The organism is Pseudomonas sp. B111 (assembly GCF_026428275.1).
Classification (GTDB): domain Bacteria; phylum Pseudomonadota; class Gammaproteobacteria; order Pseudomonadales; family Pseudomonadaceae; genus Pseudomonas; species Pseudomonas aeruginosa.
The window spans coordinates 6187166-6241536 of sequence record NZ_CP097857.1; the positions used below are offsets into that span (position 1 = coordinate 6187166).

The 54371-nt window shown below is 68.1% G+C and carries 55 protein-coding genes (2 of these 55 running past the window's edge); 23 read left to right on the forward strand and 32 right to left on the reverse strand.

Annotated elements, in window-relative coordinates:
- The 5 genes in view from M6E97_RS28665 to M6E97_RS28685 are tightly spaced (each overlapping or abutting the next) and all read left to right on the forward strand, a layout consistent with a single transcriptional unit that may run on beyond the window.
- Positions 1–591 carry the 3' portion of a stage II sporulation protein M gene (locus M6E97_RS28665; RefSeq protein WP_049311325.1) on the forward strand. Its footprint begins 390 nt before the window's first position, so the window shows 591 of its 981 coding nt (coding positions 391–981); its start codon lies beyond the left edge, outside the window; its stop codon occupies positions 589–591.
- Positions 578–2149 carry a DUF4129 domain-containing protein gene (locus tag M6E97_RS28670; protein WP_031636614.1) on the forward strand — a complete coding sequence of 524 codons (1572 nt, stop codon included), beginning with the start codon at positions 578–580 and terminating at the stop codon, positions 2147–2149. Before M6E97_RS28665 ends, M6E97_RS28670 begins: the two co-directional genes overlap by 14 nt.
- Positions 2146–3423, forward strand: coding sequence for a DUF4350 domain-containing protein (locus tag M6E97_RS28675; RefSeq protein WP_031636616.1), 1278 nt, complete (start codon positions 2146–2148; stop codon positions 3421–3423). Before M6E97_RS28670 ends, M6E97_RS28675 begins: the two co-directional genes overlap by 4 nt.
- Entirely contained in the window at positions 3420–4427 is a 1008-nt protein-coding gene (locus M6E97_RS28680; RefSeq protein WP_031636619.1) for an AAA family ATPase, read from the forward strand. The genes M6E97_RS28675 and M6E97_RS28680 overlap by 4 nt, the downstream gene beginning before the upstream one ends.
- Positions 4424–5755, forward strand: coding sequence for a DUF58 domain-containing protein (locus M6E97_RS28685; RefSeq protein ID WP_003110040.1), 1332 nt, complete (start codon positions 4424–4426; stop codon positions 5753–5755). Before M6E97_RS28680 ends, M6E97_RS28685 begins: the two co-directional genes overlap by 4 nt.
- A 4-nt stretch (positions 5756–5759) precedes the next feature.
- Here the strand turns inward: M6E97_RS28685 and M6E97_RS28690 are convergent, their stop codons facing one another.
- The 3 genes from M6E97_RS28690 to M6E97_RS28700 all read right to left on the reverse strand — a co-directional run bounded on the left by M6E97_RS28690 (position 5760) and on the right by M6E97_RS28700 (position 7088).
- Entirely contained in the window at positions 5760–6119 is a 360-nt protein-coding gene (locus M6E97_RS28690) for a PilZ domain-containing protein (RefSeq protein WP_003093898.1), read from the reverse strand.
- A 60-nt stretch (positions 6120–6179) separates the two neighbouring features.
- Positions 6180–6602, reverse strand: coding sequence for a DUF4124 domain-containing protein (locus M6E97_RS28695; RefSeq protein WP_003093901.1), 423 nt, complete (start codon positions 6600–6602; stop codon positions 6180–6182).
- Positions 6603–6704: 102 nt separating this feature from the next.
- Positions 6705–7088, reverse strand: coding sequence for a tetratricopeptide repeat protein (locus M6E97_RS28700; protein WP_003141224.1), 384 nt, complete (start codon positions 7086–7088; stop codon positions 6705–6707).
- A gap of 93 nt (positions 7089–7181) precedes the next feature.
- Between M6E97_RS28700 and M6E97_RS28705 the strand changes: the two genes are divergently transcribed.
- The 3 genes from M6E97_RS28705 (at position 7182) to pyk (ending at position 10521) form a co-directional block, all read left to right on the forward strand.
- Positions 7182–7988 (forward strand): tetratricopeptide repeat protein, encoded by an 807-nt coding sequence (locus M6E97_RS28705; RefSeq protein WP_003093924.1) that lies wholly within the window; start codon positions 7182–7184, stop codon positions 7986–7988.
- Between the two features lie 84 nt (positions 7989–8072).
- The gene (locus M6E97_RS28710) at positions 8073–8987 is read left to right on the forward strand and encodes a universal stress protein (RefSeq protein ID WP_003093926.1); all 915 of its coding nucleotides are present in this window, start codon (positions 8073–8075) and stop codon (positions 8985–8987) included.
- 82 nt (positions 8988–9069) lie between these two features.
- Positions 9070–10521 (forward strand): pyruvate kinase, encoded by a 1452-nt coding sequence (pyk, locus tag M6E97_RS28715; protein ID WP_003093930.1) that lies wholly within the window; start codon positions 9070–9072, stop codon positions 10519–10521.
- A gap of 189 nt (positions 10522–10710) precedes the next feature.
- Here pyk and M6E97_RS28720 read toward each other — a convergent pair whose 3' ends face one another.
- The 3 genes from M6E97_RS28720 to M6E97_RS28730 form a co-directional block, all read right to left on the reverse strand.
- A complete protein-coding gene (locus M6E97_RS28720) occupies positions 10711–11484 on the reverse strand; it encodes an enoyl-CoA hydratase (protein WP_003093932.1) in 774 nt (257 codons plus the stop codon).
- A 65-nt stretch (positions 11485–11549) separates the two neighbouring features.
- Positions 11550–12476 carry an iron-sulfur-binding ferredoxin reductase gene (locus tag M6E97_RS28725; protein WP_003093934.1) on the reverse strand — a complete coding sequence of 309 codons (927 nt, stop codon included), beginning with the start codon at positions 12474–12476 and terminating at the stop codon, positions 11550–11552.
- Positions 12469–13596 carry a sensor domain-containing diguanylate cyclase gene (locus M6E97_RS28730; protein WP_003093937.1) on the reverse strand — a complete coding sequence of 376 codons (1128 nt, stop codon included), beginning with the start codon at positions 13594–13596 and terminating at the stop codon, positions 12469–12471. The genes M6E97_RS28725 and M6E97_RS28730 overlap by 8 nt, the downstream gene beginning before the upstream one ends.
- A gap of 277 nt (positions 13597–13873) precedes the next feature.
- On the opposite strand from M6E97_RS28730, the gene M6E97_RS28735 reads away from it, so the two are divergent.
- A complete protein-coding gene (locus M6E97_RS28735; RefSeq protein ID WP_003093938.1) occupies positions 13874–15397 on the forward strand; it encodes a fumarate hydratase in 1524 nt (507 codons plus the stop codon).
- A gap of 96 nt (positions 15398–15493) precedes the next feature.
- Here M6E97_RS28735 and M6E97_RS28740 read toward each other — a convergent pair whose 3' ends face one another.
- From M6E97_RS28740 to M6E97_RS28815, 16 genes are all read right to left on the reverse strand, one after another.
- Complete coding sequence (locus M6E97_RS28740; protein WP_073651059.1) at positions 15494–16801, reverse strand: Nramp family divalent metal transporter; 1308 nt, start codon at positions 16799–16801, stop codon at positions 15494–15496.
- Positions 16802–16884: 83 nt separating this feature from the next.
- The gene (locus M6E97_RS28745; protein ID WP_003093942.1) at positions 16885–17193 is read right to left on the reverse strand and encodes a ribbon-helix-helix domain-containing protein; all 309 of its coding nucleotides are present in this window, start codon (positions 17191–17193) and stop codon (positions 16885–16887) included.
- A 20-nt stretch (positions 17194–17213) separates the two neighbouring features.
- The gene (locus M6E97_RS28750) at positions 17214–17798 is read right to left on the reverse strand and encodes a DJ-1/PfpI family protein (protein WP_019485779.1); all 585 of its coding nucleotides are present in this window, start codon (positions 17796–17798) and stop codon (positions 17214–17216) included.
- A 103-nt stretch (positions 17799–17901) separates the two neighbouring features.
- A complete protein-coding gene (locus M6E97_RS28755; protein WP_003093944.1) occupies positions 17902–18513 on the reverse strand; it encodes a DUF2846 domain-containing protein in 612 nt (203 codons plus the stop codon).
- A gap of 93 nt (positions 18514–18606) precedes the next feature.
- The gene (locus M6E97_RS28760; protein WP_003141232.1) at positions 18607–19887 is read right to left on the reverse strand and encodes an acyltransferase family protein; all 1281 of its coding nucleotides are present in this window, start codon (positions 19885–19887) and stop codon (positions 18607–18609) included.
- A 99-nt stretch (positions 19888–19986) separates the two neighbouring features.
- Complete coding sequence (locus tag M6E97_RS28765) at positions 19987–21066, reverse strand: phospholipase D-like domain-containing protein (RefSeq protein ID WP_003120863.1); 1080 nt, start codon at positions 21064–21066, stop codon at positions 19987–19989.
- A gap of 74 nt (positions 21067–21140) precedes the next feature.
- Positions 21141–21713, reverse strand: coding sequence for a YceI family protein (locus M6E97_RS28770; RefSeq protein WP_023096092.1), 573 nt, complete (start codon positions 21711–21713; stop codon positions 21141–21143).
- Positions 21714–21777: 64 nt separating this feature from the next.
- The gene (locus tag M6E97_RS28775; RefSeq protein WP_003093951.1) at positions 21778–22548 is read right to left on the reverse strand and encodes an IclR family transcriptional regulator; all 771 of its coding nucleotides are present in this window, start codon (positions 22546–22548) and stop codon (positions 21778–21780) included.
- Positions 22549–22647: 99 nt separating this feature from the next.
- Positions 22648–24132, reverse strand: a complete 1485-nt coding sequence (locus M6E97_RS28780) for an amidase (RefSeq protein WP_003093953.1) — start codon at positions 24130–24132, stop codon at positions 22648–22650.
- Entirely contained in the window at positions 24133–25452 is a 1320-nt protein-coding gene (locus M6E97_RS28785) for a citrate-proton symporter (RefSeq protein ID WP_034005137.1), read from the reverse strand.
- Between the two features lie 37 nt (positions 25453–25489).
- The gene (locus tag M6E97_RS28790) at positions 25490–26710 is read right to left on the reverse strand and encodes a M20 aminoacylase family protein (protein ID WP_003101134.1); all 1221 of its coding nucleotides are present in this window, start codon (positions 26708–26710) and stop codon (positions 25490–25492) included.
- A 164-nt stretch (positions 26711–26874) separates the two neighbouring features.
- The gene (locus tag M6E97_RS28795; protein ID WP_003093959.1) at positions 26875–27465 is read right to left on the reverse strand and encodes a YceI family protein; all 591 of its coding nucleotides are present in this window, start codon (positions 27463–27465) and stop codon (positions 26875–26877) included.
- 60 nt (positions 27466–27525) lie between these two features.
- Positions 27526–27861, reverse strand: coding sequence for a hypothetical protein (locus tag M6E97_RS28800; RefSeq protein ID WP_003093963.1), 336 nt, complete (start codon positions 27859–27861; stop codon positions 27526–27528).
- Complete coding sequence (locus M6E97_RS28805; protein WP_015503514.1) at positions 27858–28973, reverse strand: serine hydrolase domain-containing protein; 1116 nt, start codon at positions 28971–28973, stop codon at positions 27858–27860. The genes M6E97_RS28800 and M6E97_RS28805 overlap by 4 nt, the downstream gene beginning before the upstream one ends.
- 67 nt (positions 28974–29040) lie before the next feature.
- Positions 29041–29826: an MBL fold metallo-hydrolase gene (locus M6E97_RS28810; RefSeq protein WP_003110052.1), complete on the reverse strand. Its 786-nt coding sequence runs from the start codon at positions 29824–29826 to the stop codon at positions 29041–29043.
- 84 nt (positions 29827–29910) lie between these two features.
- Complete coding sequence (locus M6E97_RS28815) at positions 29911–30807, reverse strand: acyl-CoA dehydrogenase family protein (RefSeq protein WP_024947670.1); 897 nt, start codon at positions 30805–30807, stop codon at positions 29911–29913.
- A 202-nt stretch (positions 30808–31009) separates the two neighbouring features.
- Between M6E97_RS28815 and olsB the strand changes: the two genes are divergently transcribed.
- Together olsB and olsA are read left to right on the forward strand one after the other, a co-directional pair.
- Positions 31010–31765, forward strand: coding sequence for an L-ornithine N(alpha)-acyltransferase (gene olsB, locus M6E97_RS28820; protein WP_003093970.1), 756 nt, complete (start codon positions 31010–31012; stop codon positions 31763–31765).
- Entirely contained in the window at positions 31765–32541 is a 777-nt protein-coding gene (gene olsA, locus M6E97_RS28825) for a lyso-ornithine lipid O-acyltransferase (protein ID WP_003111340.1), read from the forward strand. Before olsB ends, olsA begins: the two co-directional genes overlap by 1 nt.
- Here the strand turns inward: olsA and M6E97_RS28830 are convergent.
- Positions 32538–33398 (reverse strand): universal stress protein, encoded by an 861-nt coding sequence (locus M6E97_RS28830; protein WP_024947671.1) that lies wholly within the window; start codon positions 33396–33398, stop codon positions 32538–32540. The genes olsA and M6E97_RS28830 overlap by 4 nt on opposite strands.
- Positions 33399–33547: 149 nt before the next feature.
- The gene (locus tag M6E97_RS28835) at positions 33548–34120 is read right to left on the reverse strand and encodes an ACP phosphodiesterase (protein ID WP_024947672.1); all 573 of its coding nucleotides are present in this window, start codon (positions 34118–34120) and stop codon (positions 33548–33550) included.
- Between the two features lie 152 nt (positions 34121–34272).
- Between M6E97_RS28835 and pyeR the strand changes: the two genes are divergently transcribed.
- The 3 genes from pyeR to M6E97_RS28850 are packed head-to-tail and all read left to right on the forward strand — an operon-like array spanning position 34273 to position 36879.
- The gene (pyeR, locus tag M6E97_RS28840) at positions 34273–34575 is read left to right on the forward strand and encodes an ArsR family transcriptional repressor PyeR (protein WP_003093978.1); all 303 of its coding nucleotides are present in this window, start codon (positions 34273–34275) and stop codon (positions 34573–34575) included.
- 48 nt (positions 34576–34623) lie between these two features.
- Positions 34624–35790, forward strand: coding sequence for an MFS transporter (locus M6E97_RS28845; RefSeq protein WP_003103801.1), 1167 nt, complete (start codon positions 34624–34626; stop codon positions 35788–35790).
- Between the two features lie 36 nt (positions 35791–35826).
- Entirely contained in the window at positions 35827–36879 is a 1053-nt protein-coding gene (locus M6E97_RS28850; protein WP_003093980.1) for an alkene reductase, read from the forward strand.
- A gap of 60 nt (positions 36880–36939) precedes the next feature.
- Here M6E97_RS28850 and M6E97_RS28855 read toward each other — a convergent pair whose 3' ends face one another.
- The 4 genes from M6E97_RS28855 to M6E97_RS28870 all read right to left on the reverse strand — a co-directional run bounded on the left by M6E97_RS28855 (position 36940) and on the right by M6E97_RS28870 (position 40780).
- Complete coding sequence (locus M6E97_RS28855) at positions 36940–37182, reverse strand: FeoC-like transcriptional regulator (RefSeq protein ID WP_003093982.1); 243 nt, start codon at positions 37180–37182, stop codon at positions 36940–36942.
- Entirely contained in the window at positions 37182–39482 is a 2301-nt protein-coding gene (feoB, locus tag M6E97_RS28860) for a Fe(2+) transporter permease subunit FeoB (RefSeq protein ID WP_034005139.1), read from the reverse strand. Before feoB ends, M6E97_RS28855 begins: the two co-directional genes overlap by 1 nt.
- Positions 39483–39499: 17 nt before the next feature.
- Positions 39500–39727: a ferrous iron transporter A gene (gene feoA, locus M6E97_RS28865; RefSeq protein ID WP_003103819.1), complete on the reverse strand. Its 228-nt coding sequence runs from the start codon at positions 39725–39727 to the stop codon at positions 39500–39502.
- 216 nt (positions 39728–39943) lie between these two features.
- Positions 39944–40780: an ATPase gene (locus tag M6E97_RS28870; protein ID WP_003093989.1), complete on the reverse strand. Its 837-nt coding sequence runs from the start codon at positions 40778–40780 to the stop codon at positions 39944–39946.
- A gap of 290 nt (positions 40781–41070) precedes the next feature.
- Here M6E97_RS28870 and M6E97_RS28875 point away from each other — a divergent pair, with 290 nt between their 5' ends.
- The gene (locus tag M6E97_RS28875; RefSeq protein WP_003103821.1) at positions 41071–41334 is read left to right on the forward strand and encodes a hypothetical protein; all 264 of its coding nucleotides are present in this window, start codon (positions 41071–41073) and stop codon (positions 41332–41334) included.
- Here the strand turns inward: M6E97_RS28875 and M6E97_RS28880 are convergent, their stop codons facing one another.
- The gene (locus M6E97_RS28880) at positions 41335–42324 is read right to left on the reverse strand and encodes an NAD-dependent epimerase/dehydratase family protein (protein ID WP_003103823.1); all 990 of its coding nucleotides are present in this window, start codon (positions 42322–42324) and stop codon (positions 41335–41337) included.
- A 184-nt stretch (positions 42325–42508) separates the two neighbouring features.
- Between M6E97_RS28880 and M6E97_RS28885 the strand changes: the two genes are divergently transcribed.
- Positions 42509–43567, forward strand: a complete 1059-nt coding sequence (locus M6E97_RS28885; protein WP_003093996.1) for a saccharopine dehydrogenase family protein — start codon at positions 42509–42511, stop codon at positions 43565–43567.
- On the opposite strand, the gene M6E97_RS28890 is transcribed toward M6E97_RS28885, so the two are convergent.
- A complete protein-coding gene (locus M6E97_RS28890; RefSeq protein WP_003120877.1) occupies positions 43568–44470 on the reverse strand; it encodes a LysR family transcriptional regulator ArgP in 903 nt (300 codons plus the stop codon). It abuts the gene before it with no gap.
- Positions 44471–44566: 96 nt separating this feature from the next.
- Here M6E97_RS28890 and M6E97_RS28895 point away from each other — a divergent pair, with 96 nt between their 5' ends.
- The 4 genes from M6E97_RS28895 to bifA all read left to right on the forward strand — a co-directional run bounded on the left by M6E97_RS28895 (position 44567) and on the right by bifA (position 48744).
- Positions 44567–44968, forward strand: coding sequence for an ACT domain-containing protein (locus M6E97_RS28895; protein WP_003094000.1), 402 nt, complete (start codon positions 44567–44569; stop codon positions 44966–44968).
- A gap of 1 nt (position 44969) precedes the next feature.
- Positions 44970–45572, forward strand: coding sequence for a LysE/ArgO family amino acid transporter (locus M6E97_RS28900; protein WP_003094003.1), 603 nt, complete (start codon positions 44970–44972; stop codon positions 45570–45572).
- A gap of 346 nt (positions 45573–45918) precedes the next feature.
- Positions 45919–46500 (forward strand): superoxide dismutase [Fe], encoded by a 582-nt coding sequence (sodB, locus tag M6E97_RS28905; protein WP_003094005.1) that lies wholly within the window; start codon positions 45919–45921, stop codon positions 46498–46500.
- A gap of 180 nt (positions 46501–46680) precedes the next feature.
- Entirely contained in the window at positions 46681–48744 is a 2064-nt protein-coding gene (gene bifA / locus M6E97_RS28910; RefSeq protein WP_003094007.1) for a cyclic-di-GMP phosphodiesterase BifA, read from the forward strand.
- On the opposite strand, the gene M6E97_RS28915 is transcribed toward bifA, so the two are convergent.
- Both M6E97_RS28915 and M6E97_RS28920 read right to left on the reverse strand, forming a co-directional pair.
- Complete coding sequence (locus M6E97_RS28915; protein ID WP_003120884.1) at positions 48745–49647, reverse strand: GIDE domain-containing protein; 903 nt, start codon at positions 49645–49647, stop codon at positions 48745–48747.
- A 1-nt stretch (position 49648) separates the two neighbouring features.
- Positions 49649–50221: a LemA family protein gene (locus tag M6E97_RS28920; RefSeq protein ID WP_003094011.1), complete on the reverse strand. Its 573-nt coding sequence runs from the start codon at positions 50219–50221 to the stop codon at positions 49649–49651.
- Between the two features lie 193 nt (positions 50222–50414).
- Between M6E97_RS28920 and M6E97_RS28925 the strand changes: the two genes are divergently transcribed.
- From M6E97_RS28925 to M6E97_RS28935, 3 genes are all read left to right on the forward strand, one after another.
- On the forward strand, positions 50415–51755 hold the full coding sequence (locus M6E97_RS28925) for an imelysin family protein (RefSeq protein WP_003112765.1): 1341 nt from the start codon (positions 50415–50417) through the stop codon (positions 51753–51755).
- A gap of 162 nt (positions 51756–51917) precedes the next feature.
- Positions 51918–53339 (forward strand): di-heme oxidoredictase family protein, encoded by a 1422-nt coding sequence (locus tag M6E97_RS28930; protein ID WP_052154488.1) that lies wholly within the window; start codon positions 51918–51920, stop codon positions 53337–53339.
- Positions 53340–53348: 9 nt separating this feature from the next.
- On the forward strand, positions 53349–54371 hold the 5' portion of the coding sequence (locus M6E97_RS28935) for an imelysin family protein (RefSeq protein ID WP_003094017.1). It continues 42 nt past the right edge of the window; only the first 1023 of its 1065 coding nucleotides appear in the window; it begins with the start codon at positions 53349–53351; its stop codon lies off the right edge, out of view.

Here is a 54371-nt window from a genome sequence, read left to right on the forward strand (position 1 = left end):
TACAGCGTGGTCAGCCCGGACAAGGTCAGCGAGATGGAGTCTATGTACGCCCCGGAAACCACCCGCCTGGGTCCGTTGGGGGCACGCGACACCAGCGACGACTGGGAAATGTTCGGCTTCTACATCATGAACAACATCGGCATCGCCTTTCAGACCTTCGCCAGCGGCGTGCTGCTGGGACTCGGCAGCCTGTTCTTCCTGCTGTTCAATGGCCTGATGATCGGTTCGGTGGCCGGCCACCTGACGCAGATCGGCTACGTGCAGACCTTCTGGCCGTTCGTCATCGGCCACGGCGCGTTCGAACTGACCGCCATCACCTTCGCCGGCGCCGCCGGCCTCAAGCTCGGCTGGGCGCTGCTCGCGCCAGGTCGCCTGACCCGCGGCGAAGCCCTGCGGCTGGCCGCCCGGCGCAGCGTGCAACTGATCGCCGGGGTGATCGTGCTGTTGCTGCTGGCGGCCTTCACCGAGGCCTATTGGTCTTCCATCAGTCATTTCGAGCCGCGGGTGAAGTACGCGGTCGGCGCGGTCCTCTGGCTGCTGGTCGGCAGCTACTTCCTGTTCGCCGGACGGAGCCGCCATGCGCCTGACTGACGCCAGCGTGGCGATTCGACCGCGCAGCGCCTGGGAAGCGCTCGACCTCGGCATCCTCCTGGCGCATCGCCATGCGCGCCTGCTGATGGGCAGCTGGGCGTTGCTGACCCTGCCGCTGTTCGCCGTGCTCAGCCTCCTGCTGTGGCAGCATCCGACCCTGGCGATCCTGATCTTCTGGTGGCTCAAGCCGGCCTTCGAACGGCTGCCGCTGTACATTCTCTCGCACGCCCTGTTCGGCGATACGCCAACCCTGAAGCAGGCCCTGCGCGCCTATCCCACCCTGCTGAGGAAACAGTTGCCGGCCAGCCTGCTGTGGCGCCGCTTCAGTCCGACGCGCAGCTTCGACCTGCCGGTCCTGCAACTGGAAGGGCTCGCCGGGGAGGCCCGCAGCCAGCGCCTGATCGTATTGTCCCAGCGCAACGCCGGCGGCGCGACCTGGCTGACCGTGGTCGGCGTGCACCTGGAAATGGCGCTCTGGGCCGGCTTCGCCATGCTTCTCTACCTGCTGATCCCGGCGCAGAACGAGATCGACTGGAACTGGCAGAGCCTGCTCGACCCGGAAGCCGGCGAGTGGCTCTGGCTGGAGCACCTGTCGAACCTGCTCTACGTCCTGGTGCTGGTAGTCTGGGAGCCGATCTACGTGGCCTGTGGCTTCACCCTCTACCTGAACCGGCGCACCGAACTGGAGGCCTGGGACATCGAGCTGGTGTTCCGCCGCCTGCGCCAGCGTCTGGTCGGCAGCGCCTATGTCCTGCTGCTCGGCCTGGCCGCTTCGCTGGCCTGGCTGCCCGCCCCTTCCGCCTACGCCGAGCCGGCGGCCGCCGCCAGCGCCGGCGAAGCCGAGCTACCGCCTGAGCAGGCCCGCCTGCTGCGGCAGAAACTCAACAGCGAACAGGCCGGCAAGCAGATCCGGGCGATCGTCGACGGCGTGCCGTTCAAGAACAGCGAGACCGTTACGGGCTGGCGCTTCGGCGACAAGACCGAGAAAAAGGACAGCCGCAAGGAGGACGAAGAGCGGCTCAAGGCATTCTTCGAGGCCCTGGCCAACTGGGTGCCGTTCCGTCACGCGGCGCAGGTCATCGAAGTGCTGCTCTGGGCGCTGCTGTTCAGCGCGGTGTTCCTGCTGGTCTGGCGCTACCGTGAATGGCTGCGCCTGTTCGTCGGCAACCTGGGCTTGCCGCAACGGGCCCGCCGCGAAGCGCCGACGGTGATGTTCGGCCTCGATCTCAGTCCGGAAAGCCTGCCCGACGACATCGCCGGCAACGCCGAACGGCTCTGGAACGAGAAACCACGGGAAGCCCTCGGCCTGCTCTACCGCGGGCTGCTCAGCCGACTGCTGCATGACTACCGCCTGCCGTTGAAGGGCTCTCATACCGAGGGCGAGGTCCTGCGCCTGGTCGAAGGACTGGAGCAACAACGGCCGCTGCTGCACTACAGCCAACTGCTGACCGCCCAATGGCAGGCGCTCGCTTACGGCCACCGGCTGCCGGCCGACGACGCTCGCCAGCGCCTCTGCGACGGCTGGCGCAGCCTTTTCGCCGCGGGAGCCAAGCCATGATGAGCCGGCGCGCGCGCTTCCTGTTGCTTGCCGTGCTCCTGCTGCTGGCCGGGCTGCTGGCGATCTTCCTGGCCAGCCGCCTGCAACCCTATACGGAGACGATCGACCTCGGCCCATCGCCGGAGGCCCGGCGCAATCCCTACCTGGCCGCCGAACTGTTCCTGCGCAAGCAGGGGGTCACGGTGAGCCGCGCCGACGGCCTTGAGGTCCTCAAGGAGCTGCCGCCCTCCGGGCATACCCTGCTCCTGCTCGGCAGCCGCTCCGGCATGACTCCCGGCCAGGCGCGCCGCCTGCTGCAATGGAGCGAGCAGGGCGGGCACCTGGTGCTGATCGCCGAACGCCTGTGGGACGAGGACGAGAAGAAGAGCGGCGACCTGCTGCTCGACAGCCTGGATATCCGCCAGTACCTGACCGAGGACTTCGACGACAGCCAGGACCGGGCCAGAGAGGAAACCGCCGACGCCGACGCCGACGCCGACGAAGGTAGCGTCGACGACCATGCGACCGAAGCGCCGCCGGAGGAAGCCGCCGGCGAGGAAGAAGAGCCCGCCGACAGCGTGCCGGACTATTCCGCACTGACCCGCCTGTACCTGGAAAACGAGCGCTCGCCGGCCTACATCGGCTTCGATCCCGACTACCACCTCTACGATCCGCAGAACCACGCCTACGCCTGGGCCAACAGCGGCGACGCCACCCACCTGTTGCAGATGCAGCACGGCAAGGGCCTGGTCACGGTGCTCACCGACGCCTGGATCTGGCAGAACCGCAACATCGAGCAGTACGACAACGCCTGGCTGCTCTGGTACCTGACCCAGGACAACCAGGTGACCCTGCTCTACCGCGCCGAACGCGACAGCCTCGCCACCCTGCTCGCCCGCCACTTCCCCGAGGCCCTGGCGGCAGCGCTGCTGCTGTTGCTCGCTGGCCTGTGGCGCGCAGGGCTGCGCCAGGGTCCCTTGCAGCCGGTGGCCAGCCGTTCGCGCCGGCAACTGGAGGAACACCTGCGCGCCGGCGCCGACTTCCTCCTCCGCCAGCGCGGCCACGTCGCCTTGCTGCACGGTCTGCAACGCGACATCCTGCGCAGGGCGCGGCGTCGCCACCCCGGTTTCGAACAGCTCGGCGTCGCCGAGCAATGGCAGATCCTCGGGCGCATGACCCGCCTGCCACCCAGCGCCATCAGCCAGGCCATGCGCCCATATCCGGCGCAGCGCCTTTCCGCTGCCGACTTCACCCGCCAGGTCGCCCACCTGCAAAGCCTCAGGAATGCCCTATGAGCGAACAGACGCCCGAACAACCGAGCACCGCGCCCAACCCGGCGCTCCAGCGCCAGCGCGCCAGCCAGCTGGCCCAGGCCCTGCGCAGCGAACTGCAGAAAGCCCTGATTGGCCAGGGCGCGGTGATCGACGATGTGCTCACCGCGTTGCTCGCCGGCGGCCACGTGTTGGTGGAAGGCGTGCCGGGGCTCGGCAAGACCCTGCTGGTACGCGCCCTGGCGCGCTGCTTCGACGGCGGCTTCGCGCGCATCCAGTTCACCCCCGACCTGATGCCCAGCGACGTCACCGGCCACGCCGTATACGACCTCGCCAGCGAGCAGTTCAAGCTGCGCAAGGGGCCGGTGTTCACCCACCTGCTGCTGGCGGACGAGATCAACCGCGCGCCGGCCAAGACCCAGGCCGCCCTGCTGGAAGTGATGCAGGAGCGCCAGGTCACCCTGGAAGGACGCGCCCTGCCGGTGCCGCAGCCGTTCATGGTGCTGGCGACGCAGAACCCGATCGAGCAGGAAGGCACCTATCCGCTGCCGGAAGCCGAACTCGACCGCTTCATGCTCAAGCTGCGCATCGATTACCCGGCCGAAGCCGAGGAACAGACCCTGGTGCGCCAGGTGACCCGCTCCGCGCGCAGCGACATGCTCGACGTGGCCAACCTGCGGCCGCTGCTGAAGGACAAGGACGTTCTCGCCCTGCAGCGGATCGCCAGCGACCTGCCGATCGACGACCAGGTCCTCGACTATGCCGTGCGCCTGGCCCGCACCACCCGCAACTGGCCGGGCCTGGCCCTCGGCGCCGGACCTCGCGCGTCGATCGCCCTGGTCCGTTGCGGCCGGGCGCGGGCGCTGCTGCGCGGCGGCGAGTTCGTGGTGCCGGACGACATCAAGGGCTGTACCCTGGCGGTCCTGCGCCATCGGGTCCGGCTGTCTCCGGAGCTGGACATCGAGGGGCTGTCGGTGGACCAGGTCCTGCAACAGTTGCTCGACCAGGTACCGGCCCCCCGCGTATGAAGCCATCGCGCGCCCTGCTGGCGCTGTTCGCCGCGCTCCTGCTGCTGGCCATCGGCCTGGGCAGCCTGTCGGCGCTCGGCCAGCGGTTGCCTGCGCAACTGCATACATTCTGGTGGGCGGCGCTCGCCGCGCTGCTCCTGCTCGGCCTGCTGGACGCCCTGTGGGCGCGCCGCCAGGCGGTGCCGAAGCTGAGCCGCCAGCTCAGCGGCAACCTGCCGCTGGGGCGCTGGAGCGAAGTGCGCCTGCATCTGCAGCACACCTATCGGCGTCCGGTTCGCCTGACCCTGTTCGATCACCTGCCGGCCGGCATGGATTTCGAGTACCTGCCGCAGGAGGTCGAACTGCGCCCGGGCGAAAGCACCGAGGTCGGCTACCGGGTGCGGCCGCTCAACCGCGGTCACTTCGTGTTTCCCCGCTGCGAGCTGGAACTGCCCAGCCCGCTGCGCCTGTGGCGGCAGCGCCGCTACCTGGAAGCACGTGGCGAGACCCGCGTCTACCCGGACTTCGCCCGCCTCTACGGCGCCGAACTGATGGCGGTCGACCACTGGCTCAACCAGATCGGCGTACGCGGCGGCCAGCGCCGCGGCCTCGGCCTGGAGTTCCACCAGTTGCGCGAATTCCGCGACGGCGACACCCTGCGCCAGATCGACTGGAAGGCCACCGCTCGCAAACGCACGCCGATCGCCCGCGAATACCAGGACGAACGCGACCAGCAGATCCTCTTCCTGCTCGACTGCGGCCGCCGCATGCGCAGCCAGGACGGCGACCTGTCGCACTTCGACCATGCCCTCAACGCCAGCCTGCTGCTGGCCTACGTGGCCCTGCGCCAGGGCGATGCGGTGGGCGCCATGACCTTCGCCGGCGACGACCGCCGGCACCTCCCGCCGGGCAAGGGCAGCGCCCAGCTCGGCGCGCTGCTCAACACCGTCTACGACCTGCAGACCAGCCAGCGTCCCGCCGACTTCCCGGAAGCCGTGCAGGCGGTGCTGTCCCGCCAGCGGCGGCGGGCCCTGGTGATCCTGGTGACCAACCTGCGCGACGAGGACGACGAGGAACTGCTCGGCGCGGTGAAACGCCTGGGCCGCCAGCACCGGGTGCTGGTCGCCAGCCTGCGCGAGGAAGTGCTCGACACCCTGCGCCAGGAGCCGGTCGCCCGCTATGAGCAGGCGCTCGCCTACACCGGCACCATCGACTACCTGAATGCGCGCAACGGCCTCCACGAGAAGCTCGCGGCCCACGGCGTGCCAGTGCTCGATGCGCGTCCCAGCGAACTCGGGCCGGAGCTGATCAGCCGCTACCTGGGCTGGAAGCGCGCCGGCGTGCTTTGACGGATCAGACCGACTGCGGCTGGCGGGGGAAGCTGAAGTAGCGGCGCAGCGCCTCCACCAGTTCGAGGAATTCGGCGGGCGGCGCCAGCAGGTGGAAGCCGGAATCGAAATGACCGGGCGTGACGTCCTCGCAGGTCCACCGGCAGTCGGCGGAAAAATCGATGCATTGCGGGCGACCGCCCAGTCCCGGAACCTTCAGGCGCAGTTCGAAACGCGCGCCGACCAGCATCGGCAGTTGGCTGATCAGCAGCAGGCCGTCCTCGGAGACGTTGCCGATGTAGCCCATCGGCTTATCGGTGATGCGATTGAACACCTTCAGGTAGCTGGGCAACTGATGGCGCTGGATATGTCGTTGAAGACCCATAATGGCATTTCGCTATGATTTGCAGTCCAGTATGACGATGCCGGCGCTCGGGGAACAAGCTCAGCGGCAGCGTTCGGACTCCCGCGAGGCCAGTTCGCGACGAATGGCGTCCAGCTCGGCATCGCTCAGGTAAACCGGCCCGCCGCCGGCGTCCTGCCGATAGAAGCGGCCGCCGCGTTCGAGCTGGGACAACTGTTGCCGCAAGCGCCCGCATTCCTCGGCCAGCGCAGCCTGGCGCTGGCCGGCACGTTCGGCGGCGGCGGTGCGTTCCTCGCGACGAGCATCGAAATACTCCTGGGTGCGCTGCTCGCGCTGGCGGGTCGCGGCGTCACGTTCCACCACCTGCGGCCTGACTTCGACGCGTTGCGCGCCGGCCGGTGGCGTGGCGGAGAAGTGTACCTTGCCCTGGGCATCGGTCCAGCGATAGATGTCCGCCTGCGCCAGCACGGGCATCAGGGCGACACAGAACCACAGGGCACGCATGCGAACCTCCTCCGTGAAATCCAGGACGAAGCTTACCGGATCGACCGGGGTCCCATGCGACCGACGGTCAGCCTGAACGCCCGTCCAATCCCTCCCGGCCGCCTACAGGCGGGTCGGCACGGCGCTGGCCGAGGCCGGCGTCTCATTCAGCCGGCCCAGCTGGCGCAACGTCTCCAGCCGCGCCTTGGCACGGTAGGCATATTCGCTGGTGGGGTAACGGGCGATGATGAAGTGGTAGGTCTGCGCCGCGTCGACGAACAGGCTCTGGCGTTCCAGGCACTGGCCGCGCAGCAGCGAGATTTCCGGCTGCAGGTAGGGCCGCGCGCGAATCCGCCGTTCGGCCCGCGACAGGTCGAGCATCACCTGTGCGCAATCGCCTTTGTCGTAGGCGCGGTAGGCCCCGTTCAGGTCGCTGTTCAGCGACCAGCTGTTACAACCGGTGGCACTCAGCGCCAGGCAGGCAACGATCAAGCTTCGCATAGGCATATCCTCCGTTGGGAACTGTATCGGCGCGTATTGGCGTGACTGAAGGGCCTGACTAGACTGGGGTGGCTCTCGTCCTGGCGCCAAGGAGATGCCATGCGCTTCGCCCGCCGTCTCGTCCTGCTCCCGTTGCTGTCGCTGCTGGCCGCCTGTTCGCCGACCACGCCGCTGTTCGTCGCCCAGGTGACCACTGGCGAAGTCGCCGAATACAAGCAGATGAAGAGCAACCGCATGACCGCCGCCATCGAGGAGGAAGGCGACCTGCTGACCTACAGCGCCATGGCGATCCGCGACAACAGGAGCGCCGAGGCGGAGAAGCTCTACCTCACCGGCTACGACAATAGCCGCTACAGCGCCGAGGTGCGCGGTATCTCGCTGTACCAGATCGGCCTGATCTACATGAGCCGCTACAACGACCAGCGCGACGACGCCAAGGCCACCGACTACTTCCAGCGCGTGGTCCGCGAGTTCCCCGGCACCCACGCCGCCGAGCATGCCCAGGCGCGCCTGCTGGCGATGCGACAGCGAGCCAGGGAGCCGGTGCAGAAGAGCGCCCGCGAATTGCTCGCCACCTGGAAGCCACAGCAGAACCTCGACCTCTACAAGACCAGCCTCGACCCGGACATGACCCTGCTGTCGCGCCGCGCGGTGCTCAAGGATCGCGTCGACGAAGCCGCCGAGCTCTACCTGCTGGCGGTCAACGATCCGGCGATTCCTGCCGGTATAAAGGAAAAGGCCCTCTACCAGCTCGGCCTGATGTACCTGGCGCCGGACAACCCGCACCCGAACCGCGACAAGGCCATCGAATACCTGCGCCGCCAGTTGCTCGACTATCCTGAAGGCGAATTGTCGAACAAGGCCAGCCGGCACCTCGACCAGGCGCTCAACGTGCAACCGCGCTGATCCCCGCCGGACTGACCCAGATCAAGCGCCCGTCGCGGCGTCTGGTCTGCAATGGCATTCCCGCCCAGTGCCAGGAGCGTTGCCATGAACCTGCATAACCTGCTGGTGGTCGTCGATCCGAGCAGCGACGAACAGCCGGCCCTTACCCGTGCCCAGTGGATCGCCGAACGCAGCGGCGCCAGCGTCGAGTTGCTGCTGTGCGACTTCAACCCGGCGCTGGACGGCGGGCTGTTCTTCGACAGTCACTCGCTGCAGCGTGCCCGCGACCTTTACCTGGACGAACGGGTCACCTGGCTGGAGCAGCTTTCCATGCCGCTGCAGCAGGCCGGCATCCGCACTCAGGTCGAGGCCCAGTGGGGCAAGCCGCTGGACCGGATGGTCCTGCAACGGGTCGGCGAAACCCGGCCCGACCTGGTCCTCAAGAGCACCCGCAAGCACAACCTGCTGCGCCGCCTGCTACTGGGCAACAGCGACTGGCAATTGATCCGCCACTGCCCGCAGCCGCTCTGGCTGGTCCATCACGACGCCTGGCGCGGCCAGCGCCTGTGCGCGGCGCTCGACCCACTGCATGCCAGCGACAAGCCGGCCGCCCTCGATCACCGGCTGATCGCCGCCGCCCGCCAGCTCGAAGCCAGCCTGGGGCTGCGCGCCGACTACCTGCATACCCACGCGGCGATGCCGCGCAGCCTGCTGTTCGACGCGGAAATGCTCGCCGGCTACGAGCGTTTCGTGCTGCAACATGAGGAACGTCACCGCCAGGCCTTCGACGACCTGCTGGCAGCCTACCCGGAGATCGCCGCGGAGCGCCGCCACCTGCTGGCCGGCTATGCCGAGCAGGCGATCCCCGACTTCGTCCGGGCCAACGACATCGACCTGCTGCTGATGGGCGCGGTCGCTCGTGGGCACCTGGACAACGCGCTGATCGGGCAGACCGCCGAACGCGTCCTGGAGGAGGTGGAATGCGACCTGCTGGTGCTCAAACCGACAAATGACATCTGATGCAGATAGTATGACTCCGCAGTCGCCGCCGAGCCTCGCCGGTGGTAGCCTGCACGCCAGCGTTATCCAAGGAGTCCTTTGCATGTCCGTTCGCCGCACCAAAATCGTCGCCACCCTCGGCCCAGCCAGCAATTCCCCGGAAGTGCTGGAGCAACTGATCCTGGCCGGGATCGACGTCGCCCGCCTCAACTTCTCCCACGGCACCCCCGATGAACACCGCGCCCGCGCCAGGCTGGTGCGCGAACTGGCGGCCAAGCACGGCCGCTTCGTCGCCCTGCTCGGCGACCTGCAAGGACCGAAGATCCGCATCGCCAAGTTCGCCAACAAGCGCATCGAATTGCAGGTCGGCGACAAGTTCCGCTTCTCCACCAGCCACGCCCGCGACGCCGGTACCCAGGAAGTGGTCGGCATCGACTACCCGGACCTGGTGAAGGACTGCGGGGTCGGCGATGAACTGCTGCTGGACGACGGCCGGGTGGTGATGGTGGTCGAGGAAGTCGCCGCCGACGAACTGCGCTGCCGGGTGCTGATCGGCGGCCCGCTGTCCGACCACAAGGGCATCAACCGCCGCGGCGGCGGTCTCACCGCGCCGGCGCTGACCGACAAGGACAAGGCCGACATCAAGCTGGCCGCGGACATGGACCTGGACTACGTGGCCGTTTCCTTCCCGCGCGACGCCAAGGACATGGAATACGCCCGCCGCCTGCTCACCGAGGCCGGTGGCAAGGCCTGGCTGGTAGCCAAGATCGAGCGCGCCGAGGCGGTCGCCGACGACGACGCCCTCGACGGCCTGATTCGTGCCAGCGACGCGGTAATGGTGGCCCGTGGCGACCTCGGCGTGGAAATCGGCGATGCCGAGCTGGTCGGCATCCAGAAGAAGATCATCCTGCACGCCCGCCGCAACAATAAAGTGGTGATCACCGCGACCCAGATGATGGAGTCGATGATCCACAGCCCGATGCCGACCCGCGCGGAAGTCTCCGACGTGGCCAACGCCGTGCTCGACTACACCGACGCGGTGATGCTCTCGGCGGAAAGCGCCGCCGGCGAGTACCCGGTGGAAGCGGTGAAAGCCATGGCCCGCGTCTGCCAGGGCGCCGAGAAGCACCCGACCAGCCAGAAATCCAGCCACCGCCTCGGCCAGACTTTCGACCGCTGCGACGAGAGCATCGCCCTGGCGTCGATGTACACGGCCAACCACTTCCCGGGGATCAAGGCGATCATCTGCCTGACCGAAAGCGGCTTCACCCCGCTGATCATGTCGCGCATCCGCTCGTCGGTACCGATCTACGCCTACTCCCCGCACCGCGAGACCCAGGCTCGCGTGGCGATGTTCCGCGGCGTGGAAACCATCCCCTTCGACCCGGCGGCGCTGCCGGCGGAGAAGGTCAGCCAGGCCGCGGTCGACGAGTTGCTCAAGCGCGGCGTGGTGACCAAGGGCGACTGGGTGATCCTGACCAAGGGCGACAGCTACACCGCCCAGGGCGGCACCAACACCATGAAGGTGCTGCACGTCGGCGACCTGCTGGTATAAGCGCACGTCGCGGCGGATAACGCCCGTGGCGTTATCCGCCCTACGGACCGGCGCTCCGCTAACTCAACGTAGTGTAGGGCGAATAACCGCTACGCGGTTATCCGCCGTTTCAGCCGCATCGCGGCGAATAACGCCTGGGGCGTTATCCGCCCTACGGATCGTCGCTCCGCTGGCCCAACAGCGGTGTGCTCAGGCGAACCTGGAGAAATCCGGCTGGCGCCGGTGCATGAAGGCGCTGAGCGCCTCGATCGCCTCGGGCGAGCGCAGTCGGGTACTGAAGATATCGCCTTCCTCGGCGATCACCCGGCGAAGCTCCTCGATAAACGGCGCTTTCATCAGGCGCTTGCTCTCCACTACCGCCGAGGGCGCCAGGTGCAGGAAGCGCCGGGCCGCATCGCGGGCGTGCTCCAGCACCGTGGCGCCATCCTCCAGCGCCGCATTGGCCAGGCCCCAGGCCGCCGCCTGCTCGCCGCTGAAGTCCTGGCCGAGCATCAGCAATTCCGCAGCCTTGGCATGACCGAGCATGCGCGGCAGGATCAGGCTCGAGCCGAACTCCGGTGTCAGGCCGAGGTTGACGAACGGCATCTTCAATCGCGCGTTGCGACCAACGAAGACCAGATCGCAATGCAGCAGCAGGGTGGTGCCGATACCCACCGCCGGTCCGTTCACCGCGGCGATCACCGGCTTGGGGAATTCCAGCAGGGCGCTCATGAAACGGCCGACCGGGCTGTCGCGCAGGGATGGCGGTTGCTCGAGGAAGTCGAGGATGTCGTTGCCGCTGGTGAAGCAGGCGTCGCCGCCAGTGATCAGCACCACCCGCACAGCCGTATCGGCCTGCGCCTCCAGCAGCGCCTCGGCCATCCGGCTGTACATCGCGCGGGTCAGCGCGTTCTTCTTGTCCTGGCGGTCCAGGCGCAGGGTCAGCAGCCCCGTTTCGCGTTCGACCCGAATCAGCTCGCTCATCGTCACTCCAGGGATGCGGCGCAAGGCCGCGGCAATGGCTGCAAGGCACCGCCACCGGCGCCGCGTCAGGCGTGGGGCAGGAACAGGTCCGCCAGGGTCTGGCTACGCGGTACGCCGGCCAGGTAGAGATGCCGGGCGAAGCGTTCGACGCTGGCGGGTTGGCCGCAGAGTAAGGCCATGCTGCGCCGCGGAACAAGGCGGAGATCGGCCAAGGCAGAGGGCAACTGCGCCGCCGACACCAGGTTGACGCGCAGTTGCGGATGACGCCCGGCCAACTCCGCCAACTCGCTCGCCAGGTAGTGGTCGCGCGCCAGGTGCAGCAGCTGGATCGGCGCCTGGTGTTCCGCGCGCAAGGCCTCGCGAAGTATCCCCCAGAGCGGCGCCAGCCCGGTGCCGGCGGCCATCAGCAACAGCGGTCGCTCCTGCCAGTCCGGCTCGTAGCGCAACGCCCCGCCGCGCAACTCGCCCAGACGCAGGAGCGCGCCAGGCGCCAGGCGCCGGGCGCGGTCGCAGAACGCGCCGGGAGCGCTACAGTCGATGTGGAACTCCAGCCATGGGTCCTCGTGAGGCAGGCTGGCCAGCGAATAGGGACGCGCCACGCCATCGTCGCTCCACAGCAGCAGGTGCTGCCCGGCGCGATAGCGCAAGGGCCGCTCCGGCTCCAGGCGCAGGCGCAGCACATCGCCCAGCCAGTGGCAGGCGACGACCCTGGCCGGCAGCCCGTCGCGCTCAGGATCGAAAGGCTGCAACACGAGGTCGCCGAGCACCCGGCACTGACAGGCCAGCCGCCAGCCCGCTTCGCGCCGTACCGGATCGAGCGCCTCCGGGAGGGTGTCTTCCACCTCGCCCTGCAGGCAATGCACCAGGCAGGCGTGGCAACTGCCGGCGCGGCAGCTATGGGGCACGGCGATGCCGCCGGCGAGCAGCGCATCCAGCAGGTTGCTGCCGGCGGCGACGGCAAGGCGTCGCTCGCCGACCCGTATGTCAGGCACTGGTGACCTCCCAGGTGGCGTCGCAGCGGTTTCGTCCGCCACGCTTGGCACGGTAGAGCGCCTGGTCGGCCCGCTGCAAGGCCTCGTCGAGATCGTCGTCGGCATACAGCAGGGTCATGCCCACCGAAAGGCTCAGGGTATCCACCGTGACCCCGACCGGTTCCGCCTGTTCGAACGCCAGGCGCAGGCGTTCGCAACAGCTTTCCAGCTGTTCCGCGTCGGCGTGGGGCAGCAGCAGGACGAACTCCTCGCCGCCGTAACGGGCCAGGACGTCGCCATCGCGCAGACAGGAACGCGCCACCGCGGCGAAGGTCTGCAGGACCCGATCGCCGGCGGCGTGGCCGTGGCGGTCGTTGATCCGCTTGAAGTGATCGAGGTCGATCAGCGCCAGGCCGTGCTGCCGGTTCGGCAGCAGGTCTTCCAGCGCCCGACTGGCCAGGCGCATGAAATGCCGGCGGTTGAACAGCCCGGTGAGTTCGTCGGTGGCCACCAGGTCTTCCAGTTGGCGCATCATGCCGCGCAGCGTGTCCTGGTGCGCCTGCAAGGCATAGCGGCGCTGGCGCATGCGTTGCCGCATCGCCTGTATGTAGCTGGCGAACAGGCTCAGCCAGACCATTACGATGAACATCACGAGCACCTGCAATGCAGCCCGGCCCGGCAGCTCGAGACGCTGCTGCAAGGCCTCTACCAGGTAGATGCCGGAAAAAGCGATGAACGCCAGCGCCGCACAGCGGGCGAAGACACGCGGCGGCAGTTGGAACACGCCGAACAGCAGGGCCAGCACGTAGAACACCATGAAGGTGCCGCGCAGGCTGTCGACGTGATAGAGGAAATAGGTCAGCCAGGCGATCGCCACCAGCACCTGCGGCTCGGTCAGGCTGGGATCGGCGTAACGCAGGTTGCGACCGCTGGCGAACAGCCAGAGGAAGGCCAGTTGGCAAGCCACCACCAGGGTGGTGCTGGCTGCCGCGGTGGTCGGCGCTGCGCGGTAGAAGCCGCTGAGTAGCGCCAGCCAGAGCAGGACCAGGCCGAGCAGGTAGGTGCCTGCGGCCATGCCGAACCGGCGGAGCAAGAGCTTTTGCAGCGCACGCTGTTTCAGAGGAGGCTTGTCTGTGCGCATGGGCTCCGTCCCGTAATGGCACCTGGCCGCAATGTACCCTGCCCCCTGCGGGTTGCCTAGTCGAACGAACTGCCAGCTAGCGGACCGCGGATTTATCGGCCGACCAGCCGGCTGGCCGACCAAGGTCTGATCGTCGGCGCGTGCGCCCGTCTCGCCGGAACGGCTATACTGTCGCGCCTTTTTTGCGCCGGTGCCTGACCGGCGCGCTCCTCGGCTGCGGCCGGCTCCGTGACCCTGCCCCGCATCCGAATTACCCGCCTGAAGAGGACCGTGCTCCATGGCCGTGATCAAGCAAGACGACCTGATCCAGAGCGTCGCCGATGCCCTGCAGTTCATCTCCTACTACCACCCGGTCGATTTCATCCAGGCCATGCATGAGGCCTACCTGCGCGAAGAATCGCCGGCTGCCCGCGACTCCATGGCGCAGATCCTGATCAACTCGCGCATGTGCGCCACCGGCCACCGCCCGATCTGCCAGGACACCGGGATCGTCACCGTGTTCGTCCGGGTCGGCATGGACGTGCGCTGGGACGGCGCTACCATGAGCGTCGACGATATGATCAACGAAGGCGTGCGCCGCGCCTACAACCTGCCGGAGAACGTCCTGCGCGCCTCGATCCTGGCCGACCCGGCCGGCGCGCGGAAGAACACCAAGGACAACACGCCGGCGGTGATCCACTACTCCATCGTTCCCGGCGACAAGGTCGAAGTCGATGTCGCGGCCAAGGGCGGCGGCTCGGAGAACAAGTCGAAGATGGCCATGCTCAACCCGTCCGACTCGATCGTCGACTGGGTGCTGAAAACCGTACCGACCATGGGCGCCGGCTGGTGCCCGCCGGGCATGCTCGGCATCGGCATCGGCGGCACCGCGGAGAAAGCAGCGGTGATGGCGAAGGAAGTCCTCATGGACCCGATCGACATCCACGAACTGAAGGCCCGCGGCCCGCAGAACCGCATCGAGGAACTGCGCCTGGAGCTGTTCGAGAAGGTCAACCAGCTGGGCATCGGTGCCCAGGGCCTGGGCGGCCTGACCACCGTGCTCGACGTCAAGATCATGGACTACCCGACCCACGCCGCCTCGCTGCCGGTGTGCATGATCCCCAACTGCGCCGCGACCCGCCACGCCCACTTCGTGCTCGACGGCTCCGGCCCCGCCGAACTGGAAGCGCCGTCGCTCGACGCCTACCCGGAGATCGTCTGGGAAGCCGGCCCGTCCGCGCGCCGCGTCGACCTGGACAAGATCACCCCGGAAGAGGTGCAAAGCTGGAAACCGGGCGAGACCCTGCTGCTCAACGGCAAGATGCTCACCGGCCGCGACGCCGCGCACAAGCGCATGGTCGACATGCTGAACAAGGGCGAAACGCTGCCGGTGGACCTGAAAGGCCGCTTCATCTATTACGTCGGCCCGGTCGATCCGGTCGGCGACGAGGTGGTCGGCCCGGCCGGTCCCACCACCGCCACCCGGATGGACAAGTTCACCCGCCAGATCCTCGAACAGACCGGCCTGCTGGGCATGATCGGCAAGTCCGAGCGCGGTCCCATCGCCATCGAGGCGATCAAGGACAACAAGGCGGTATACCTGATGGCCGTCGGCGGCGCCGCCTACCTGGTCGCCCAGGCGATCAAGAAGTCCAAGGTGCTGGCCTTCGCCGAACTGGGCATGGAAGCGATCTACGAGTTCGAGGTGAAGGACATGCCGGTCACCGTCGCGGTCGATACCAACGGCGAGTCGGTGCACATCACCGGCCCGGCGGTCTGGCAGAAGAAGATCGCCGAAAGCCTGGCGGTCGAGGTCAAGTAAGCCTGCTCCGTCCCTGAAAAAGCCCGGCCCCGCGCCGGGCTTTTTCGTACGGCCACTGGCCGGAGCCTGGACTGGCAGCGCCGCAGGCGCCTTGGTTCAGCCGAACCAGAAATACAGCAAGGTCAGGTTCGCCGCCGAGATCAGGCCGAACAACGACCAGGCCAGCGCGCTGACCCAGCGCGGGTTGACGAACTCCCCCATCAGGTTCCGGTCGCTGCTGAAGCGAATCAGCGGCCACAGGGCGAACGGCAATTGCAGGCTGAGCACCACCTGGCTGAGCACCAGCAGCTTGCCTACCGCGCCTTCGCCCAGCCAGAGCACGCCGATCAAGGCCGGCACCAGGGCCAGGCCGCGGGTGATCAGGCGCCGCTGCCAGCAGGGAATCTTCGCCCGGAGGAAACCCTCCATCACCACCTGCCCGGCAATGGTGCCGGTGAAGGTCGAGCTTTGCCCCGCCGCCAGCAGGGCGAAGCCGAACAGGAAGCTGGCCAGGGCGCCGCCCACCAGCGGGTCGAGCAGGTGGTAGGCGTCCTGGATCTCCACCACCTCGGTGTGGCCGCTGCCGTGGAAAGCCGCGGCGGCGAGGATCAGGATCGCCGCATTGACCAGCAGCGCCAGGGACAGCGAGCCGATGGTGTCGAGCCGGGAAAAGCGGATCGCCGAGCGTTTGCTCGCCGCGTCGTCGCCGCTGACCCGGGTCTGCACCACGGACGAATGCAGGTAGAGGTTGTGCGGCATCACCGTCGCGCCGAGGATGCCGATCGCCAGGTACAGCGGCTCCTGGCTGCTCAGGGTGTCCCAGGATGGCCGCAGGCCGGCGGCGACATCCGGCCAGTAGGGGCCAATCAGCACCAGTTCGACGAAGAAACACGCGCCGATGGTCGCGATCAGCCCCAGCACTATGGCCTCCAGGCGGCGGAAGTTGGCGCCCTGCAGGGCCAGCACGATCAGGGTATCGAAGGCGGTGAGGACCACCCCGGTGGTAATCGAGACTCCCAGCAGCAGGTGGAAGGCCAGCGCCGCGCCGAGCACCTCGGCAAGGTCGGTGGCGACGATCGACAGCTCCGCCAGCAGCCATTGGCCACGCGCCACGCCAGGGCGGTAGCGCTCCCGGGAGAGCTGCGCGAGGTCGCGGCCGGTGGCGATCCCCAGGCGCGAACAGAGGCTTTGCAGGAGCATCCCGGAAAAGCTCGCCAGCACCACCACGAACAGCAGCGCGTAGCCGAAGCGCGAGCCCGCCTCGATGGCGGTGGCCCAGTTGCCGGGGTCCATGTAGCCGACCGAGACCAGCAGGCCGGGGCCGACGAACAGCGCCAGCTTGCGCAGCGGCGAGGCGTCGGCCGGCACCGCCACGCTGTGGCTGACCGCCGAGGGACAGAACGGCGCGGTGGCCGTGGTGGGCAGGGAGTATTTCACGAGGCGACGCCGGATCGGGGAGGAAGTGCGACCAGCCTAAACGTTTCACCCCGGTCGCGTCTTCCCTCCCCTCAGGCCTGGGCGCGCTGGCCGACCAGGCTCAGCTCGGCGACCTTCTCGCGCCGCTGCGCCAGGTAGCGGGTGCAACTGACACGCAGGAAGGAGGCGAAGTTGAGCACCTCGCCGCGATAGTCCATCACTTCCTCGTAGAGCTTGGTGATCAACTGGTTGGTGCTCAAGCCCTCGCCTTCGGCGATTTCCCGGAGGATGTCCCAGAACTGGTTCTCCAGGCGCAGGGTGGTCACCACCCCGCGGATGCGCAAGGAACGCGAGCGCGATTCATAGAGGATCGGGTCGGCTTTCACATAGAGTTCGCACATGCGCGGGGGTCTCCTGGGTCTCAGTGGCTGATGCGGGTGCCGAGCACCTCAAGGAAGCGCGCCAGCCACGCCGGATGCGCCGGCCAGGCCGGCGCAGTGACCAGGTGGCCGTCGACGTGGGCCTGGTCCGACGGAATGTCGACGTACTCGCCGCCGGCCAGCCGCACCTCCGGGGCGCAGGCCGGATAGGCGCTGCACGCCCGCCCTTGCAGGACGCCGGCGGCGGCCAGCAGCTGGGCGCCATGGCAGACCGCGGCGATCGGCTTGCGCGCGGCGTCGAAGGCACGCACCAGAGCCAGCACCTGCTCGTTCAGGCGCAGGTATTCGGGGGCGCGGCCGCCGGGGATCAGGAGGGCATCGTAATCCTCGGCGCGGGCCTGGGCAAAGTCGGCATTGAGGGTGAAGTTGTGGCCCGGCTTCTCACTGTAGGTCTGGTCGCCTTCGAAATCGTGGATGGCGGTGCGCACGCTTTGCCCGGCCCGCTTGTCCGGACACACCGCATGCACCTGGTGGCCCACCATCTGCAGGGCCTGGAACGGGACCATGGTTTCGTAGTCTTCGGCATAGTCGCCGACCAGCATCAGGATCTTCTTCGCAGCCATCACGCGCACTCCTTCGGGCAGGGCCCGGTCATACCGGGGATGCACCTAAGGTAGCCAATCCGCAGGGGGACGCGGGTAATAGACGGTTACTACACGCGTGCCGGGTTCAGATGCCGATCTTGTCCAGGGCCCGCCCGACGCCTTCCCAGAACGAGCGCTGCACGCGTTTCCGGTAGCCGCTGGCGGCGAACTGCATGGGTTCCTGGACCTGGTGGGTAGCGCCGATTTCCGCAGCGCCGAGATCGGCCGCCACCAATTGCAGCGGGCCATCGCCCTCACCCGCCGGGTGCTCGCTCTTCGGTGGCGGGTTGAGTTCGTCGTAGCGCAGGTAGTAGACCGAGCCGGCCCTGGCCTCGAGCATGAAGCTGGCGATGCGGGTGAAATCCATCGGACCGTCGGCGAACAGGGTCCAGAAGCTGCCCGCCAGCGGCCGGCGCATTTCCAGCTTGTAGCTGCCGGTCTCGAACTCGAACGCCAGGTAGCCGTTGCTCGGCAGGCTGCCGATCAATTCGTTGTTGAGGAAGATCCCCGGCGCCTCGAGTTCCTCGTCCGCCCACTGGCTCCGCGGACGGTAGAGGTAGACTGTGGCGTGGCTGGCATCGGCGCTCGGATGGGCGACGAAGGCCGGTCCGTCCACCGAACCGAAGAACGCGCCGGGCGTGCTGCAGCCGACCAGGCTCGCGACGATCGACAGGGCCAGCGACAGGCTGCGCAGCATGCTCCATCCCTCTTCTTATGGTTATCCGCGCAGCATAACCAGCCGGGTCGGGCCTGCCACCCGTCGAAAGTCCGGTTCTCCGGGAGAACGGCCTCAGGCCGGGCGCGGCACCTTGGCCAGCGCCGGCGTCGGCATCAGCCGGCGCACCAGCCACTTGCGCACCGGCACCACGCCGCGCTCCTGGAACAGTACGCAGAACGCCACCAGCAGGACCAGGAACAGCGGGTAGTAGAGCAGCGACGATGGCAACGCGGCCGCCGCCTCGGTGCAGGCGCGCCAGTCGTCGAGACAACGCCCCGGCACGGCGATAAGGCGCTCGCTACGGGAGAACAGGGTGAACATCGGCACATGCAGGGCGAACAGCGACAGCGAGGCGGCCCCCAGGCGCGGCGACCAGTGGCGGACGAAAGCGCTCTTCGGGTCGGCGGGCAGCGCGCAAAGGCACACCAGCAGCAACTGGGCCGGCAGCAGCAGGCCGTTGTGCAGCAGGAAGTACCAATGCTTGGCGCCCTGGGTGAACAGGTAGTCGGCCACCAGGAAGGCCGCCACCACCAGCGCCACCAGCGCGGCCAGCAGGCCGCGTCCCGGCACCATGCCGCGGTCGCGGTAGCCGCGGAACAACCCGTAGGCCAGGATGCCGCCAAGGAATTCCGGCAGGCGCAGCAACGGATTGCGGTGCAGCAGGCCGGTCCAGGGGATCCCGTAGCTCTCGCTGGCCACTACCAGCACCGGCGGGATCAGGTAGACCAGCCAGACCAGCGCCAGCACCTTCCACTTGTGCCGGCTGCGCATCAGCCGCGGGGCGACGAAGGGAAACGCCAGGTAGAAGAACATCAGCGTCGACAGCGACCACAACGGCGCGTTGAAGGTCAGGTAATAGGGATTCCAGGCCTGCAGCAGGAGGATCTGCAGGATGCTGTTGACGAACAGTTCGGTGTTGCTCATCCAGTGCAGGAAGAGTTCCGGGTGGGTGCGGCCGAGCACTTCGTTGGTGTCGTAGATGACGAAGCGCGGGGTGGCCTTGTCCAGCTCGGGACCGATTCCCAGGTGGCTGAGGGCCAGCAGCACCAGGATCGACAGCAGCAGGGAGAACAGGTGCAGCGGATAGAGATTGGACAGTCGCTTGGTCCAGAAGCTGCGGGCACTTTCGCGCAACCGGCCGCTGCGTGCGTAGACATGGGCCAGGAGGAAGCCGGAAAGCACGAAGAAGGTACTGGTGGCGAAGAACCCCAAGCTGGTCAGTTCGTCGAGACCGGGAAACTTCTGCTCTTTCGGATAGGTATGCAGGGTGTGGTACACCACCACGTACAGGCCGAGCAGGAAGCGCAACCATTCCAGTCCGATGAAACGTTCCTTGGAGTCGGGCGTTGCCACGCATCTCTCCTTTGTCATTGTAATGGGCGGTCCGGGGTAGACCCGCAAGCTCCCCGGCAAGTTTCACCGGGCCGGCCAGCGGCTACGAACGGCCGCTCCCTAGCGCCGGCGGTCGAGGAAATTCACCACTACCCGGTCCAGCCAACCCCACAGGCGCTGGTGCAGGCGCATCCACAGGGGTCGCGCGCGCCACATCGCCAGGGTCACCTCGCGGCTGTCGGCGAAGTCCGCCAGCAGGCTCGCCGCCGCCTCATTGGTGAAGTCCGGGTCGAGGGCCTCGAGATTGGCGTCGAGGTTGAAGCGTAGATTCCAATGATCGAAGTTGCAGGAGCCGACGCTCACCCAATCGTCGACCATGACCATCTTCAGGTGCAGGAAGCGCGGCTGGTATTCGTGGATGCGCACGCCGGCGCGCAGCAGGCGCGGGTAGTAGCGCTGCCCGGCATAGCGCACCGGGGCGTGGTCGGTGAGCCGCCCGGCCAGCAGCAGGCGCACCTCCACGCCGCGCTGGGCGGCCTTGCGCAGGGCCCGGCGAACCTTCCAGGTCGGCAGGAAGTACGGCGTCGCCAGCCAGATCCGTCGGCGCGAGCCGTTCAGCGCGCGGACCAGCGATTGCAGGATGTCGCGGTGCTGGCGGGCGTCGGCGTAGGCCACCCGGCCCAACCCACGGGCCGCCCCCGGCTGCGGCGGAAGGCGGGTAAGGGTCATGCCCTCGCGGGGCTTCCAGGCTTTCTCTTCGAGACAGGCCAGCCATTGCCGCTCGAACAGCGCGGCCCAGTCCGCCACCACCGGGCCGTCCATCTCGACCATCACCTCGCGCCAGGCGCTGACGTCGCTGACCGGTTCCCAGAATTCGTCGGTGATCCCGGCGCCGCCGACATAACCGAGGCGCCCGTCCACCAGCAGCAGCTTGCGATGGTCGCGGTAGAGATTGCCGCCAGTCAGCTTCCAGCGCAGCGGGTTGTACAGCCGCAGTTCGCCGCCGGCCTCGCGCAGGCGCTGGATCCAGGCGCTGCCCAGGCCTAGGCAGCCGAAGCCGTCGAACAGGCAGCGCACGGCGACGCCCCGGCGGCGGGCATCCAGCAGGGCGACGAGAAACAGTTCGGCGCAATGCCCGTCTTCCACCAGGTACAGCTCCAGCTCGATGCTCCGCTGCGCCGCCTCGATGGCCAGCAGCATGCGCGGGAAGAACCGCACGCCGTCATTGAGCAGGGCGAAGCGGTTGTCGCTGCGCCAGGGAAAGACCGGGCCGCTCACCGCGAAGTGAAGATCAGCACGGCGCCGACCGGCACCGAGAGCCCGATGCTGCCGGCGCTGGCCAGCTTGCGCAGGGTCTCGATGCCGGGGGCGAGGTCGAAGTCGGCGGCGTCCAGCACCAGCGGCGACAGGGTCACCACCTGGAAGCGATGCTCGTCCAGGCGGGTCACCAACAGGTCGCTGGCGTAGCTCTTGCGCTTGCCATGCAGGCTGACGGTCACTGGCTGGCGCATTTCCAGTTGCACGCCGTCGGCCAGCTCGACGATCGGCGCCAGGTCGAGCTGGGCGGTGATCTCCGCCTCGGCGAAGCGCTTGGTCTCGAACAGATGCTCGCGGATGCGTTCGTCGCGCAGCGGGATGTCGGTGCTCACCGAGTCCAGCTCGACGCGCAGGCGCGCCTGCCCCTTGTCGTCGACCTTGCCGTGCATGACCAAGAAGCGGCCGACTTCCGAAAGGGTAGCGTTCTTGGTGGAGATGAAACTGAGTCGCGACGACTCGTAGTCCAGGTACCAGGCGGCCTGGACCGGCAAGGCCAGGAGGGCCAGGCCGAGGCAGATCAACTTGTGCATGCGGGCTCCCTTTGCGTCCGGCGCCACCTTAAACCGGCCGCCTGGGAGCAGGCAAACTCCCGCGTCAGTCGAGCGCGTGCTGCAACTGACTGACGGTATCGGCCAGGGTTCCCAGGTGCCGGCGGCGCACCCGTTCGACGCAATCCTGGTCGCGCGGCCAGTGCAGCGCCACGCTGCCGAGCAGGCGACCCTGGGCGCGTACCGGCAAGGCCACCGCGCGGATCAGGAACGGCAGGCGCACCGGATACTCCCAGTGTCCCTCGGTACGCTCGCCGTAGCCCTGGCCGTGGGCCTGCTCGCGGGTGCGCAACCAGAGGTCCTCGTCTACCTGGTGCTGGCGCGCCAGGCGGCGCACCTCGCTGTCTGCCAGTTCGCCCAGGCAGGCCTTGCCCATGGCCGAATGGAACAGGCTGGCGTGCTGGCCGACCACCAGCCGGTTGGCCGGGTAGCGCTTGCGCAGGACGCCGGGCACCGAGCTTTCCGCCACCAGCAGGCGGTCGCCGTCGAGAATCGACAAATCGGCGACCAGCCCGGTGCGCTCGCTCAACTCCACCAGCAGCGGCGCGGAACGCTCCACCACCTGGCAGCGGAAGCGCTCGGCGGCGTCACCGTAGAGGCGGGTGGAACGCAGCCGGTAGCGCCGGTCGGTCAAGCCGCGGTACAGCCAGCCCTGCTCCAGCAGGGTATGCAGCAGCCGCGACACCGTGGCCTTGGGCAGTTCGGTCAGGTAATGCAGCTCCTCGAGCCCCAGCGCCTGGTGCTGGCCCAGCAGATCGAGGATCGCCAGCGCCCGCTCCACCGAACGCACGGTTCCCGCCTCTTCTCTTTCCGGCATGACGACACCTCCACCGTCGACAGACCGTTATGGCAAAGCAAGATGCAGGCCCAGGTCATGTAGGAAGAATCTGCGAATACGGCAGCATTGCTCCGCGGCCTAGTCGATTCCCCCTGGAGCCTCGAGCATCGCCGGCGGACGGCGGCTGACCCAACGGGTCAGGCCCTCGTGGGCATGGGCCAGTTGCAGCACCGCCAGGTCGGCCTGCGCCGGGCCGATGATCTGCAATCCCATCGGCAGGCCCGCCGCGCCGAAGCCGATCGGTACACTGATCGCCGGCAAACCGGCCAGGGTCGGGCCGATCACCACCTCCATCCAGCGGTGATAGGTGTCCATCGGCCGCCCGGCGACCTGCCGCGGCCACGCCGTTTCTGCATCGAAAGGAAACACCTGGGCGCTGGGCAGCAAGAGGAAATCGTAACGTTCGAACAGACGCGCCAGCGCCCGATACCAGTCGCTGCGATCCAGCGAGGCGCGATAGACCTCGGCGGCGCCGAGGCCGAGCCCGGACTCCACTTCCCACTGCGCCTCCGGCTTGAGTCGGACGCGCCGTGCGGGATCGGCGTAAAGCTCGCCAAGCGAGCCCTGCACCAGCCACTGGCGATGGACCAGCCAGGTGCGCCACAGGCGCTCCAGGGGATAGTCCGGCAGGCACGCCTCGACGTCGCAGCCCAGCTCGGCGAAATCGCCCAGCGCGGCTTCGCAAAGCTCCAGCACGCCCTCCTCCATCGGCAGGTAGCCGGCGTAGTCGCCGAGCCAGCCGAGCCGGGCTCCGCGGAAGTCGCGCCCGAGGTCGTCGGCGAACCTGCGCGGATCGTCGCGCAACGACAGCGGACAGCGCGGATCGTAGCCGGCCTGGGTGGCCAGCAGCCGGGCCAGGTCGGCCACGCTGCGCCCCATCGGGCCTTCGGTGGCCAGTTGCTGGACGAACAGTTCCGCTTGCGGGCCGTGCGGCACCCGTCCCTGGGACGGGCGGAAGCCGTAGACGTTGTTGTAGGCGGCGGGGTTGCGCAGCGAACCCATCATGTCGCTGCCGTCGGCCACCGGCAGCATGCGCAGCGCCAGCGCCACCGCCGCCCCACCGCTGCTGCCGCCGGCGATCCGCGCCGGATCGTAGGCATTGCGGGTGGTGCCGAACAGCGGGTTGTAGGTCTGCGAGCCGAGCCCGAACTCCGGTACGTTGGTCTTGCCGATGACGATCGCACCGCTGCTCTTCACCCGCTCGACGACGATGGCGTCGTGCTCCGGCACCTGCCCGGCGAACAGCGGCGAACCCAGGGTGGTAGGAATGCCGGAGGTGGCGGCGAGGTCCTTGATCGCCTGCGGCATGCCGTGCATCCAGCCCAGCCATTCGCCGCGCGCCAGTTGCCGGTCGCGCTCGTCGGCCTGGGCGAGCAGGCGGCTTTCCGCCTGCAGCGAGACGATGGCGTTGACCCGCGGGTTGAACCGTTCGATCTGCGCCAGGTAGGCCTGCATGACCTCGCGGCAGGACAGTTCGCGTCGGCGGATCGCCGCGGACAGCGGCAGCGCGTCAAGCGCGACGATTTCCTCGTGGCCGTCGCTTCGATGGCGGGTGGCGCTCATTCACAGACTCCTTGCCGGCTTGCCCAGGGCCGGTTCACGGGGGCGCGGGGCGGGCGTCGCGCCCTCCCGCAGATAGAGGGTGGCGAGCAGCCCGAGGAAGGCCGCGCCGAGCACGTAGAACGCCGGCGCCACTGGCGAGCCGCCGACCTCGGTGAGCCAGGTGACGATGAACGGGGCGAAACCGCCGAACAGCATCACCGCCAGGTTATACGCCACCGCCAGGCCGGTGGAACGCACCCGCACCGGAAACTGCTCGGCCACCGCGGTCGGCGCCGGGCCGAAGAAGCCGCCGATCGCCGTGCACAGCAACAGTTGCATCAGCAGCAGGCGCCCCAGGCTCGGCGCCGCGGCGACCCAGGCGAACAGCGGATAGACCATGAACATGAAGGCCAGGGTCGCGACCAACAGCACCGGGCGCCGCCCGACCCGGTCGGAGAGTCCCCCAGCCAACGGGATCACCAGGGTCATCAGCGCCACCGCAGCCATCTGCACCATGAACACCTCGTCCAGCGGCAGGCCCAACTGCTTGTGGGCGAAGGTCGGCATATTCACCAGCACCACGTAGAAGGACACCGTGCCGATCACCGTCAGGCCCATGCTCACCAGCACGCTGCGCCGGTATTCGCGCAGCAAGCCGAGCAGCCCCTGGCGCTCGCCGGGCTCCCGGATGGCTTCGAGGAAGGCCTCGGTCTCGCCCATGTAGCGGCGGATCCACAATCCCACCGGACCGATCAGCAGACCGAACAGGAACGGCACCCGCCAGCCCCAGCTCTCCAGGGCCTCGGCGTCCAGGCAATGGGTGACCAGCGCGCCCATCCCCGCACCGGCGAACACCGCCAGGCACTGGCCGAACAATTGCCAGGAACCGTAGAGACCGCGCCGGTGCGGTGGCGCGCTTTCCACCAGGAAAGCCGTGGCTCTGGCGTACTCGCCGCCGGTGGCGAAACCCTGCAGCATTCGCGCGATCACGATCAGCAATGGTGCGCCGACGCCGATCGCCGCGTAGGTCGGGGCGAAGGCGATCATCGCGATGGACAGCGTCATCAGCAGGATGATCAGTTGCATCGCCGCCTTGCGTCCCCTGCGGTCGGCATACAGGCCGAGCAGGACCCCACCGACCGGACGCATGAAGAAACCGACACCGAAGGTGGCCAGGGCCATCAACAGCGAGGTGTACTCGTCGCCGGAAGGGAAGAACAGCCTGGCGATCAGGCTGGAAAGGAAGCCGTAGACGATGAAGTCGTACCACTCCAGGGCGTTGCCGATCACGGCAGCCGCCACCTGGCGGGTACGCGAGGTACCGCTCGGGCAAGCGTGCATGGGAATCTCCTGGTAACCGGGGGAATGCCGGCGCGACTCAGGCCGCGCCGTTATTGGCGGCAGTCAGTCGAAGGCCGGACGCCGCGGGGGCGGCCAGCCAGGTCTCGGCGAGCGCGCCCCAATAGGCCGCGCCCCGGACCAGGATGTCGTCGTTGAAGTCATAGGCCGGGTTGTGCACCATCGGCCGTCCTCTGCCGTTGCCGATGAACAGGTAGCTGCCGGGGCAGCGCTGTAGCATCCAGGCGAAGTCCTCGCTGCCCATCAGCTTCGGCGTGTCGCCGTCGACCTGCTCCGCGCCGGCCAGCTCGACCCCGACCTGGCGGGCGAACTCGGTTTCCTCGACGCTGTTGACCAGCACCGGATAGGCCGGGTAGTGCTCGATGCTGGCCTGGCACCCATAGCTGGCGGCCTGCAACTCGATGATCTGGCGAACCCGCTGCAGCACCTGCTCGCGCACCTGGCCGTCGAGCGCCCGCAGGCTCAGGCGCAGCACGGCGCGCTGGGGTATGACGTTGGCCGCCTCGCCGGCCTGCAATGCACCGACCGTGACCACCGCGGCCTTCTGCGGATCGACGTTGCGCGCCACCACGCTCTGCAGGGCCATCACCGCGCTCGACGCGGCGAGCAGCGGATCGACGCTCAGGTGCGGCATCGAACCGTGTCCACCGACGCCCTCCAGGGTGACGCTCAGCAGGTCCTGGGAAGCCATCATCGGTCCCGCGCGGAAGCCCAGGTGTCCGGCCTCCAGTCCCGGCATGTTGTGCATGCCGAACAGCGCATCGCAGGGAAAGCGCTCCAGCAGCCCGTCGGCGAGCATCGCCTCGGCGCCGCCCTGGCCTTCCTCGGCGGGCTGGAAGATCAGTACCAGAGTGCCGTCGAAACGCCGCGTCGCCGCCAGGTAGCGTGCCGCGCCGAGCAGCATCGCGGTGTGTCCGTCGTGGCCGCAGGCGTGCATGCGCCCGCCGTGGCAGCTGCTGTAGCCGAGCCCCGTGGCCTCGACGATCGGCAGCGCATCCATGTCCGCCCGCAGGCCGAGCCGCCGCGTGCCGTCGCCCTGGCGGAGGACGCCGACCACGCCGGTGCGGCCGATCCCTTCGTGCACTTCGTAGCCCCAGCCGCGCAGGCATTCGGCGACCAGCGCGGCGGTGCGTCGCTCCTCGAAGCCCAGTTCGGGATGGGCGTGGATGTCCTGGCGCAGGCTACGCAGGTCGTCGGCGACCTCCTCGAGCCAGGCCACGATGTGTCGATGTCGAGCCATGCCGTCTCTCCTCTGGCCGGATTGCGCTCCGGTCTTGTTGGCGGGAGGCCCGGACGCAAGGCCGGCCGGGCGTGGTCACAGCTAAGCGCGGCGCGCGGCGAAGGACAACGGAAGGCGGTTCCACTGGGTGGAACCCAAGGCCCGCGCCGCCCTCCGCCGGCGCGTCAGAACTGTTCCGGCGGCACTTCGCGGAAGTTCAGCACGGCGAACACCGGTACCTCGGGAGTGATCGAGGGAATATTGGCCATGTCCTTCAAGGGCTTGAGCTTCTCTTCCAGGTCGAAGTCGAGCAGCTTCAGCAGCACCGGCTCCAGGGTCGCCACCTGGACCAGCCCTTCGCCCTGGCGGGTGACCAGCACGTCGGCCTTCAGGCGGCGCTGCTGGCCGTGCAGGTCGAGGGTGAAGTCGAGCTTCTCGACCCGCGACTGGCCGACCCGCAGGTCGTCGAAGCCGGCCATGTCCAGGCGGCTCTCCACGGTGGCCTCGGGGAAGCGCGAGGTTTCGAAGAAGTTGTCCTTCATTCGCTCGTCGCGCAGGGCCAGGCCGCTGTCCAGGGTGCCCAGCGGCACCACGATGCGCGCGACGCCCTGCTTGTCGATCTGGCCGCTGAGACGGTCGAAGCGCTGCACCTCGGCCATCTTCGCGCGTTTCACGGAAACGAAGCTGATCCGCGAGTAATCCGGCTCCAGTTGCCATTCCGCCGCCGACAGCAGCGGGCTGAGGAGCAACAACAGGACACACAATACAACAGGCATTCCACCTCCGGCTTCGGGCCGGCGCCGTCCCTCGCCCCGCGCCCCGACATGCGCCGCCGGTCAGTCCGGCAGCCTGTCCGCCTCGGGCATGAGCCGGCATCCCTCGCGCGGGCCCAGCCAGGCGGCCGTCTGCGTACTGCCGAGGCCGCGGGCGGTCACCCGGCGGCGGGCTTCGTCGTCGAAGAAGCCGCTGATCGGCACGTACTGTTGGGTATAGGCCCGGCAATAGTCCGCGGAGTTCCCCATCACGTAGCGGCAGGAGCAGTACTCCTTGGCCGTGTAGGCGCCGATGATGGCGGGAAAGGCCGCCAGGTGGATGCGGTTCTGCCAGGCCCACGCGAGGGCGGCGAGCAGCCCCAGGACGAACAGGAAGAGCAAGGGATGGCGACGGATCATGGCCGCGCCTCCCCGGCGAACGCCGCCTGTGCCAGGCGCAGGAATTCGTTGTGACGGAAACGCCCGTCGCGGTCGTCGGCGTAGCGCACGATCACCAGCTTCTCCTCGGGCAGCACGTAGAGCGCCTGGCCCCAGTGGCCGAGCGCGGCGAAGGCGGTCTCGGCGACGTCCGGCCAGGGCGCCGGCGCGCCTTTCACCGCACGGTTCAACCACCACTGGCCGCCCGGCACCGCCTCGCCCTCCTCTTCCGCGCTCGGCCGGTAGCGGGCGAAGGGTGTCAGGTTGAACTCGACCCATGCCAGCGGCAGCAGTTGCCGCTCGCGCCAGCGCCCGTGGCGCTGCATCAGCAGGCCGACGCGCGCCAGGTCGCGGGCGCTCATGTAGACGTACGACGAGCCGACGAACGTGCCGGCGGCGTCTCGCTCCCATACCGCCGAACGGATGCCCAGCGGCTCGAACAGCGCGCGCCAGGGGTACTCGGCATAGTCCGCGCCGAGCATGCCGTGGAGGGCCGCCGCCAGCACGTTGCTGTCGCCACTGGAGTAGCGGAAACGCCGGCCCGGCGGCCGGGCCGGCGGGGTTTCGGCGACGAAGCCGGCCATGTCGTCGCGTCCGCGGGTGTAGAGCATCGCCACCACGGAGGACTTCAACGGCGCGAACTCGTAGTCCTCCTGCCAGTCCAGCCCGGAAGACCAGTTCAGCAGGTGGCGCAACGTCACCTCGGGATGACGGGCGAACGGCGGGTAGTAGCGCGCCACCGGGTCGTCGAGCTGGAAGCGCCCTTCGCCCTCGGCGACGCCGAGCAGCGTGGCGAGCAGGCTCTTGCTCACCGACCAGGTAAGGTGCGGGGTCTCGGCACGGCTCGGGCCGGCGTAGCGCTCATAGAGCAGGCGACCGTCGCGGATCACCACTACCGCGTCGGTACGGATGCCTTTGCGACGAACATCGTCGCGACGGCCGAAGGCATAGCGCTCGAATGCCTCCAGCGCCGGCCCCGCGGGCTGTTGGGCACGGGGCCAGTCGGTGTCGGGCCAGTCTTCGGCCAGGGCAGGGAGGGCGAATACCAGGGCCAGCGCGGCGAGGGCGCGGCGGGACAACGGCAAAGCGGGCATCGGCGGGCCCTCTCGACGGTCGAGGGGCAACCCTAGCATGGCGTCGATGACGCCAGGAAGCGCGGACTCAGCCGGGCATGCGGTAGTCGTCCGGACCGAGCAGGTCGATGCCGCACTCGAGGTTCTCGATCCAGTAGAGGAAGGCGCTGATCATTTCCTTGCCGACGAAGGGCCGCCCGTGTTGCGGCACGATCATCTCCACATCCATGTCCCGGACCATCCGCGCCCACAGGCGGCAGATCTTGTTCGCCGCCATGTAGCGGCGATGGAAACCGTCCATGTACTGGATATGCGCGGCGAAATCACCGACCGGCGCGGCGTCGTCCACCAGCGAGGCGCCCATGTCGCCCGAGAAAAGGATCTTGCTCACCGGGTCGTAGAGCTGGAAGTTGCCCACCGAATGCAGGAAATGCGCGGGGATCGCCTTCAACGAGCAGTCGCCGAGAGCGATCGCCTGGCCGCGGTCGGGCAACGGCATGACCCGGTCGTAGGTGTTGATGCCATGGCTGACCGCCAGGTAGTTGGCCGTCAGGTGCGGCAGGAAGCGCGCCCACAGCTTGGAGCAGATCACCCGGGCGCGGGTGTGCAGCAGCCACTTGTCGAGGGCGGCGATGATGTCCGGGTCCTGGTGCGAAGCGAAGATGTAGTCCAGCTCCTGCAGCGGAAAGCGTTTCGACAATTCCAGCGAGAGCGGCGTGTAGGTCAGGTCGCCGCCGGGATCGAGCAGCAGGTACTGGCCGTTGTCGACGATCAGGAACTGGTTGGACTGGACCCCTTCGCCGCTGACGAGGTCATCGAAACACAGGCACTGGTGGCTGCCGTTGTCGAACAGCACGATCGGTTCGCGTCGCATGGTCGGTGAAATCTACTCTGTGCAGGCGCCGAGGAGCATTCCTCGCCGGATGCTGCGCAGGGTAAGCGCCTGCGGCGCGGCGCCTCACTGACCTGGGTCAAGCCCGAGGCGGGTCAAGGCCTTCTCCAGGCGAACTTTGCGGGCCCCGTTGGCAATCGCCAGCAAGCCGCGATCGCGTTGCCACAATGCCTCCCAGGTCGAGGCGTTGGCGGCGAAGGCGGCATCCAGTTGCCCCTCCAGCGCCGAGAACTGTTCGAACAGCCCAGCCAGTACCGCCTGGGTGCCGACGCAGGCGACCGGATGCCGCGCGACCTCGGCGCAGCCGCCGAGGATGCCGGCCAGGCGCAGCAGCAGCGGCGAGGGCCAGCCGCATTCATGGCCGACCCCATAGAGCCAGCCGACCAGCGCCGCCAGCACATGGACATCCTCCAGCAGGCGGAACGGCCTGACGTAGTCGTCCCAACCATCGCCGGGCAGGCGCTCGCAATGGGCACCGTCGAGCAACAGGCGGGAATGCGGCACATCCGGCATCAGCGGCAGCGCCGGCAACGCCTCCAGGCGCGCCCCCGGGGCGCCGGCCAGGACCACCGTCATCGACAGTCGCGGCGGCTGCCCCGGTGCCTCGTCGCGGGCGGCCACCAGCCACCAGGAGGCGCTGTCGCCAGCGGTGACGAAATCCTTTTGTCCATGCAGGACCAGCCCCTCCAGGCGGGTCTGCAGGTCCGCCGGGCGCACGCTGCGCTTCTCGGTCACGCACAGCGCGCCGAGACCTTCCGGCGCCGCCGGCCAGAGCGCGCGCAGGGCCGCCTGGTAGCCGGCGAGGAAGGCCAGGCCCGGACTCGCCGCCAATCGTCCGCCGAGCATCGCCCGCTCCAGGGTGCCAAGACCGTCGGCGCGCGCCAGGGCGGCGGCGTGCCAGTCTTCCAGGGAGCCTTCGGTGGGCAGGCGGTCGAGCGGGCCGAGCAAGCGTTGCCAGGACATGGCGGACTCCAGTGTGGAATGTGTCGGAACCGGCATCCTGCCGAGGGTGCCAGCGTTGAACAACGGCGCGTTACATCCGGCGACAATGTCATACAAGCATCACGCCCCTGTCACAGGGGTGACACCGCGCCTTCCTAGCCTGAGCTTGCACAACAAAGCCGAGCGGCCGCAACCCGCGGCGCCGGCCCAAGGAGGCCCAGGCATGACCCAGACCGCCATTACCCGCGAACCCGTCGCCGGACGCCGCCTGAAGGCCGAGCGCCTGAACGGCGCCCGCGCCCTGCGCGAGGCCCAGGCCCTGCGCTACCGCGTATTCAGCGCCGAGTTCGACGCCAAGCTCGAAGGCGCCGAAGACGGCCTCGACCGCGACGACTACGACCGTCACTGCGCACACATCGGCGTCCGCGACCTCGACAGCGGCGCCCTGGTGGCCACCACCCGGCTGCTCGACCATCGCGCCGCCGAACGCCTCGGGCGCTTCTACAGCGAAGAGGAGTTCCACCTCTCCGGCCTCGACGCCCTGCACGGCCCGGTCCTGGAGATCGGCCGCACCTGCGTCGCTCCCGAATACCGCAACGGCGCCACCATCGCGGTACTCTGGGGCGAACTCGCCGAGGTCCTCAACGAGGGCGGCTACCGCTACCTGATGGGCTGCGCCAGCATTCCCATGCGCGACGGCGGTATGCAGGCCAAGGCGGTGATGCAGCGGCTGCGCGAACGCTACCTGTGCACCGACTACCTGCAGGCCGAGCCGAAGAACCCGCTGCCGCCGCTGGACGTCCCGGAAAACCTCACCGCCGAGCTGCCGCCGCTGCTCAAGGCCTACATGCGCCTGGGCGCGAAGATCTGCGGCGAGCCCTGCTGGGACCCGGATTTCCAGGTCGCCGACGTGTTCATCCTGCTCAAGCGCGACGAACTCTGCCCGCGCTACGCCCGCCACTTCAAGGCAGCGGTCTGATGGCGCGGCTGCGCCTGCTGCTGCGCAGCGCCCGCCTGCTCGGGCTGGTCGCGCTCGGACTGGGCCTGGCCGCTTGGGTCAGCCTGCGCGAGCGGCTGCCCGGCGCCGACGTCACGCCGCTGCGCCAGCGCCTGACCCGCTGGTGGCTGGCGCGCCTCTGCGCGGCCCTGCCCTTCGAGGTCAGGGTCAGCGGCGAAGCGCCCCGGCAACCCATGCTGTGGGTAGCCAACCATGTGTCCTGGACCGATATCCCGCTGCTCGGCGCCCTGGCGCCGCTGACCTTCCTGTCCAAGGCCGAGGTGCGTGCCTGGCCGCTGGCCGGCTGGCTGGCGGAAAAGGCCGGCACCCTGTTCATCCGCCGCGGCTCGGGCGACAGCCGGCTGATCAACCAGCAATTGGCCGAACAACTGCACCGTGGGCGCAACCTGCTGATCTTCCCGGAAGGCACCACCACCAACGGCGAAAGCCTGCGCACCTTCCACGGTCGCCTGATGGCCAGCGCCCTGGAAGCCGGCGTGGCGGTGCAGCCGGTGGCGATCAGCTACCACCGCGACGGCGTACCCGATGCGCTGGCGCCGTTCATCGGCGACGACGACCTGCTCAGCCACCTCGGCCGCCTGCTACGCGGCGAGCGCGGCAGCGTGCATATCCAGCTGCTGGAACCGATCCCCAGCCAGGGCCTGGACCGCGCCGAACTGGCCCGCCAGGCCCAGCAGGCAGTGCGCCTGGCGCTGTTCGGCACTGCCGCCCCTACGCAAACCCGACGCGCCGCCTAATCACGCTTGGGCGGCACCGCCAGCACGTCGCACGGCAGGTCGCCGAGGGCCGCCTCGGCCACGCTGCCGATCAGCGCGCGGCGGAAGCCGGTCAGGCCCTGGGTGCCGAGCACCGTCAACTGCGGCGCCTGGCGGCGTACCTCGGTCATGATCACGTTGATCGGCAAGCCTTCGCCGACGCGCAACTGGATGTCCTCGCGGCCCAGCCCCAGGCCGGCGACGTAGTCGCGCAGCTCGACGTTGGCCTTGAGTTCCTCCTGGTCGACGTAATGCTCGACGCGGTCTTCCTTGATCCCCGAATAACGCATCATGCCCTTGGCGAACGGCTCGAAGGCATGCAGCGCGGTGAGGCTGGCGGCGTCGAGGAAGCCGAGCTGGCCGGCCATCTGCACCGCGCGCGTCGAGGTCGGCGAGAAATCCAGCGCCAGCAGCACCCGGCGGTACTCCTCTTCCGGCGCACCGGCCGCGCGCAGCACCGGGATCTTCGCATTGCGTACCACCCGCTCCAGGGTGGTGCCGATGAACAGATCGCGCAGCGGCGTGTGCCGGTGCGCGCCCATCACCAGCAGGTCGGCGCCGATCTCCTCGGCCACCGCGTTGATCACCACCACCGGATCGCCGACCCGCACGATCGCCTCGGACTCGACGCCGAGGCGCTCCTTCAGGGCCTGTCCGTTCACTTCCAGCAGGTTGGCGATGGCCAGCCGTTGCGGCGCGATCAGCACCGGAGGCTGGTCGTCGTCGAGCACGTTCAGCACGGTCAGATCGGCATTCCTCGCCTTGGCCAGCGCCGCGGCGCGCATGACCGCCAGCTCGGAACGCGAGGACAGGTCGGTCGCCACCAGGATTCGTTTCATCTTCCACCTCCATTGGCAGAGCGTTGAACGTCGGCCCCATTGAACGATCGACGCGACCGCTGCCGGTTGATGTGCATCAAGCGGATGCTTCGGACTGAAACAATTGATAGGTGATTCCGCCGGCCGGGCCAATGGCCGCTGCGCCAGGCTCAGCGCTGGCTCAGGGCGAAAGCCTGGAGTTGCGGGTAGAAGGCGCGGAAATCCGCGCTCAGGTCATCGTAGCGCTGGGCCAGTTCTTCCCAGGAGCCGTCCAGCAGGTGCGGTCGCGACAGCCTCCGCGACATACCGCCCAGCACTTCGCGCAAGACCGCGAACTCGCGGTAGCTGCCCAGCCAGTCCTGGGCCGCCATCCGCGGCGCGATGCGCGCCAGGCGCTCCGGCAGCGGCGAGGCGGTGCGCAGGGTGCCGTAGACCCGCTCGACGAACTGCGGCAGCGGTTCGTCGGCGTAGTCGTTCCAGTCGCACGCCAGGCAGTGGTCGAAGAACACGTCCAGCAGGACGCCGGCGAAACGCCGGCGCTCCAGCGGGAAGCGCCGCTTGGCCGCATGCACCAGTGGGTGGCTGTCGGTGAAGGCGTCGATGCGCCGGTGCAACTGGATGGCCCGCTCGATCTCGTCCGGCCATTGTCCCTGCAGGCGGCCCTTGACGAAGTCGCCGTACAGGCTGCCGAGCAGTTGGGCCGGTTGCGGGCCGCCGAGGTGGAGATGCGCGAGGTAGTTCATGCGGGCTAGCTTACCCCAGGGACGGAACGGTCGTTTCGATCATCGTCATCAGCCCTGTCGATAGCGACTATCGTCGCAATCGATCCCCATATCGTCCCACACCGATATATAGTTCGTCCCAACCCGATATGGACGGCCAACGGACCACCGCCATGCCACTGGACATCGACGAAATCATCAAGGCTCTCTCCCACCCGGTGCGACGCGACATGCTGCGCTGGCTGAAGGAACCGGAGAAGTACTTCGTCGAGCAGGACCACCCGTTCGAGATCGGCGTCTGCGCCGGCAAGTTCGACCAGCGTACCGGTCTCTCCCAGTCCACCGTATCGGTACACCTCGCCACCCTGCAACGCGCCGGTCTGGTGACCAGCCGCCGGGTCGGCCAGTGGAATTTCTTCAAGCGCAACGAGGAGACCATCCAGGCCTTCCTCGACCAACTCGGCGACGAGCTGTAAGCAGCACTCGCTTCCACCCCACCACCTCGCAGTCCAGGAGCTCGACCGATGCCGGCGTCTCTTCTCGTCCTCGCTTTATCCGCCTTTGCCATCGGTACCACCGAATTCGTCATCATGGGCCTGCTGCCGCAGGTCGCCGGCGACCTGCGGGTATCCATTCCCAGCGCCGGCTGGCTGATCAGCGGCTACGCCTTCGCCGTGGCCTTCGGCGCCCCGCTGATGGCCATGGCCACCGCCCGCCTGGAACGCAAGAAAGCCCTGCTCGCGCTGATGGGCATCTTCATCGTCGGCAACCTGCTCTGCGCGGTGGCCGCCAACTACGGCCTGCTGATGCTGGCGCGGATCGTCACCGCGCTCTGCCATGGCGCCTTCTTCGGCATCGGCTCGGTGGTCGCCGCCAGCCTGGTGGCGCCGAACCGCCGCGCTTCCGCCGTGGCCCTGATGTTCACCGGCCTGACCCTGGCCAACGTGCTCGGCGTGCCGCTGGGTACCGCGCTCGGCCAGGAAGCCGGCTGGCGCGCGACCTTCTGGGTGGTGACCCTGATCGGCGTGGTCGCCTTCGTCGGCCTGGCCAGGGTGCTGCCAAACGACCGCGAGGAAGAGAAGGTCGACCTGCGCCAGGAAATGTCCGCGCTGAAGAACCCGTCGCTGTGGCTGGCCCTGGGCACCACCGTGCTGTTCGCCGCCTCGATGTTCGCCCTGTTCACCTACGTCGCGCCGCTGCTCGGCGAAGTCACCGGGGTCAGCCCGCGCGGCGTGACCTGGACCCTGCTGCTGATCGGCGTCGGCCTGACCGTCGGCAACGTGATCGGCGGCCGCCTCGCCGACTGGCGCCTGGGCACCACCATGGCCGCGGTGTTCGCCGCCATGGCGCTGGTCTCGGCGCTGTTCAGCTGGACCAGCCAGGCCCTGCTGCCGGCGGAAATCACCCTGTTCTTCTGGGCCGCCGCCGCCTTCGCCGCGGTGCCCGCACTGCAGGTCAACGTGGTCCGCGTCGGGCATGCCGCGCCGAACCTGGTGGCGACCCTGAACATCGGCGCCTTCAACGTCGGCAACGCGCTCGGCGCCTGGGTCGGCGGCAGCGTCATCGACCACGGCCTGGGCCTGACCCGCGTGCCGCTGGCCGCCGCCGCGCTGGCCGCGCTGGCGCTGCTGGCCACCCTGATCGCCTTTTCCGGAAACGGCCGCGCCCAGGCGCAGCCGGTCCTCGATTGATCCCCTGTCCGTCTATTCCCTAGTGGAGGATGTTCCATGGCTACTCTGTTCGATCCCATCGTGCTCGGCGACCTCGAGCTGCCCAACCGCATCGTCATGGCGCCGCTGACCCGCTGCCGCGCCGATGAAGGCCGCGTGCCCAACGCCCTGATGGCCGAGTACTACGCCCAGCGCGCCGATGCCGGCCTGATCCTCAGCGAGGCCACCGCGGTCACGCCGATGGGCGTAGGCTATCCCGACACCCCCGGCATCTGGTCCGATGACCAGGTCCGTGGCTGGAGCAACGTGACCAAGGCGGTGCACGCCGCCGGCGGGCGCATCTTCCTGCAACTCTGGCACGTCGGGCGGATTTCCGATCCGCTCTACCTGAATGGCGAGCTGCCGGTGGCGCCGAGCGCCATCGCCGCCGAGGGGCACGTCAGCCTGGTGCGCCCGAAGCGTCCCTACGTCACCCCGCGCGCGCTGGACACCGAGGAGATCGCCGACATCGTCGAGGCCTACCGCCAGGGCGCCGAGCGGGCCAAGGCCGCCGGCTTCGACGGCGTGGAGATCCACGGCGCCAACGGCTACCTGCTCGACCAGTTCCTCCAGGACAGCACCAACAAGCGCACCGACCGCTACGGCGGCTCCATCGAGAACCGCGCGCGCCTGCTGCTGGAAGTCACCGACGCGGCGATCTCCGTATGGGGCGCCCAGCGCGTCGGCGTACACCTGGCGCCGCGTGCCGACTCCCACGACATGGGCGATTCCAACCGCCTGGAAACCTTCAGCCATGTCGCCCGTGAGCTGGGCAAGCGCGGCATCGCCTTCATCTGCGCCCGCGAAGCGCAGGCCGACGACAGCATCGGCGTAGCCCTGAAGAAAGCCTTCGGCGGACCCTACATCGCCAACGAGAAGTTCACCCTCGACAGCGCCAACGCCATCCTGGCCAAGGGCGACGCCGATGCGGTGGCCTTCGGCGTCCCCTTCATCGCCAACCCGGACCTGGTCGAACGCCTGCGCCAGGGCGCCGAACTGAACCCGCCGCGCCCGGAAACCTTCTATACCGGCGGTACCGAAGGCTACCTGGACTATCCGACCCTGGCCTGATCGCGCCAGCCAGGAAAGAGCCCGCCACGCTTGCCGTGGCGGGCTCTGTGCTTTGCCCGTCTAGCGCAGGCGGAAATACGGCTCCGGCTCCGCGCACGGATCGCGCTGGGCGCAGCCCTTGCAACCGCCGCCGCAACCGCCCGAGCTTTGCGCAGCCACCCGCTCGACCTTGCCGAGCGCGATCAGCCGCTCCAGGATCGCCTCCACCAGCGCCGGCGGCGCGTCCACCTGGCGGCTGAGCTGTTTCAGCCCACGCGCCTGGCCGTCTTCCAGGGCGGCGCGGATCTGCATGAGTGTCGCCATCAGTGACATCCTCCCTGCCCGCTCGGGGCATCGGCCATTCGGCCTGGCAGTTGCAGTACCTGCTCACGGCCGAACAGACGCAGGCAGGTCATCAGGATCAGGTTGAAGAGCAGCACCACGGCGATGGTCAGGACGCTACGCTCGGGGTGCGCGGCGAAGGTGGCGACCTGGTAGCAGAGGGTCGCCAGCGAGTAGGCGACGTTCAGCCCCCAGAGCACCGAGAAAGCCATCCAGCCCTTGCTGCTTTCCCGGGCGATCGCGCCCATGGCGGTCACGCAGGGCACGTAGAGCAGGACGAAGACCAGATAGCTGTAGGCCGCGATGGGGCTGCCGAACTTGCTCGCCATGGTGCCCATCGAGCCGGTCTCCATGTCGCCGTCGGCCATGCTCGCCTCCACCGGGTTGGCCAGCACGCTGAGGCTGAAGGTATCGACCAGGCCGTCCCAGGTTTCGACCAGGGCGTCGCGCAGTTGCCCAGGCAGGTCGTAGCCTTCGTAGTCGAAGGCCTCGCCCTGGATCTGCTCGGCGGTGTAGAGGGTGTTCAGGGTGCCGACCACCACTTCCTTGGCCATCGCCCCGGTGACCAGGCCGACGGTGGCCTGCCAGTTGTCCGGCTGCACCCCGAGCGGCGCCAGCAGCGGAGTGAGACGCTGGCTGACGCTGGCCAGCGCGGAATGGCCGATGTCGCCCTGCACCGGCTTGCCGTCGAGGGTGATGCTGTTCAGGCCGCCGATCACCAGGCTGACCAGGATGATCACCTTGCCGGCCCGCACCACGAAGCCGCGCAGGCGCGACCAGGTCTGCAGCAGCAGGCTCTTAAGGTGTGGCACATGGTACAGCGGCAGTTCCATGACGAACGGCGAGGCCTCGCCGCGCATCAAGGTGTGCTTGAGCAGCAGCCCGGTGAGGATCGCCACGACGATGCCGAGCAGGTACAGGGAGAAGATCACCAGCGCGCCGCCCTGGCCGAAGAAGGCCCCGGCGAACACGGCGAAGATCGCCAGGCGCGCGCCGCAGGACATGAACGGCGCCATCATGATGGTAATCAGCCGCTCGCGCTGCGCGTCCAGGGTCCGCGCACCCATGATCGACGGCACGTTGCAGCCGAAGCCGACGATCAGCGGCACGAACGACTTGCCCGGCAGGCCCAGCGCCTGCATCAGGCGGTCCATGACGAAGGCCGCGCGGGCCATGTAGCCGGAATCCTCGAGCAGCGAGAGGAACAGGTACATCAAGCCGATCTGCGGTACCAGCGGCAGCACCGTGTTGACCCCGCCGCCGATGCCCTGGGCGAGGAACGCCGTGAGCCAGTCGGGCAGGCCGAAGCGAATGCCCAGCCACTGGATGCCATCGATGAAGATCGCCGACGAGCCCTTGTCGAAGATCGGTTGCAGCGCCCCGCCGATGTTGATGGCGAAGAAGAACATCAGGTACATCACCAGCAGGAAGATCGGCAGGCCCAGCCAGCGATTCAGGACGATCCGGTCGAGCCATTGGGTCAGCCGGTGCGGCTGCGCCTGCTGGTGGTCGCAGACCGCCGCGCAGATCTCGCCGATCAGCCGGTAGCGCGCATCGACGATCGCCAGCTCGGGCTCCTCGCCGCAGCCCCGGCGTGCCTGTTCCAGGGTGGCGGGCGGCAAGCCCAGCGCCGGGCCGTTGAAGATGTCGCCTTCCAGCGCCTGTAACGCCAGCCAGCGCGGCTCGATGGCCGAGGCCGCCGGAGCGCGCGTTTCCAGGAGGTAGCCGACCTGCGCCTGGATGGCCGGCGGGTAGTCCACCGCCAGCGCCGCCTGCGGGACCTGCAACTCGTCGATGGCCGCCTTCAGCTCGTCGATGCCATCGGCGCGGGTGGACACCAGCGGCACCACCGGGCAACCGAGACGCCGCGCCAGACCGTCGATATCGATGCGGATGCGCTGGCTACGGGCGATGTCGAGCATGTTCAGCGCGACGATGCAGGGGATGCCCATCTCCCGCAACTGCACCGTGAGGTACAGGTTGCGCTCCAGGTTCGCCGCATCCACCACGTTGACCAGCACGTCGACTTCGCCGCTGGCGATGTAGCGGCAGGCGATCTGCTCGTCCAGCGAGGCCTGGGCGGAAACGCTGGTCAGCGAATAGGTGCCGGGCAGGTCGACCAGGCGTACCGCGTGGCAGGCGGTGTGGAACGCACCCTCCTTGCGCTCCACGGTGACGCCGGCCCAGTTGCCGACCCGCTGGCGCGAGCCGGTGAGCTGGTTGAACAGGGTGGTCTTGCCGGAGTTGGGATTGCCGATCAGGCCGAGGGTCAATGCGGTCATGGGGATTCCGGGCGGGGTCAGTCGAGCGGGACGAGGGTCAGCAGGGCGAGGTCCTTGCGCCGCAGCGCCAGGCTGGTCTGGCGGGTCTCGACCTGGATCGGGTCGCCCAGCGGGGCGATGCGCACCACGCGCAGCGCCGCGCCGGGCAGAAGCCCCATGGAGAACAGGCGTTGGCGATAGCCGTTGCTGATGGCGGGGGAATAACCGGTGATGCGGTAGGAACGGGACGGTTGCAATGCGCTCATGGCGGATTCCAGGCAGAGGAAGGGACCAATGGCCTCCCTGGCCGGTGACCGAGAATCTAAACGACTCTCACTTAAGGCTCGCTTAAGGACGCAGTATCGGAGTGGAGGAGCAGCGGATTCGCTGATCCAGAGCAATGGAAGCGGGGATTTTCGCCGGGCGCGGCGAACTGTCGCCGCCAGCGCCCGGTGCGACGGGGCGGCTGGCGGCGCAAGGGGTCAGCGGGTATTGAGCTGCTGCTGCAGGTTCTGCACCTGGGCCTGGAGGGTGTTGATGTTGCGCATCACCTGGGTGCGGAAGGCGTCGAACTCGGCGGTATTGCCGCCCTGGGCCGGGCGATTGTCGAGCTGGCTGCGCAATACCAGCAGGTCGTCCTGGATACCCTTGATCGTCTGGCTCGGGTTGCCCTGCTTCTTCAGCGCCGCGACATCGCCGCCGAGGGCCTTGAGTTGCTCGTTGGTCTTGCCCAGTTCGACCTGCAGGGCTTTCAGCTTCTCCTGTTCGGCGGCCAGTGTCTGCAGCTTGCCGTCCAGTTGCGCGACCAGTTGCGCCGCGCTTTCCTGCTGGGCCTTGAGATCGCTGGCCAGTTGATCGAGGCGTTTGCCCTGGCCGCCGAACTGGTTGCTCACATCGGCCTGCTGGCGTTCCTGGCTGCCGAGTTTCTCCTGCAGTTGCTTGACCTGCAGGCGCAGCGCCTCGCGTTCACTGGTGACGCTGGACTCGCTGGCGACCACCTTGCCGCGAATGTCGTCGAGGCGCCCGGCGGCTTCTTCGCTGATCCTCACGAAGCTTTCCTGGGTCGCCACCAACTGCTGTTCCATCAGGCTGATTTGCTGGTGGCTCCACCAACCCACCCCGGCGAGGGCGATCAGCATCGCGCCGAGCAGGGCCCAGAGCGGGCCGGTAGAGGCCGGACGGCGCTCCTTGGTGTCGACGACCCGGCGCTGCTCCGGTTCGTAGACGTGCCGCGGGTGGTGGCCGAATTCATCACGGTCGGCAGCATCGGTGGTCAGGCTGGGCACATCGTCGAGTTCGTCGAAAGCATCGTTACGCATGGTGAAAACCTGTGAAGGGGAACGGCATCCTGCCGGAGGCCTGGAGAAAGGGCCGAATGGCGCATTATATCGGTTCGGCCCCGCCCCTTCAGCGTCTGCTCGAAGCAAATTGCCGGACCGGGGCGCTCCACCGCGAAGCCGTGCGCCCCAAGACGGAGCGAACGCTGTCCGGCACAGACCGCCGCAGGCCGCCAGCGGTTCCCCGCCTCGCACGCCGGCGCTGGTCCGCGGCCCGCATGGCACGTCGCTTGCCTGGGCTTTGCCGGGCAGATTCGAGAGCCGGAGGATGCATGGAGTTGAACAAATCCTTGCTGGATTGCATGCGCGCCGTGCGCCGACGCCTGCGCGAGGAACAGGCGCTGGATATCCACTTCCAGCAACGCGATGCGATCGCCGCGATGCAGGCGGCCTGCGCCCGCTCCGGCGATGCGACGACGCGGGAGCTGGGACAGCGCCTCGGTAGGCTCAGTGGGGTCGCGCTGCCGCCGGCGGAACCTTCCCTGTTGCCCGCGCAGGCGCCGAGCCGACAATACGCCGGCCCGCTACGCGGCTGATCAGAGTCCCTGGGCGCGCCACCAGGCGCAGAACTCGTCGAGCGCGGTCCACAGGCTGACCCGCGGGTCGTAGTCGAGGTATTCGCGGGCGCGGTTGATGTCCAGGGTGAAGTTCTTCGCCATCACCGCCATGCCCAGGCGGAACAGCACCGGCTCCGGACGCCCCGGCAGGATCCGGCAGACGCCTTCGTTGAGCGCCGCCAGGCCATAGCCGACGGCATACGGCAGGTGACCGCCGACCGGCGGCAGGTCGAGCTGGCGCATCACGTAGTTGACCGCATCCCAGAACGGTACCGGCTGCCCGTTGCTGATGTTGTAGACCTTGCCCAGCGCCGGCTCGCCGGCCAGCAGGCAACTGAACAGCGCGTCGTTGAGATTGTGCACGCTGGTGAAGTCGACCCGGTTCAGGCCGTTGCCGAGGATCCGCAGACGTCCCTTGCGGTGGGCCTGGATCATTCGCGGGAAGATGCTGGTGTCGCCGGCGCCGACCACGAAGCGCGGACGCAGTGCCAACACTTCCAGGCCCAGGTCGCGGGCGCTGAGCACCAGTTGCTCGGCCTGGTACTTGGTCGCCCCGTAATGGTCGGAAAAACGCCGGGGTACGTACTCTTCGTTCAGGTCCAGGTGGTCGCGCCCGTCGAAATAGATCGACGGCGACGACAGATGCACCAGGCGCCGCACCTTTTGCCGCATGCAGGCCTCGACGACGCTCTCGGCAAGCCCGACGTTGGCCGCCAGGAAGCGTTCGCGCGGTCCCCAGACTCCGACCGCGCCGGCACAATGCACCACCGCCTCGACATCCTCGCAGAGGCGCAGGACCAGCGCCGGGTCGGCGAGGTCGCCGGGAACGAACTCGGCGCCCCGCGCCACCAGATGCTCCACCGCGTCCGCACGACGACCGCTGACCCGTACCGACAGGCCCTGCTCCAGGGCGAAGCGAGCGAAACGCCCGCCGATGAAGCCCGTCGCCCCCGTTACCAGAATCCGCATTGCGTTTCTCCCGTTGTCCTTCTTGTGCCGCGACTCTAGCAACCCGGAGCCGCGCCACCACTGGCACAGCATGCCAGAACAACGACCTTGCGGGCCGCCGGCACGACTTGCGTTGGGCGACAGAAGCGGCGCTGCGCGCTACAAGGTCTAACCTGAAAGCCACCTGCACGCTGGGAGACGCACCATGGCCAGTCACTGGATGATCTACGGCGCCAACGGCTACACCGGTCGGCTGGTCGCCGAACAGGCGCAGCGCGAGGGCCTGACGCCGCTCCTCGGCGGACGCAACCCGGCCGCCCTGCACGCGCTCGGCAGCCAGCTCGGGCTGGAGTGCCGGGTCTTCGACCTGGGGGATCCGCAGGCCTGCCGCGAAGCCCTGGACCAAGTGAAGGTGGTGGCCCATTGCGCCGGTCCGTTCTCCGCCACCAGCACGCCGATGATCGCCGCCTGCCGTGCCGCCGGCACCCACTACGTGGATATCACTGGAGAGATCGCGGTGTTCGAGCAGGCCCACGCCGGCGACGCCGAGGCCCGCGAGGCCGGCATCGTGGTCTGCCCGGGCGTGGGCTTCGATGTGATCCCCACCGATTGCCTGGCCGCCTGCCTGAAGGAGGCGCTGCCGGACGCGCAACGGCTGGCGCTGGGCTTCGACACCGGCAGCGGGCTGTCGACGGGAACCGCGAAGACCAGCGTCGAAGGCCTCAAGTTCGGCGGCAAGATCCGCGAGAATGGCCGCCTGCGCGACGTGCCGCTGGGCTACAAGCGCCGCGACATCGATTTCGGCCGCGGCCTGCGGCACGCCGTGACGATTCCCTGGGGCGACGTGGCCACCGCCTACTACAGCACCGGCATCCCGGACATCGAGGTCTACCTGCCGGCGCCGCCGCTGCTGGCCCTGGGCATGCGCCTGATCGATCCGCTGCGTCCGCTGCTCGGTCGGCAACGGGTCCAGGACTGGCTCAAGGGGCAGGTCGACAAACGCATCGCCGGTCCCGACCAGGCGGCCCGCGAGCGCCTGCGCACCTGGGTCTGGGGCGAGGCGCGCAACGCCCGCGGCGAACGCCGCACGGCGCGCCTGGAGACGGCCAACGTGTACGACCTGACCCTGCACGGCGTGCTCCTGGCAGTGCGCCACCTGCTGGACTACCAGGGTCCCGGCGGCTACTTCACGCCATCGCGGTTGCTCGGCGCGCGCTGCGTCGAATCGTTGCCCGGCTCCGGACGAATCACCGTCATCGGCTGATCAGCCTGACACCCGCACCAAGCCGTCGCCGGCGCGGGCGAGCAGGTGCTCGGTGAGCGACGCGAGCAGTTCGCCGCCGTTGCGCCAGTAGTGCCAGTACAACGGTACGTCGATGACCTGGCCGGGCAGCAGCTCGACCAGTTCGCCGCGCGCCAGCTCGCCTTGCACCTGGCGCTCCGGTACCAGGCCCCAGCCGAGACCGCCGGCGGTGAGGCGGACGAAACCTTCCGAGGACGGGCAGAGGTGGTGGATGAAACCGCCCTCGACGCCGAGGTCCTTGAGAAAGCGGTGTTGCAGCAGGTCGTCCGGGCCGAACACGATCGCCGGCACGCCGGCCAGGGCGGCCGCCTCGACCCCGCGGGGAAAGTGCCGGGCAATGAAATCCGGGCTGGCCAGGCCGCGATAACGCATGGCTCCGAGCAGCAGCGAACGCGCGCCGGCCACCGGCCGCGCGCTACCGCAGACGCAGCCCGCCACTTCGCCCGCGCGCATGCGCTTGAGCCCGACCTCCTGGTCCTCCACCACAAGGTCCAGCAGCACCCGCCGCTCGGCGCAGAAATCGCCCACCGCGGCGGCCCACCAGGTCGCCAGGCTATCGGCGTTGAGAGCGATGCGCAGGCGCTCCGGGGCACCGCCTTCATCCAGGTTCGGCACCCAGCGCTGCAGGTCGCCCTCCAGCAGCCGCACCTGCTGCACATGGTTGAGCAGGCGGCGCCCGAGATCGGTGGGATGCGGCGGCGTCTCGCGCACCAGGACCGGCTGGCCGACCCGCGCCTCGAGCAGCTTGATCCGCTGCGATACCGCCGATTGCGACAGCCCCAGCGCCTGTGCGGCGCGCTCGAAACCGCCCTGCTCCACCACCGCGGCCAGCGCGGCGAGCAACTTGTAGTCGAACAAAATCAGTTTTCCTAATGAGAGATCAGCAGGATTCGTTTTCCTTATAAACCGCCCGCGGCCACACTCGCCAGCACTTTTCGATCCACCCGACGCGGACCGACCATGGCTGGCGAAACCTCGCTGCGCACCCTGCTGCGCACGCTCACTCCCGAACTCAATCCCGGCGACTATGTGTTCTGTACCTGCGCCGATGGCGCACTGCCGAACGGCGCCGAGCCGCTCGCCAGCTTCCGCGAGCGCGAAGGCCTGACCCTGGTGCTCGAACGCCGACAGGCCGAACGCCTGGGCCTGCCCTACGAATACGTGGCGGCCTGGATCACCCTGACGGTGCACTCCTCGCTGGCGGCGGTGGGCCTGACCGCCGCCTTCGCCACGGCGCTGGCCGAAGCCGGGATCAGTTGCAACGTGATGGCCGGCTATTTCCACGACCACCTGTTCGTCGCCCGCGACGAGGGCCGGCGCGCCCTCGCCGTGCTCCAGCGGCTGGCGGCGGAGGCACACTGACATGTGGCAGAGCTATCTCAACGGCATCCTGGTGGCTGCCGGCCTGATCATCGCCATCGGCGCGCAGAATGCCTTCGTCCTCGCGCAGAGCCTGCGCCGCGAGCATCACCTCTCGGTGGCCGCGCTCTGCGTGTTCTGCGACGCGGTGCTGGTCAGCCTCGGCGTGTTCGGCCTGGCCAAGCTGCTGCTGGAAAACCCGACGCTGCTGGCCATCGCCCGCTGGGGCGGGATCGCCTTCCTGACCTGGTACGGGCTCAAGGCGCTGCTTCGCGCGTTGCGCCCGGACGCCCTCGGCAACGCCGCGGAAACCGGGCCACGCTCGCGCAAGGCGGTGCTTCTGGCGGCACTGGCGGTCACCCTGCTCAACCCCCACGTCTATCTCGATACCGTACTTCTGATCGGTTCGCTCGGCGCCCAGCAGGCCGCGCCGGGCGCCTATGCCCTCGGCGCGGCCAGCGCCTCGCTGATGTGGTTCTTCGCCCTCGCCCTCGGCGCGGCATGGCTGGCCCCCTGGCTGGCGCGCCCGGCCACCTGGCGCCTGCTCGACCTGATGGTGGCGGCCATGATGCTGGGCATGGCCGCGCAACTGCTGTTCCGGGGATAACGCGGTTTCCCTCTTCCCGAGCGAACCCTTGCGCCGCCAGGCAGTCCAGAGAGAATGCGGCGGTGTTCGCCGGCGAGCTTGCAGAAGCCCGTCGCAGCGCGCCGCCGCCGGCCTTTGCCCCTACAGTTGCTGCGTGGATATGCCCCGACACGGGTGCTATGATCCGGAGTTCGCGGCACTGGGAGCCTAGGCTCCGAGTCGCACCCGGCGCCCTTTCCGGAGCGCTCCGCCGAACGTCCCCCCGGGGATCCAGGACGGGCTCCCGGACAGGCATCGGACCGGCCCCGTGAACCGGTCGCGCGCTAGCCGCGCCAGTCCTGACCTGAGGAAGAATAGGAGAGACACCATGGCTTTCGAATTGCCGCCGCTGCCTTACGAAAAGAACGCCCTTGAGCCGCACATTTCCGCAGAAACCCTGGAATACCACCACGACAAGCACCACAACACCTACGTGGTGAACCTGAACAACCTGATCCCGGGCACCGAGTTCGAAGGCAAGAGCCTCGAAGAGATCGTCAAGAGCTCCTCCGGCGGCATCTTCAACAACGCCGCCCAGGTGTGGAACCACACCTTCTACTGGAACTGCCTGAGCCCGAACGGCGGTGGCCAGCCCACCGGCGCCCTGGCCGACGCCATCAACGCCGCCTTCGGCTCCTTCGACAAGTTCAAGGAAGAGTTCACCAAGACTTCCGTCGGCACCTTCGGTTCCGGCTGGGGCTGGCTGGTGAAGAAGGCCGACGGCTCCCTGGCCCTGGCCAGCACCATCGGTGCCGGCAACCCGCTGACCAGCGGCGACACCCCGCTGCTGACCTGCGACGTCTGGGAACACGCCTACTACATCGACTACCGCAACCTGCGTCCGAAGTACGTCGAGGCGTTCTGGAACCTGGTCAACTGGGACTTCGTAGCGAAGAATTTCGCTGCCTGAGTCTGATCAGAACCACGAAAAAGCCCGGCATTCGCCGGGCTTTTTCGTTTTAATCTGCGGTCCAGGAGCCATCGTCTACCCTCAGGAACTGGTAGACCTTCGCTCGTGATAGCCTCTTGAGGTAAACAAGCTCTTCCTACCGGCTTGTCTTTCGCCCTGGCGACGAACAAGGAAGGCCCCTTGAAACTGGACTCCCGACACAGCCTCTCGCTCAAGCTGCTGCGTGTCGTGCTACTGGCGGCGCTGGCCGTTGGCGTAGTGCTCAGTTGCGCGCAGATCGTCTTCGACGCCTACAAGGCCAAGCAGGCGGTGAGCAGCGACGCCCAACGCATCCTCGCGATGGTCCGCGACCCTTCCACCCAGGCGGTCTACAGCCTCGACCGGGAAATGGCGATGCAGGTCCTCGAAGGCCTGTTCCAGCACGAGGCGGTGCGCCAGGCGAGCATCGGCCATCCCGGCGAGCCGATGCTGGCGGAGAAATCCAGGCCGCTGCTGGACCTGCCGACGCGCTGGCTGACCGACCCGATCCTCGGCCAGGAACGCACCTTCAGCATTCGACTGATCGGCCGCCCGCCCTATAGCGAATACTACGGCGACCTGAAGATCACCCTGGACACCGCGCCCTACGGCGAGAACTTCGTCACCACTTCGGAAATCATCTTCATCTCCGGCATTCTCCGCGCCCTGGCCATGGGCCTGGTGCTGTTCCTGGTCTACCACTGGATGCTGACCAAGCCGCTGTCGAAGATCATCGAACACCTGGTCAGCATCAATCCCGACCGCCCCAGCCAGCACCAGTTGCCGCTGCTCAAGGGGCACGAACGCAACGAGCTGGGGCTCTGGGTGACCACCGCCAACCAGTTGCTCGCCTCGATCGAAAGCAACAGCCACCTGCGTCGCGAGGCCGAGGACAACCTGCTGCGCATTTCCCAGTACGACTTCCTCACCGGCCTGCCGAACCGCCAGTTGCTGCAGCAGCAACTCGACCAGATCCTCGACGGCGCCGGCCGCCAGCAGCGCCGGGTGGCAGTGCTGTGCCTGGGCCTCGACGATTTCAAGGGGATCAACGAGCAGTACACCTACCAGCTCGGCGACCAGCTGCTGATCGCCCTCGCCGACCGCCTGCGCGGGCACAGCGCGCGGCTCGGTTCGCTGGCGCGCCTGGGCGGCGACCAGTTCGCCCTGGTCCAGGCCGACATCGAGCAACCCTACGAGGCGGCCGAACTGGCGCAGAGCATCCTCGACGGCCTGGAAGCGCCGTTCGAGATCGACCAGCACGAGGTGCGCCTGCGCGCCACCATCGGTATCACCCTGTTCCCCGAGGACGGCGAGACCACGGAGAAACTGCTGCAGAAGGCCGAGCAGACCATGACCCTGGCCAAGACCCGCTCGCGCAACCGCTACCAGTTCTACATCGCCAGCGTGGACAGCGAAATGCGTCGCCGCCGGGAACTGGAAAAGGACCTGCGCGACGCCCTGCAGCGCCACGAGCTGCACCTCGTCTACCAGCCGCAGGTGGACTACCGCGACCACCGCGTGGTCGGCGTCGAGGCACTGCTGCGCTGGCAACATCCGTTGCACGGCTTCGTCCCGCCGGACCTGTTCATCCCGCTGGCGGAACAGAACGGCAGCATCTTCAGCATCGGCGAGTGGGTGCTCGACCAGGCCTGCCGGCAGTTGCGCGAATGGCACGACCAGGGCTTCGACGACCTGCGCATGGCGGTCAATCTTTCCACCGTGCAGCTCCACCACAACGCCCTGCCACGGGTGGTCAGCAACCTGCTGCAGGTCTACCGCCTGCCGGCGCGCAGCCTGGAGCTGGAAGTCACCGAGACCGGCCTGATGGAGGACATCTCCACTGCCGCCCAGCACCTCCTCAGCCTGCGCCGCGCCGGCGCGCTGATCGCCATCGACGATTTCGGCACCGGCTATTCCTCGCTGAGCTACCTGAAGAGCCTGCCGCTGGACAAGATCAAGATCGACAAGAGTTTCGTCCAGGACCTGCTGCAGGACGAGGACGACGCGACCATCGTTCGCGCCATCATCCAGCTCGGCAAGAGCCTGGGCATGCAGGTGATCGCCGAGGGCGTGGAAACCGCCGAGCAGGAGGCGTACATCATCGCCGAAGGTTGCAACGAAGGTCAGGGCTACCTGTACAGCAAGCCGCTGCCGGCCAGGGAGCTGACCCAGTACCTCAAGCAGGCGCGGCGCCTGAGCCAGGCCACCAGCAGCGAACGGCCCTGATCAGAACAGGCGGCTGAACAGCCAGCCCGCCAATAGCGCGCTGCCCAGGCAGAGCAACGCGGCCCCCGCCGCCTGGCGGCGCAGTTGCACGGCGAGATCGTCCTCGCCCTGGCTGGAGAGAATGAAGGGATGCGCCTCCCCCGGCTTGCCGAGCCGGTGGCGGGTCGGCGCGGCGCTGCTTGCCCGATGCCGATCCTCGGCCTCCAGCCGTGCCGCCAGGCGCACCCGGTTCCATTCGCGCTCGTCCAGCTCGCCGTTGCCGTCGCTGTCGAAGCGCGCCAGCAGCCCGTGGAAATCGCCCTTCCATTCACGGATCACCGCACCCTGCGCCCGTTCGGCATCGAGTCCCTGGCGACCGCCACCGCTGCTGCGGAATTCGCCCAGCGCATAGAGCGGCTCGCCGGCATGCAGGCGCTCCTCGGTGTAGCGGTAAAGCCGCTCTCCGCCGACCAGGGTGCCGAAGCTCTCCAGCAGTCGCAGGGTATCGATCGGTGCTTCGCGAAAAGCCTCCCAGCGCTGCTGGGTCAAGGGTCGCACCTCGGCGCCGCGTGGGTCGACCAGGCAGGCATCGGTGGCATCGCGCAAGCCGAATGGCGACTCGCTGGCACCTTTGTCGACGGTGCGCCAGGCCTTCTCGCGGCCGCTGCGCTTTTCCTCGACTTCGATGCGGTAGCGCCACCACAGGCACGGCTTGCCGGTCAAGGGAGCCTGCAGCGGGCCTTCCGGGCCCTCCTCGAGCACCCCGTAGAGTTCGACGAAACCCTGCGCCGCCGAACGGATCCGCGAGGTCGGTACGTCGCCGAGCAGACGCGCCCGGGCAAGGCGGTGCACGAACTGCCAGCCGGCCCAGGCGCAGAGCCCCAGGCTGGCGGCGATGAACAGCCAGCGCAGGTCGAAGTCCATCTCAGCCGAACAGGGCCTTGAGATCGACGTCGGCCTTCTCCGCCTCGCTGAACTGCAACAGCTCGGCGGCCTTGAAGCCAGCGACACGGGCGATCAGCAGGTCGGGAAATTGCTCGATGCGCACGTTGTTCAGGTTCACCGCCTCGTTGTACAGCTCGCGGCGATCGGCGATCCCGTTCTCCAGGCCGCTGATGCGCTGGGAAAGGAACTGGAAACTTTCGTTGGCCTTGAGCTGCGGGTAGTTCTCGGCCAGCGCGAAGAGCTGCCCCAGGCCGGCGCGCAGGCCGCTCTCGGCCTTGCCCAGGGCATTCACGTCGGCGCGCTCGCGGGCGCTGGCGACGGCGTTGCGGGCGGCGATGACCCGCTCCAGGGTGGCGCGCTCGTGCTGCATGTATTGCTTGCAGGCCTCGACCAGCTTCGGCAGCTCGTCATGGCGCTGCTTGAGGAGCACGTCGATGTTGGCCCAGGCCTTGCCCACGGCGTGCTTCAGCCGTACCAGGCCGTTGTAGAGCACCACCGCGTAGCCGGCGAGCAGCAGCAGGACAACCCAGAAAGCGATAGCGGTCAGACTCATGGACGGAGCTCCGGACGAAGATACTGGCATTCTAGCTGCGCCCGACATGTCCAGGCACGACGGCGATCACGCTGCGCCCTTTTCAAAAATGCAAATCTTTCGCATTATGTGGCGGTTTTTTAACGCCCTCGCGGGTGTTTCCGACAAGCGCACGCCGCTTCGGCACGCCACCAATAAAGCAAAGGAATCCGCCATGACTCGTATGCCCCTGGCCACCGCCAGTCTGCTGGCCCTCGCCATCTCCCTCGCCGGCTGCGGCGACGACAAGAAAGCCGAAGCGCCCGCAACACCGGCGGCCAGCACGCAGCCCGCCGCGCCCGCCGCCGCCCCGGCCGCCAAGGTCGACGAGGCCGCCGCCAAGGCGGTGATCAAGAATTACGCGGACCTCGCCGAAGCCACCTTCGCCGATGCCCTGAGCACCGCCAAGGACCTGCAGAAAGCCATCGACGCGTTCCTCGCCAAGCCTGACGCGGAGACCCTGAAAGCCGCCAAGGAAGCCTGGTTCGCCGCTCGTACCCCTTACTCCCAGAGCGAAGCCTTCCGCTTCGGCAACGCGATCATCGACGACTGGGAAGGACAGGTTAACGCCTGGCCGCTGGACGAAGGCCTGATCGACTATGTCGCCAAGGACTACCAGCACGCCCTGGGCAACCCCGGCGCCACCGCCAACATCGTCGCCAACACCGAGATCCAGGTCGGCGAAGACAAGATCGACGTCAAGGAAATCACCGGCGAGAAACTGGCCAGCCTGAACGAGCTGGGCGGTTCCGAAGCCAACGTCGCCACCGGCTACCACGCCATCGAGTTCCTCCTCTGGGGCCAGGACCTGAACGGCACCGGTCCCGGCGCCGGCAACCGTCCCGCCACCGACTATGCCCAGGGCAAGGACTGCACCGGCGGCCATTGCGACCGTCGTGCCGCCTACCTGAAGGCCGTCACCGACCTGCTGGTCAGCGACCTCGAATACATGGCCGGACAGTGGAAAGCCGGCGTCGCCGACAACTACCGCGCCAAGCTGGAGGCCGAACCGGTGGATACCGGCCTGCGCAAGATGTTCTTCGGCATGGGCAGCCTGTCCCTCGGCGAACTGGCCGGCGAGCGCATGAAGGTCGCGCTGGAGGCCAACTCCACCGAAGACGAGCACGACTGCTTCAGCGACGACACCCACCACACCCTGTTCTTCAACGGCAAGAGCATCCGCAACATCTACCTCGGCGAGTACAAGCGCATCGACGGCAGCGTGGTCAAGGGCCCGAGCCTGGCCGACCTGGTCGCCAAGGCCGACGCCGCCGCCAACGACACCCTGAAGGCCGACCTGGCCGACACCGAGGCCAAGCTGCAGGCCATCGTCGACAGCGCCGAGAAGGATGGCGTGCACTTCGACCAGATGATCGCTCCGGACAACAAGGACGGCCAGCAGAAGATCCGCGACGCCATCGCCGCCCTGGTCAAGCAGACCGGCGCCATCGAGCAGGCCGCGGGCAAGCTGGGTATCCAGGACCTGAAGCCGGACAACGCCGACCACGAGTTCTGATTCCTTCCTGCGCCAACAGCGTGCGGCCCATGGCCGCACGCTGCGTTTCAGGGCCTCGAAAGCGGACTTCGCGGGCCTTTACAAACGCAAATCCCTCTTATTTTGATTAGCTCCAACTGGTAAGCTTGCGGGCTGTTTCTACGCAGTCCGGGATGTTCGCCGATGTCGTTGCCGTCACCTTCCATGCCGCTCGCCTGTCTCCTGACGGCGCTCCTTCTGGGCGGATGCGGCGCCGACGACGAACCGCTGCGCGCCGAGCCCGGTGAACACCTGTCCGGGGGCGCGACCACGGTGCTGCAAAGCGACCGCAACGCCTTCTCCCTGCCCTCCGCCAACCTCGCCCCGAGCCGGCGCCTGGACTTCAGCGTGGGCAACAGTTTCTTCCGCAACCCCTGGGTCATCGCCCCTTCCTCCACCACCGCGCGCGACGGTCTGGGACCGCTGTTCAATACCAACGCCTGCCAGAACTGCCATGTGAAGGACGGCCGCGGCCACCCGCCGGGAGCGGACGCGGTCAGCGCGGTGTCGATGCTGGTACGCCTGTCGATCCCGGCCGGCCCTGCGGACGGCAAGACCCTGTTGCACCAGGGGGTGATTCCCGAGCCGACCTACGGCGGCCAGTTGCAGGACGTCGGCATTCCCGGCATCGCCCCGGAAGGCAAGGTGCGGATGGACTACGAGCCGCTGAAGGTGAGGTTCGAGGACGGCACCGAGGTCGAACTGCGCAAGCCGATCCTGCGGATCAGCCAGCTCGGCTATGGGCCGATGCATCCGCAGACGATGTTTTCCGCCCGCGTCGCCCCGCCGATGATCGGCCTCGGCCTGCTCGAGGCGATTCCCGAAGAGGCGATCCTGGCCAATGCCGATCCGGACGACCGCAACGGCGACGGTATCCGCGGGCGCGCCAACCAGGTCTGGGATGCCGCACGGCAGCGCACCGCGCTCGGCCGCTTCGGCTGGAAGGCCGGCCAGCCGGATATCCCGCAGCAGAACGCGCACGCCTTCGCCAACGACATGGGCCTGACCAGCAGCCTGCTGCCCCACGACGACTGCAGCGCCGCCCAGGTCGAGTGCCGCCGGGCGCCCGACGGCGGCGAGCCGGAAGTCAGCGACAACATCTTCGCCCAGGTGCTGTTCTACAGCCGCAACCTGGCGGTCCCGGCACGGCGCAAGGTGGACGACCCGCAGGTGCTGGCCGGCAAGCGCCTGTTCGCCCAGGCCAACTGCGTGGCCTGCCACGTTCCCGCCTTCACTACCGGTTCCGACGCCAGCGAGCCGGAGCTGGCCAACCAACGGATTCGTCCCTATTCCGACCTGTTGCTGCATGACATGGGCGACGGCTTGGCGGACAATCGCCCGGAATTTCTCGCCAGCGGGCGGGACTGGCGAACCCCGCCGCTATGGGGCATCGGCCTGACCGAAACGGTCAACGGTCACACCCAGTTCCTCCACGACGGGCGCGCCCGCAATCTGCTGGAGGCGATCCTCTGGCACGGCGGCGAAGCCGAAGCGGCCAAGCGGCACGTGCTCGGCTTCGACGCCGACCAGCGCAGCGCCCTGCTGGCCTTCCTGAATTCACTCTGAGGAGCCCACATGTTCCGCCCACGACTGCTCTTGACCAGCCTCGCCATCGCCCTCGGCGCCTGTTCGCCGCAAGACCCGCAGGCCGTCACCAGTGCCGCCCTGGCGCAACAGGTGATCCTGCCGACCTACAGCCGCTGGGTGGAGGCCGACCAGGCCCTGGCCAGCAGCGCCCTGGCCTACTGCCAGGGCAAGGAAGACCTGGCCAAGGCCCGCGACGCGTTCCACGCCGCGCAGAAGGCCTGGGCCGAGCTGCAACCGCTGCTGATCGGCCCGCTGGCCGAGGGCAACCGCGCCTGGCAGGTGCAGTTCTGGCCGGACAAGAAGGATCTGGTCGGGCGCCAGGTCGAACAGTTGCTGAAGAACAACCCGCAGGTCGACGCCGCGGCCCTGGCCAAGGCCAGCGTGGTGGTGCAGGGGCTCTCCGCCTACGAATACATCCTCTTCGACAGCAAGATCGACCTCGCCGACGCCGCCACCAAGGCCCGCTATTGCCCGTTGCTGGAAGCCATCGGCACCCACCAGCAGCAACTGGCCCAGGACATCCTGGCGCGCTGGAAGAACGACGGCGGCATGCTCACCCAGATGAGCAAGTTCCCCAACGACCGCTATGCCGACGCCCACGAGGCGATCGCCGAGCTGCTGCGGGTCCAGGTCACCGCCCTGGACATGCTGAAGAAGAAACTCGGTACTCCGCTGGGCCGGCAGAGCAAGGGCATTCCCCAGCCCTACCAGGCCGAGGCCTGGCGCAGCAACGCCTCGCTGGCCAGCCTGGACGCCAGCCTGAGCGGCGCCCAGGCGCTCTGGGAAGGTATCGACGGCAAGGGCCTGAAGACCCTGCTGCCGGCCGAACAGAAGGCCCTGGCCGGCAAGATCGACGCCGCCTACGCCGACAGCCACGCGAAGCTGGCGGCGCTGGAACAGAAACCGCTCTCCGAACTGCTCGCCAGCGAAGACGGGCGCAACCAGCTCAACGCCCTCTATGACAGCCTGAACGTGGTCCACCGCCTGCACGAAGGCGACCTGGCCCGCGCC

What these genes read in the sequence shown, in the direction of transcription:
- M6E97_RS28670 (WP_031636614.1), top strand. Translation starts at nt 578, where the DNA reads ATGCGCCTGACTGACGCCAGCGTGGCGATTCGACCGCGCAGCGCCTGG.
- M6E97_RS28675 (WP_031636616.1), top strand. Translation starts at nt 2,146, where the DNA reads ATGATGAGCCGGCGCGCGCGCTTCCTGTTGCTTGCCGTGCTCCTGCTG.
- M6E97_RS28680 (WP_031636619.1), top strand. Translation starts at nt 3,420, where the DNA reads ATGAGCGAACAGACGCCCGAACAACCGAGCACCGCGCCCAACCCGGCG.
- M6E97_RS28685 (WP_003110040.1), top strand. Translation starts at nt 4,424, where the DNA reads ATGAAGCCATCGCGCGCCCTGCTGGCGCTGTTCGCCGCGCTCCTGCTG.
- M6E97_RS28690 (WP_003093898.1), bottom strand. Translation starts at nt 6,119, where the DNA reads ATGGGTCTTCAACGACATATCCAGCGCCATCAGTTGCCCAGCTACCTG.
- M6E97_RS28695 (WP_003093901.1), bottom strand. Translation starts at nt 6,602, where the DNA reads ATGCGTGCCCTGTGGTTCTGTGTCGCCCTGATGCCCGTGCTGGCGCAG.
- M6E97_RS28700 (WP_003141224.1), bottom strand. Translation starts at nt 7,088, where the DNA reads ATGCCTATGCGAAGCTTGATCGTTGCCTGCCTGGCGCTGAGTGCCACC.
- M6E97_RS28705 (WP_003093924.1), top strand. Translation starts at nt 7,182, where the DNA reads ATGCGCTTCGCCCGCCGTCTCGTCCTGCTCCCGTTGCTGTCGCTGCTG.
- M6E97_RS28710 (WP_003093926.1), top strand. Translation starts at nt 8,073, where the DNA reads ATGAACCTGCATAACCTGCTGGTGGTCGTCGATCCGAGCAGCGACGAA.
- pyk (WP_003093930.1), top strand. Translation starts at nt 9,070, where the DNA reads ATGTCCGTTCGCCGCACCAAAATCGTCGCCACCCTCGGCCCAGCCAGC.
- M6E97_RS28720 (WP_003093932.1), bottom strand. Translation starts at nt 11,484, where the DNA reads ATGAGCGAGCTGATTCGGGTCGAACGCGAAACGGGGCTGCTGACCCTG.
- M6E97_RS28730 (WP_003093937.1), bottom strand. Translation starts at nt 13,596, where the DNA reads ATGCGCACAGACAAGCCTCCTCTGAAACAGCGTGCGCTGCAAAAGCTC.
- M6E97_RS28735 (WP_003093938.1), top strand. Translation starts at nt 13,874, where the DNA reads ATGGCCGTGATCAAGCAAGACGACCTGATCCAGAGCGTCGCCGATGCC.
- M6E97_RS28745 (WP_003093942.1), bottom strand. Translation starts at nt 17,193, where the DNA reads ATGTGCGAACTCTATGTGAAAGCCGACCCGATCCTCTATGAATCGCGC.
- M6E97_RS28755 (WP_003093944.1), bottom strand. Translation starts at nt 18,513, where the DNA reads ATGCTGCGCAGCCTGTCGCTGGCCCTGTCGATCGTCGCGAGCCTGGTC.
- M6E97_RS28765 (WP_003120863.1), bottom strand. Translation starts at nt 21,066, where the DNA reads ATGCTGCTGGCCATCGAGGCGGCGCAGCGGAGCATCGAGCTGGAGCTG.
- M6E97_RS28770 (WP_023096092.1), bottom strand. Translation starts at nt 21,713, where the DNA reads ATGCACAAGTTGATCTGCCTCGGCCTGGCCCTCCTGGCCTTGCCGGTC.
- M6E97_RS28775 (WP_003093951.1), bottom strand. Translation starts at nt 22,548, where the DNA reads ATGCCGGAAAGAGAAGAGGCGGGAACCGTGCGTTCGGTGGAGCGGGCG.
- M6E97_RS28780 (WP_003093953.1), bottom strand. Translation starts at nt 24,132, where the DNA reads ATGAGCGCCACCCGCCATCGAAGCGACGGCCACGAGGAAATCGTCGCG.
- M6E97_RS28785 (WP_034005137.1), bottom strand. Translation starts at nt 25,452, where the DNA reads ATGCACGCTTGCCCGAGCGGTACCTCGCGTACCCGCCAGGTGGCGGCT.
- M6E97_RS28790 (WP_003101134.1), bottom strand. Translation starts at nt 26,710, where the DNA reads ATGGCTCGACATCGACACATCGTGGCCTGGCTCGAGGAGGTCGCCGAC.
- M6E97_RS28795 (WP_003093959.1), bottom strand. Translation starts at nt 27,465, where the DNA reads ATGCCTGTTGTATTGTGTGTCCTGTTGTTGCTCCTCAGCCCGCTGCTG.
- M6E97_RS28800 (WP_003093963.1), bottom strand. Translation starts at nt 27,861, where the DNA reads ATGATCCGTCGCCATCCCTTGCTCTTCCTGTTCGTCCTGGGGCTGCTC.
- M6E97_RS28805 (WP_015503514.1), bottom strand. Translation starts at nt 28,973, where the DNA reads ATGCCCGCTTTGCCGTTGTCCCGCCGCGCCCTCGCCGCGCTGGCCCTG.
- M6E97_RS28810 (WP_003110052.1), bottom strand. Translation starts at nt 29,826, where the DNA reads ATGCGACGCGAACCGATCGTGCTGTTCGACAACGGCAGCCACCAGTGC.
- M6E97_RS28815 (WP_024947670.1), bottom strand. Translation starts at nt 30,807, where the DNA reads ATGTCCTGGCAACGCTTGCTCGGCCCGCTCGACCGCCTGCCCACCGAA.
- olsB (WP_003093970.1), top strand. Translation starts at nt 31,010, where the DNA reads ATGACCCAGACCGCCATTACCCGCGAACCCGTCGCCGGACGCCGCCTG.
- olsA (WP_003111340.1), top strand. Translation starts at nt 31,765, where the DNA reads ATGGCGCGGCTGCGCCTGCTGCTGCGCAGCGCCCGCCTGCTCGGGCTG.
- M6E97_RS28830 (WP_024947671.1), bottom strand. Translation starts at nt 33,398, where the DNA reads ATGAAACGAATCCTGGTGGCGACCGACCTGTCCTCGCGTTCCGAGCTG.
- M6E97_RS28835 (WP_024947672.1), bottom strand. Translation starts at nt 34,120, where the DNA reads ATGAACTACCTCGCGCATCTCCACCTCGGCGGCCCGCAACCGGCCCAA.
- pyeR (WP_003093978.1), top strand. Translation starts at nt 34,273, where the DNA reads ATGCCACTGGACATCGACGAAATCATCAAGGCTCTCTCCCACCCGGTG.
- M6E97_RS28845 (WP_003103801.1), top strand. Translation starts at nt 34,624, where the DNA reads ATGCCGGCGTCTCTTCTCGTCCTCGCTTTATCCGCCTTTGCCATCGGT.
- M6E97_RS28850 (WP_003093980.1), top strand. Translation starts at nt 35,827, where the DNA reads ATGGCTACTCTGTTCGATCCCATCGTGCTCGGCGACCTCGAGCTGCCC.
- M6E97_RS28855 (WP_003093982.1), bottom strand. Translation starts at nt 37,182, where the DNA reads ATGGCGACACTCATGCAGATCCGCGCCGCCCTGGAAGACGGCCAGGCG.
- feoB (WP_034005139.1), bottom strand. Translation starts at nt 39,482, where the DNA reads ATGACCGCATTGACCCTCGGCCTGATCGGCAATCCCAACTCCGGCAAG.
- feoA (WP_003103819.1), bottom strand. Translation starts at nt 39,727, where the DNA reads ATGAGCGCATTGCAACCGTCCCGTTCCTACCGCATCACCGGTTATTCC.
- M6E97_RS28870 (WP_003093989.1), bottom strand. Translation starts at nt 40,780, where the DNA reads ATGCGTAACGATGCTTTCGACGAACTCGACGATGTGCCCAGCCTGACC.
- M6E97_RS28875 (WP_003103821.1), top strand. Translation starts at nt 41,071, where the DNA reads ATGGAGTTGAACAAATCCTTGCTGGATTGCATGCGCGCCGTGCGCCGA.
- M6E97_RS28880 (WP_003103823.1), bottom strand. Translation starts at nt 42,324, where the DNA reads ATGCGGATTCTGGTAACGGGGGCGACGGGCTTCATCGGCGGGCGTTTC.
- M6E97_RS28885 (WP_003093996.1), top strand. Translation starts at nt 42,509, where the DNA reads ATGGCCAGTCACTGGATGATCTACGGCGCCAACGGCTACACCGGTCGG.
- M6E97_RS28895 (WP_003094000.1), top strand. Translation starts at nt 44,567, where the DNA reads ATGGCTGGCGAAACCTCGCTGCGCACCCTGCTGCGCACGCTCACTCCC.
- M6E97_RS28900 (WP_003094003.1), top strand. Translation starts at nt 44,970, where the DNA reads ATGTGGCAGAGCTATCTCAACGGCATCCTGGTGGCTGCCGGCCTGATC.
- sodB (WP_003094005.1), top strand. Translation starts at nt 45,919, where the DNA reads ATGGCTTTCGAATTGCCGCCGCTGCCTTACGAAAAGAACGCCCTTGAG.
- M6E97_RS28915 (WP_003120884.1), bottom strand. Translation starts at nt 49,647, where the DNA reads ATGGACTTCGACCTGCGCTGGCTGTTCATCGCCGCCAGCCTGGGGCTC.
- M6E97_RS28920 (WP_003094011.1), bottom strand. Translation starts at nt 50,221, where the DNA reads ATGAGTCTGACCGCTATCGCTTTCTGGGTTGTCCTGCTGCTGCTCGCC.
- M6E97_RS28925 (WP_003112765.1), top strand. Translation starts at nt 50,415, where the DNA reads ATGACTCGTATGCCCCTGGCCACCGCCAGTCTGCTGGCCCTCGCCATC.
- M6E97_RS28930 (WP_052154488.1), top strand. Translation starts at nt 51,918, where the DNA reads ATGTCGTTGCCGTCACCTTCCATGCCGCTCGCCTGTCTCCTGACGGCG.